General features: G+C 66.1%; 47 protein-coding genes and 1 pseudogene (1 of these 48 running past the window's edge). 30 read left to right on the forward strand and 18 right to left on the reverse strand.

All coding sequences use genetic code 11. From position 1 onward, the window contains the following. The 11 genes and pseudogenes from HMPREF2581_RS00490 to HMPREF2581_RS00540 all read left to right on the forward strand — a co-directional run. Positions 1 to 535: pseudogene (locus tag HMPREF2581_RS00490) on the forward strand (type VI secretion system tip protein VgrG); the annotation flags it as partial. A 3-nt stretch (positions 536 to 538) separates the two neighbouring features. Next, a complete protein-coding gene (pldA, locus tag HMPREF2581_RS00495; RefSeq protein WP_003138138.1) occupies positions 539 to 3,850 on the forward strand; it encodes a phospholipase D in 3,312 nt (1,103 codons plus the stop codon). A 428-nt stretch (positions 3,851 to 4,278) separates the two neighbouring features. Beyond that, on the forward strand, positions 4,279 to 4,977 hold the full coding sequence (locus tag HMPREF2581_RS00500) for a T6SS immunity protein Tli4 family protein (protein WP_003109999.1): 699 nt from the start codon (positions 4,279 to 4,281) through the stop codon (positions 4,975 to 4,977). 177 nt (positions 4,978 to 5,154) lie between these two features. Continuing rightward, on the forward strand, positions 5,155 to 5,739 hold the full coding sequence (gene rsxA / locus HMPREF2581_RS00505) for an electron transport complex subunit RsxA (RefSeq protein ID WP_003092041.1): 585 nt from the start codon (positions 5,155 to 5,157) through the stop codon (positions 5,737 to 5,739). Next, positions 5,736 to 6,302, forward strand: coding sequence for an electron transport complex subunit RsxB (gene rsxB / locus HMPREF2581_RS00510; RefSeq protein WP_003092043.1), 567 nt, complete (start codon positions 5,736 to 5,738; stop codon positions 6,300 to 6,302). The genes rsxA and rsxB overlap by 4 nt, the downstream gene beginning before the upstream one ends. Then, a complete protein-coding gene (rsxC, locus tag HMPREF2581_RS00515) occupies positions 6,299 to 8,623 on the forward strand; it encodes an electron transport complex subunit RsxC (RefSeq protein WP_003138135.1) in 2,325 nt (774 codons plus the stop codon). The genes rsxB and rsxC overlap by 4 nt, the downstream gene beginning before the upstream one ends. A gap of 2 nt (positions 8,624 to 8,625) precedes the next feature. Further along, positions 8,626 to 9,660: an RnfABCDGE type electron transport complex subunit D gene (locus HMPREF2581_RS00520; RefSeq protein ID WP_003092045.1), complete on the forward strand. Its 1,035-nt coding sequence runs from the start codon at positions 8,626 to 8,628 to the stop codon at positions 9,658 to 9,660. Next, positions 9,660 to 10,304, forward strand: a complete 645-nt coding sequence (rsxG, locus tag HMPREF2581_RS00525) for an electron transport complex subunit RsxG (protein WP_003092047.1) — start codon at positions 9,660 to 9,662, stop codon at positions 10,302 to 10,304. Before HMPREF2581_RS00520 ends, rsxG begins: the two co-directional genes overlap by 1 nt. Continuing rightward, positions 10,297 to 11,013, forward strand: a complete 717-nt coding sequence (locus tag HMPREF2581_RS00530) for an electron transport complex subunit E (protein ID WP_003092049.1) — start codon at positions 10,297 to 10,299, stop codon at positions 11,011 to 11,013. The genes rsxG and HMPREF2581_RS00530 overlap by 8 nt, the downstream gene beginning before the upstream one ends. Next, the gene (gene nth / locus HMPREF2581_RS00535) at positions 11,010 to 11,648 is read left to right on the forward strand and encodes an endonuclease III (protein ID WP_003092050.1); all 639 of its coding nucleotides are present in this window, start codon (positions 11,010 to 11,012) and stop codon (positions 11,646 to 11,648) included. The genes HMPREF2581_RS00530 and nth overlap by 4 nt, the downstream gene beginning before the upstream one ends. A gap of 108 nt (positions 11,649 to 11,756) precedes the next feature. Then, positions 11,757 to 11,936, forward strand: coding sequence for a PA3496 family putative envelope integrity protein (locus tag HMPREF2581_RS00540; protein WP_003092052.1), 180 nt, complete (start codon positions 11,757 to 11,759; stop codon positions 11,934 to 11,936). Positions 11,937 to 12,135: 199 nt separating this feature from the next. Here the strand turns inward: HMPREF2581_RS00540 and HMPREF2581_RS00545 are convergent, their stop codons facing one another. The 11 genes from HMPREF2581_RS00545 to mexP form a co-directional block, all read right to left on the reverse strand. Then, positions 12,136 to 13,209 carry a class I SAM-dependent methyltransferase gene (locus HMPREF2581_RS00545; protein WP_003092054.1) on the reverse strand — a complete coding sequence of 358 codons (1,074 nt, stop codon included), beginning with the start codon at positions 13,207 to 13,209 and terminating at the stop codon, positions 12,136 to 12,138. 49 nt (positions 13,210 to 13,258) lie between these two features. Continuing rightward, positions 13,259 to 14,710, reverse strand: coding sequence for a class-II fumarase/aspartase family protein (locus tag HMPREF2581_RS00550; RefSeq protein WP_003138131.1), 1,452 nt, complete (start codon positions 14,708 to 14,710; stop codon positions 13,259 to 13,261). Further along, positions 14,710 to 16,143: an adenylosuccinate lyase gene (gene purB, locus HMPREF2581_RS00555; protein ID WP_003138129.1), complete on the reverse strand. Its 1,434-nt coding sequence runs from the start codon at positions 16,141 to 16,143 to the stop codon at positions 14,710 to 14,712. Before purB ends, HMPREF2581_RS00550 begins: the two co-directional genes overlap by 1 nt. A gap of 30 nt (positions 16,144 to 16,173) precedes the next feature. Then, positions 16,174 to 17,160 (reverse strand): HOASN domain-containing protein, encoded by a 987-nt coding sequence (locus tag HMPREF2581_RS00560; protein ID WP_003138127.1) that lies wholly within the window; start codon positions 17,158 to 17,160, stop codon positions 16,174 to 16,176. Positions 17,161 to 17,192: 32 nt separating this feature from the next. Then, positions 17,193 to 18,230, reverse strand: a complete 1,038-nt coding sequence (locus HMPREF2581_RS00565) for an HOASN domain-containing protein (RefSeq protein WP_003138125.1) — start codon at positions 18,228 to 18,230, stop codon at positions 17,193 to 17,195. Beyond that, positions 18,121 to 18,402, reverse strand: coding sequence for a hypothetical protein (locus HMPREF2581_RS33115; protein ID WP_162138033.1), 282 nt, complete (start codon positions 18,400 to 18,402; stop codon positions 18,121 to 18,123). Before HMPREF2581_RS33115 ends, HMPREF2581_RS00565 begins: the two co-directional genes overlap by 110 nt. A 228-nt stretch (positions 18,403 to 18,630) precedes the next feature. After that, the gene (locus HMPREF2581_RS00570) at positions 18,631 to 18,825 is read right to left on the reverse strand and encodes a heavy-metal-associated domain-containing protein (protein WP_003092060.1); all 195 of its coding nucleotides are present in this window, start codon (positions 18,823 to 18,825) and stop codon (positions 18,631 to 18,633) included. Positions 18,826 to 18,944: 119 nt separating this feature from the next. Beyond that, positions 18,945 to 19,211 (reverse strand): hypothetical protein, encoded by a 267-nt coding sequence (locus tag HMPREF2581_RS32800; RefSeq protein ID WP_123794454.1) that lies wholly within the window; start codon positions 19,209 to 19,211, stop codon positions 18,945 to 18,947. A gap of 184 nt (positions 19,212 to 19,395) precedes the next feature. Next, positions 19,396 to 20,871: a multidrug efflux transporter outer membrane subunit OpmE gene (gene opmE, locus HMPREF2581_RS00575; protein ID WP_003138123.1), complete on the reverse strand. Its 1,476-nt coding sequence runs from the start codon at positions 20,869 to 20,871 to the stop codon at positions 19,396 to 19,398. Then, complete coding sequence (gene mexQ / locus HMPREF2581_RS00580) at positions 20,868 to 24,029, reverse strand: multidrug efflux RND transporter permease subunit MexQ (protein ID WP_003138121.1); 3,162 nt, start codon at positions 24,027 to 24,029, stop codon at positions 20,868 to 20,870. Before mexQ ends, opmE begins: the two co-directional genes overlap by 4 nt. Next, entirely contained in the window at positions 24,026 to 25,183 is a 1,158-nt protein-coding gene (mexP, locus tag HMPREF2581_RS00585; protein ID WP_003138118.1) for a multidrug efflux RND transporter periplasmic adaptor subunit MexP, read from the reverse strand. Before mexP ends, mexQ begins: the two co-directional genes overlap by 4 nt. Positions 25,184 to 25,559: 376 nt before the next feature. On the opposite strand from mexP, the gene gloA reads away from it, so the two are divergent. After that, on the forward strand, positions 25,560 to 25,946 hold the full coding sequence (gene gloA, locus HMPREF2581_RS00590; RefSeq protein WP_003110007.1) for a lactoylglutathione lyase: 387 nt from the start codon (positions 25,560 to 25,562) through the stop codon (positions 25,944 to 25,946). 91 nt (positions 25,947 to 26,037) lie between these two features. Here the strand turns inward: gloA and HMPREF2581_RS00595 are convergent, their stop codons facing one another. Next, the gene (locus HMPREF2581_RS00595; RefSeq protein WP_003092065.1) at positions 26,038 to 27,255 is read right to left on the reverse strand and encodes an argininosuccinate synthase; all 1,218 of its coding nucleotides are present in this window, start codon (positions 27,253 to 27,255) and stop codon (positions 26,038 to 26,040) included. Positions 27,256 to 27,372: 117 nt separating this feature from the next. Continuing rightward, positions 27,373 to 28,338 carry a flagellar protein MotY gene (gene motY / locus HMPREF2581_RS00600; RefSeq protein WP_003138116.1) on the reverse strand — a complete coding sequence of 322 codons (966 nt, stop codon included), beginning with the start codon at positions 28,336 to 28,338 and terminating at the stop codon, positions 27,373 to 27,375. Positions 28,339 to 28,470: 132 nt separating this feature from the next. On the opposite strand from motY, the gene pyrC reads away from it, so the two are divergent. Both pyrC and rnt read left to right on the forward strand, forming a co-directional pair. Continuing rightward, positions 28,471 to 29,517, forward strand: a complete 1,047-nt coding sequence (gene pyrC / locus HMPREF2581_RS00605) for a dihydroorotase (protein ID WP_003138114.1) — start codon at positions 28,471 to 28,473, stop codon at positions 29,515 to 29,517. Further along, complete coding sequence (gene rnt / locus HMPREF2581_RS00610) at positions 29,514 to 30,188, forward strand: ribonuclease T (RefSeq protein ID WP_003092070.1); 675 nt, start codon at positions 29,514 to 29,516, stop codon at positions 30,186 to 30,188. The genes pyrC and rnt overlap by 4 nt, the downstream gene beginning before the upstream one ends. A 178-nt stretch (positions 30,189 to 30,366) precedes the next feature. On the opposite strand, the gene HMPREF2581_RS00615 is transcribed toward rnt, so the two are convergent. Then, entirely contained in the window at positions 30,367 to 30,969 is a 603-nt protein-coding gene (locus HMPREF2581_RS00615) for a peroxiredoxin (protein ID WP_003092073.1), read from the reverse strand. 259 nt (positions 30,970 to 31,228) lie between these two features. Between HMPREF2581_RS00615 and HMPREF2581_RS00620 the strand changes: the two genes are divergently transcribed. Both HMPREF2581_RS00620 and bfrB read left to right on the forward strand, forming a co-directional pair. Continuing rightward, on the forward strand, positions 31,229 to 31,450 hold the full coding sequence (locus HMPREF2581_RS00620; RefSeq protein WP_003092075.1) for a bacterioferritin-associated ferredoxin: 222 nt from the start codon (positions 31,229 to 31,231) through the stop codon (positions 31,448 to 31,450). Positions 31,451 to 31,659: 209 nt separating this feature from the next. Further along, a complete protein-coding gene (gene bfrB, locus HMPREF2581_RS00625; RefSeq protein WP_003092078.1) occupies positions 31,660 to 32,136 on the forward strand; it encodes a bacterioferritin BfrB in 477 nt (158 codons plus the stop codon). 67 nt (positions 32,137 to 32,203) lie between these two features. On the opposite strand, the gene HMPREF2581_RS00630 is transcribed toward bfrB, so the two are convergent. From HMPREF2581_RS00630 to HMPREF2581_RS00640, 3 genes are all read right to left on the reverse strand, one after another. Beyond that, positions 32,204 to 33,355, reverse strand: coding sequence for an MFS transporter (locus HMPREF2581_RS00630; RefSeq protein WP_003104266.1), 1,152 nt, complete (start codon positions 33,353 to 33,355; stop codon positions 32,204 to 32,206). Positions 33,356 to 33,437: 82 nt separating this feature from the next. Next, a complete protein-coding gene (gene grxD / locus HMPREF2581_RS00635) occupies positions 33,438 to 33,764 on the reverse strand; it encodes a Grx4 family monothiol glutaredoxin (RefSeq protein WP_003092082.1) in 327 nt (108 codons plus the stop codon). 112 nt (positions 33,765 to 33,876) lie between these two features. Further along, a complete protein-coding gene (locus HMPREF2581_RS00640) occupies positions 33,877 to 35,985 on the reverse strand; it encodes a molybdopterin oxidoreductase family protein (protein ID WP_003138110.1) in 2,109 nt (702 codons plus the stop codon). Positions 35,986 to 36,283: 298 nt separating this feature from the next. Here HMPREF2581_RS00640 and HMPREF2581_RS00645 point away from each other — a divergent pair, with 298 nt between their 5' ends. Continuing rightward, positions 36,284 to 39,271, forward strand: a complete 2,988-nt coding sequence (locus HMPREF2581_RS00645) for an autotransporter serine peptidase EprS (RefSeq protein ID WP_003138109.1) — start codon at positions 36,284 to 36,286, stop codon at positions 39,269 to 39,271. A gap of 393 nt (positions 39,272 to 39,664) precedes the next feature. Here the strand turns inward: HMPREF2581_RS00645 and HMPREF2581_RS00650 are convergent, their stop codons facing one another. Beyond that, on the reverse strand, positions 39,665 to 40,096 hold the full coding sequence (locus HMPREF2581_RS00650) for a hypothetical protein (RefSeq protein WP_016254274.1): 432 nt from the start codon (positions 40,094 to 40,096) through the stop codon (positions 39,665 to 39,667). Between the two features lie 314 nt (positions 40,097 to 40,410). Between HMPREF2581_RS00650 and argF the strand changes: the two genes are divergently transcribed. From argF to algJ, 13 genes are all read left to right on the forward strand, one after another. Beyond that, positions 40,411 to 41,328, forward strand: a complete 918-nt coding sequence (argF, locus tag HMPREF2581_RS00655; protein WP_003092090.1) for an ornithine carbamoyltransferase — start codon at positions 40,411 to 40,413, stop codon at positions 41,326 to 41,328. 4 nt (positions 41,329 to 41,332) lie between these two features. Then, the gene (locus HMPREF2581_RS00660) at positions 41,333 to 42,415 is read left to right on the forward strand and encodes an ABC transporter ATP-binding protein (protein ID WP_003092092.1); all 1,083 of its coding nucleotides are present in this window, start codon (positions 41,333 to 41,335) and stop codon (positions 42,413 to 42,415) included. Positions 42,416 to 42,521: 106 nt separating this feature from the next. Continuing rightward, positions 42,522 to 43,301 (forward strand): peroxide stress protein YaaA, encoded by a 780-nt coding sequence (yaaA, locus tag HMPREF2581_RS00665; protein ID WP_003138105.1) that lies wholly within the window; start codon positions 42,522 to 42,524, stop codon positions 43,299 to 43,301. A 902-nt stretch (positions 43,302 to 44,203) separates the two neighbouring features. Then, on the forward strand, positions 44,204 to 45,514 hold the full coding sequence (algD, locus tag HMPREF2581_RS00670; protein WP_003110461.1) for a GDP-mannose 6-dehydrogenase: 1,311 nt from the start codon (positions 44,204 to 44,206) through the stop codon (positions 45,512 to 45,514). A 139-nt stretch (positions 45,515 to 45,653) separates the two neighbouring features. Further along, positions 45,654 to 47,138: a mannuronan synthase gene (gene alg8, locus HMPREF2581_RS00675; protein WP_003138103.1), complete on the forward strand. Its 1,485-nt coding sequence runs from the start codon at positions 45,654 to 45,656 to the stop codon at positions 47,136 to 47,138. Positions 47,139 to 47,220: 82 nt separating this feature from the next. Beyond that, positions 47,221 to 48,390: an alginate biosynthesis protein Alg44 gene (gene alg44 / locus HMPREF2581_RS00680; protein WP_003092101.1), complete on the forward strand. Its 1,170-nt coding sequence runs from the start codon at positions 47,221 to 47,223 to the stop codon at positions 48,388 to 48,390. Positions 48,391 to 48,403: 13 nt separating this feature from the next. Then, the gene (gene algK / locus HMPREF2581_RS00685) at positions 48,404 to 49,831 is read left to right on the forward strand and encodes an alginate biosynthesis TPR repeat lipoprotein AlgK (RefSeq protein WP_003110463.1); all 1,428 of its coding nucleotides are present in this window, start codon (positions 48,404 to 48,406) and stop codon (positions 49,829 to 49,831) included. Further along, on the forward strand, positions 49,828 to 51,300 hold the full coding sequence (gene algE / locus HMPREF2581_RS00690; RefSeq protein WP_003138101.1) for an outer membrane porin AlgE: 1,473 nt from the start codon (positions 49,828 to 49,830) through the stop codon (positions 51,298 to 51,300). Before algK ends, algE begins: the two co-directional genes overlap by 4 nt. A gap of 20 nt (positions 51,301 to 51,320) precedes the next feature. Continuing rightward, positions 51,321 to 52,952, forward strand: coding sequence for a mannuronan 5-epimerase AlgG (gene algG / locus HMPREF2581_RS00695; protein WP_003138099.1), 1,632 nt, complete (start codon positions 51,321 to 51,323; stop codon positions 52,950 to 52,952). A 12-nt stretch (positions 52,953 to 52,964) separates the two neighbouring features. Further along, positions 52,965 to 54,389 (forward strand): alginate biosynthesis protein AlgX, encoded by a 1,425-nt coding sequence (gene algX, locus HMPREF2581_RS00700; RefSeq protein WP_003092107.1) that lies wholly within the window; start codon positions 52,965 to 52,967, stop codon positions 54,387 to 54,389. 3 nt (positions 54,390 to 54,392) lie between these two features. Continuing rightward, a complete protein-coding gene (gene algL, locus HMPREF2581_RS00705) occupies positions 54,393 to 55,496 on the forward strand; it encodes an alginate biosynthesis protein AlgL (RefSeq protein WP_003092108.1) in 1,104 nt (367 codons plus the stop codon). Positions 55,497 to 55,737: 241 nt separating this feature from the next. Then, complete coding sequence (locus tag HMPREF2581_RS00710) at positions 55,738 to 57,300, forward strand: MBOAT family O-acyltransferase (protein ID WP_003138085.1); 1,563 nt, start codon at positions 55,738 to 55,740, stop codon at positions 57,298 to 57,300. Between the two features lie 14 nt (positions 57,301 to 57,314). Beyond that, positions 57,315 to 57,671, forward strand: the start of a protein-coding gene (algJ, locus tag HMPREF2581_RS00715) for an alginate O-acetyltransferase (protein ID WP_003092111.1). The gene runs 819 nt beyond the window's last position; 357 of the gene's 1,176 nt are visible here — the first part of the coding sequence; its start codon is at positions 57,315 to 57,317; its stop codon lies off the right edge, out of view.

Below are 57,671 nucleotides of genomic sequence, written 5' to 3' on the forward strand. Positions count from 1 at the left end.
GGGAAGCGGCTCGGGGATCGCGATCAAGATGCCGTTGACGCCGGGGGCGGCGGACGCCGATGTCGCAGGACGCCCGCTACAACCCGCCAACGCCGGTCTCCACGCCAGCGATCCGAAGCAGAACGGCGAATACCGCTTCGATATCCGTTTGCAGGATATTCCCGGAGACGAAGGATTCCCCTTGATTCATACGCCCTGGCGCATCGTCCAGGGTAAGGAGCACAACCTGGTATTGGAAGGCGAGAGCGACGAGAAGGGACGGTTGGTGCTGGACGACACTCAACAGCGTCAGCTATCGAACGCCTGCGAGCGTGCGCCTGGCGATGTCTGGCTGGTGTATCCGGGGCAACGAATAGGCATCCGTCCGCATCGGGAGCGTGAGGGTTGGGACGCCACGCGCCACGCGCTGGGCGCGCTGGACTTCCATGACACCCTGGGCGGCCAGCGCGCGCCCACCCCGCTCGAACACCAGCGCGGCAAGCTCGACAGTTGCTGCGAAGGCGACCTTTATTCCCACCTACTGGCCAAGGACTGATCCATGTTGCAGAAGAAGCCCTACAACGGCCTCCACGAAAAGGAACTCAACCAGATCAACCAGCAGGATGGCAGCCCCTGCGTAGCCATTTCCGCACCGGGCTGTTTCATCAAGGGGTCCAACCTCTTTTCCGAAAAGCGGGCCGGTAACCGGGTCCGCTTCTTCACCACCGGCCGGGACTACTTCAGCGACCTGGCCAGCGCCCTCGACAGCGCCCTCGACAGCGCCAGTTCGAGCATCTTCATCACCGGCTGGCAGGTCAACTACGACGTCCTCCTCGACGGCCGCCGCAGCCTCTGGCAGTGCCTGCGCCAGGCGCTGGAGCGCTCGCCCGCGCTGAAGGTCTACGTGATGCCCTGGCTCAGCCCTTCCGGCAGCCTCGGCACCTATGACTTCGAAACCATGCTCGCGGTGTTCCAGCTCAACGCCGGACTCGAGGGCGGCGCGCGCGCCTTCTGTACGCCGGCGATCCAGCAGAGCGACATGCAGGGACTGGGCGTCGCCTTCTCCCACCACCAGAAATCCGTGGTGATCGACAACCGCATCGGCTATGTCGGCGGGATCGACCTTGCCTATGGCCGTCGCGACGACAACGATTTCAGCCTCGACGCCTCCGGGCGCCGGGGCAACGACGCCTATAATCCCGGCCTACCGCATCTTGGCTGGATGGCGGAGGACGAACACGTCAGCTCCATGGGCCTGATGATGGCCACCCTGTTCGACCTTTCCAGGCCGCTCGCCAGCCTGACGCTGCATGCGCCCACCCTTCGCCTGTCGCCCTTCCCGCACATCGCCGCCAGCGACGAACCGCTGCTGAGCATTCCCCTCGCACCCAGCCGCGCCCGCGCCCTCAACGGCGCCGCCTACCTTTCCGACCTGTTCCGCAGCCCGATGCTGCCCTCCCTGCAATGGCTCGGCCGCGCCTACAACAGCTCGAAAGAAGGCCTGGACGAAGGCTTCGAACGGCTCGATGCGCTCAGGCGGCAGATGGTCGCCAGCAGCATCCGCGCCATTGCCAACCTGATCGCCGACAACCTCGACGCCCTGCCCATCGAGCCTGAACTCGAACGCCGCCTGCGCGCCTGGCTGGAGGAACTGCGCACGGCCGCGCTCAACCTGCCGGAAGCCCTGCGGATCAAGAGCCTGCTCCTGATCAACCAGTGGATGAGCGAAACCGAACTGGGCCAGGTCCTGACCCTGATCAGCGGCAAGGGCTTCGAAGATATCCCGCAGAACCTGAGCGGCAAGGCCGGCGAGTTGGCCGGCTCGCTGTTCTGGACACTCCACAGGCTGTTGCAGGCCCGCGCCGGAGGCCACCAGCAACCCTATCGCTACCTGGACGAAGCGCCTCAGCCATTGGCCTCGCCGGACAACGCCCGGCTGGCCGCCGACCAGCCGCGCATGCCCTGGCAGGATGTGCATTGCCGCATCGAAGGGCCGTCGGTGTACGACCTGGCGCGCAACTTCATCGACCGCTGGAACGGCCAGCAGGCCTACCTGGCCAAGACGCCGGCGCTACAGGATACGGCGCTGGTACGCAGCGCCCTGGAAGCCGTGATGAAGTGGCTGAACAGCCTGGCCGCCGCCGCGGGATTGGAGAACTACCTGGACGAGAAGCGCAACCTCCGGCTCGAACTGGACCCACCCACGCCCTGCTGGATCAACGCGCCGGAACAGTTGCCGCAAGAGCCGGAGGTGCGCCGCGGCGGCATGACCGTACAGGTACTGCGCAGCGCCGCGGCGCGCATGCTCGAACAGGAGCAGGCCGGCCGCCTCGGCGCGGGAGTGAACCTGCCCTTGCAGGTCGGCGTCTCCACCGAAGGAGTCCAGAGCAACTGCAAGGACGCCATGCTCCTGGCGATTTCCGGGGCGCAGCAGTTCATCTATATCGAGAACCAGTTCTTCCAGAGCGAGTTCGGCAAGGAAGGCGAAGTTTTCAAGGATCTGCCCCTTTCAGGCCCCATGGCCAGTCTGCGCGACGTTGGCAGCCTGCGACGCGACTTCGTCGTCCGGATACGCTTGGAGGAAGCCCTGGAGCAGCGCGACCTCTGGCTGCTGGACTGGGCCGAAGTGGAGAAGATCGCCCAGGAGCCTGGCACCGAGGCCCGCCAGTTCCTCAAGTCGATGCTCGCCATGTGGGGCGTGAACGCCCAGGGCTGGCTCACCCACAAGCTCGGCGAGGCCCAGCACGGCCTGCTCAACGAGATCGGCGAAGCCCTGGCGCGGCGCATCGAACGGGCCATCCAGCGCGAGCACCCGTTCCACGTCTACCTGGTCCTGCCGGTGCACCCGGAGGGCGCGCTGAACGTGCCGAACATCATGCACCAGGTGCACCTGACCCAGCAGAGCCTGGTGTTCGGCGAACAGAGCCTGGTCAAGCGCATTCAGCGGCAGATGGCGCTCAAGGCCCTGGAAGGCAAGTCCGACCCGGCCCAGGCCCGGGAAATCATCGAGCGCAAGGACGCTCGCGGTCGCCCGGTCTACGAACAGCAGGACTGGAGCCGCTACCTGACCCTGCTCAACCTGCGCACCTGGGCGGTGCTCGGCGGGCGGGTGGTCACCGAACAGATCTACGTGCACAGCAAGCTGCTGATCGCCGACGACCGGGTGGCCATCCTCGGCAGCGCCAATATCAACGACCGCAGCCTGCAAGGCGAGCGCGACTCCGAGCTGGCGGTGATGGTGCGCGACAGCGAGCCGCTGACGGTCAGGCTGGACGGCAAGAACGACGCCATCGTCGGCAAGGCCATCCACCAGTTGCGGGTGAATTTGTGGAAGAAGCATTTTGGCTTGAGCCAGGGGCCAGGCGGTTTCGTCAAGCCGGCCAGCGAGTTGAGTGCTTATCTGTCCATCCCGGCGGCTCAAGAGGCCTGGGAAGCTATACAAACATTAGCCAAGGAGAATACTCGTGCCTATGAACGGACTTTCAATTTTATTCCCCAAAATATCAGCCAGACTCAACTGCAACTGACTCCAGAGCCGCCTAAAGGATTTGAGGACGGATTTCCCGCCTCCATATGGCCAACCTGGGCATACAGAAAACCTGGCGAGTTAAGGGCGGGCGGACAACTGATGGAGCCGATGCCATATCAGGAAATCTTCTGGCGCTCATCTAATCTCACTTCGGTGAAAACCTTCCCACCACCCAACGGGGTTTCCGGTTTCATCACGGCTCTACCAACCAGTTGGACCCGTGGTGAGCGCAATGATTCTGGCTTGAATCTAAGCATCCTGGCACATCAGGACAGCAGATCGCTTCCCACCCAGGTCGCCATGAATGGAGATAGCTCGGCACAAGGAAAGCATCGCACATGAAAAGGGTTTTGATGGGTCTTATCCTATTGAGCAGCTCGAATATAACTTGGGCAGAAGCCCCCTCAAGTAAATACCAGGAGTGTCTGGGTCGAATGACCTTCGAGATACCGGAGGAGATGGAGTGGGCAACTTATGATGCCTCACGAGTCTGGCAGATATCCAAAGGGGGGGGGCATAACTTTACCGCCGAGGTGACCGCCGTAGGTGACAACGGCAGCTATGACTACGACAGTATGATTTTTTACGTTTCCGAAAAGGTTGATAAAAATGAATTCCATAACGCCTCAAACTACATAAAAGGAACAGCAGAAATATACCAAGACCATCTTAGAGAAAACATAAAACTAGATAAGAAAGCAATAAGTACGCTCCAAAAAAACAAGAGCGAAGAGAAAAGTATTGAACGGATAAAAAAAGGAATCGCAGAAATGGAGGCCAAGATTCCTCTCGCCAAGATCTACGAACACGATCTCGGCATCCCCGACTCCCATATCCTTGGCAGCAAGAATATCCCCTTCCATGTCCTGCTCTGGCGCAACCAGCGGGTCTATTACTTCACCTTCTCCAAGCCGACCGAGAACTCCGCCCAGCGCATCAAGGACCTAATCGCCCGTTTCCGCACCCGCGAGCTTTACGAAGTGCCGAACGAACCGGGCATCTGCTTCCCCTACGGCTTTATCGCCGACGACGGCAAGACCGCCTACGAACTGAAGAACAGCCTGCGTTTCACCCGCACGCCCAACGTGATCTTCAGCCTGCTCACCGCCTCGGCCAACGATCCCTGGCAGACCCGTCCCACCAGCGGCCTCTACGACAGCGACTTCCGTCCCGGCTACGACCGGCAGAAATGGAAAAAAAGCGCGCTGCTCGACAGCCTCCACATCGGCAAGCGCCTGGCCGCCTTCGAAGGCTGGCGCCTCGACCCGCGCCCCGACTCCGGCGAACGGGAACGCGCCTGGTTCGGCCTGGCCCATACAGGCGGCACCCTCGATCCGCTGGTAGCGATCCAGGTGCAGACCTTCCAGAAAGGCACCGACGACCTCACCGACTACACCCCGCCCCCCGAAGAAGTACTGCCCCGCCTGAAGGCCCTGAGCCAAAGCATCGAGCAGCGGCTGGCGCGCTGAAACCCACATCGCGGGCACTTGCACGAGCCTCCGCCATGGACCATGGGTCCTGGCGGCGCCTGCGACTGACTGGGTTGCCATGCCAAACTGCGAAGGTACGCTAGCCTTGCAGGGCAATCCCACCCGATAATAGGGGATTTCCCCGACGGCCCCGGCCCTGCAACGAATGCTTCGCGTATGACTGAACTCGCCCTGATCCTGGTCAGTGCCATCCTGGTCAACAACTTTGTCCTGGTGCAGTTCCTCGGCCTGTGCCCGTTCATGGGCGTGTCGCGGAAGATCGAGACGGCCATCGGCCTGTCCCTCGCCACCACCTTCGTCCTGACCCTGGCGGCGATGTGCAGCCATATCCTGCAACGCTACGTGCTGCGCCCGCTGGACCTGGAGTACCTGCGCACCATCGGCTTCATCCTGGTGATCGCGGTGGTGGTGCAGTTCACCGAGATGCTGGTGAAGAAGACCAGCCCGCTGCTGTACCGGGTGCTCGGCATCTTCCTGCCGCTGATCACCACCAATTGCATCGTCCTCGGCGTCGCCCTGCTCAACGCCAACAAGGCTGAATACGGCTTCCTCCAGGCCACTACCCAGGGCTTCGGCGCCGGGCTGGGCTTTTCCCTGGTGCTGGTGCTGTTCGCCGCCCTGCGCGAGCGCATCGCCATCGCCGACGTGCCGGCGCCGTTCCGCGGCGCGGCCATCGGCATGATCACCGCCGGCCTGATGTCGCTGGCGTTCATGGGCTTCAGCGGGTTGGTCCGGCCATGAACGGCGTGTTCCTGGCGATCGGCGCGCTGCTGCCGATCTGCCTGGCCGGCGGTGCGCTGCTCGGCTATGCGGCGGTGCGCTTCCGCGTCCAGGGCGACCCGGTCGCCGAGCAGGTCAACGCCCTGTTGCCGCAGACCCAGTGCGGCCAGTGTGGCTACCCCGGCTGCAAGCCCTACGCCGAGGCGATCGCCGCCGGCGACAAGATCAACAAGTGCCCGCCGGGCGGCGAAGCGACCATCCGCGCCCTCGCCGACCTGCTCGACCTGGAGCCCGAGCCGCTCGACGCCGCCGAGGAAACCCCGCCGCGGGTAGCCTACATCCGCGAGGCCGAATGCATCGGCTGCACCAAGTGCATCCAGGCCTGCCCGGTGGACGCCATCGTCGGCGCCGCACGGCTGATGCACACGGTGATCGCCGACGAATGCACCGGTTGCGACCTGTGCCTGGAGCCCTGTCCGGTGGACTGCATCGAGATGCGCGAAACCCCAGACGACGTGCGCCACTGGAAATGGCCGCAGCCGTCGCCGCGACTGATCGCCAGCGACCGGGAGCGAGCGGCATGAGCGCCCTGCACGCCTTCCCCGGTGGCCTCTGCCTGCCGGCCAACAAGGAGCGCTCCACCGCCCTGCCGATCCAGCAGGCGCCGCTGGCGCAGCGCTACATCGTGCCGCTCGGCCAGCACATGGGCGCGCCGGCGCGGCCTTGCGTGGAAGTCGGCCAGGCCGTGCTCAAAGGCCAGACCATCGCCCTCCCGGACGGCACCGTCAGCGCCGCGCTGCATGCCCCGACCTCGGGGACCGTGGTGGCGATCGGCGCACACCCCTATCCGCATGCCTCCGGTCTTCCCGCGCCGGCCATCGTCATCGCCAGCGACGGCCTGGAGCGCTGGACCGAGCTGCATCCCTGCCCGGACTTCCGCGCCGAAAGCCCGCTGGCGCTGCTCGAACGTATCCGCGCGGCCGGCATCGGCGGTCTCGGCGGCGCCGGCTTCCCCACCGCCGCCAAGCTCGCCGCGCGCCCGGCGGACAAGATCCATACGCTGGTGGTGAACGGCGCCGAATGCGAGCCCTACATCAGCGCCGACGACCTGCTCATGCGCGAGCGCGCCACGCAGGTGCTGAGCGGCATCGATATCCTGGTGCAGATCCTGCGCCCCGAAGAGGTGCTGGTCGGCATCGAGGACGACAAGCCGGAAGCCATCGCCGCCCTCGGCGCCGCCCTCGGTGAACGGCCCTATCGCATCGTCGCCCTGCCGACCCGCTATCCCTCGGGCGGCGAGCGCCAGCTGATCCAGTTGCTCACCGGCAGGGAAGTCCCCGCGGACGGCCTGCCGGCGGACATCGGCATCCTGTGCCAGAACGTCGGCACCCTGGCCGCCGTGCACGATGCCGTCGTCCTCGGTCGGCCGCTGATCTCGCGGATCACCACCCTCGCCGGCGGCGCCCTGGAGCGGCCGATGAACGTCGAGGCGCTGATCGGCACGCCGGTGCACGAGCTGCTGGCGTTCGCCGGCCTCGCCGAGGGACGCCTGGAACGCGTGCTGATGGGCGGGCCGATGATGGGCTTCGCCCTGCCCGATCTCTCGGTGCCGCTGATCAAGACCTGCAACTGCCTGCTCGCCGGCGATGCCACGGAGCTGCCGGAACCAGTGCCGGCCATGCCCTGTATCCGCTGCGGCGACTGCGCCCGGGTCTGCCCCGTCAGCCTGCTGCCACAACAACTGCATTTCTTCGCCCTGGGCGACGAGCACGAGCAATTGCTCGCCCACAACCTGTTCGATTGCATCGAATGCGGCGCCTGCGCCTACGTCTGCCCGTCGAGCATTCCCTTGGTGCAGTACTACCGCGCGTCCAAGGCGGAAATCCGCGAGCAGCGGCAGAAGCTGCTGAAGGCCGAACAGTCCCGCGAGCGTTTCGAGCAACGCCAGGCTCGCCTGCGCCGCGACGAGGAACGCCGGGCCGCAGAACGCGCCCAACGCGCCGAGAAGGCCGCGCGGGCGCGCGCCGCCCAGACCGAGCGCGAGGAAGCCGCCCCCGCCACGGCGGTCGACCCGGTGCAGGCGGCGATCGAGCGGGCCAGGGCGCGCAAGCAGGCCGGTAGCGGCAGCGAACGGCTGAAACGGCTGAAGATCGAAGCGAGCATGGCGCGGGTGGCGCTGAAGAAGGCCGAGAAACAGTTGCTCAGCCACGACACCCCGGAACAGCATGGCCTGGTCGCGGAACTGCGCGCCGCCGCCGAGGCCGCCGACAAGGCCCTGGCCGATGCCGAAGCCAGCCTGCCGCGCGACCTACCCAGCGCACCGCCTGCCGCGCTCGACGACGAAGCCGAACTGAAGAAGGCCAAGGCCCAGGCCGCCATGGCCCGCGCCCAGCTCAAGCGCTCGGAAAAGGCCTTCGGCGAAGCGCCCGGCGCCGAACAGCGGGCGACCCTCGACGAACTGCGCGCCGAGGTCGAGCGTTGCGAAGCCACCCTGGCCCGCCTCGAGCGTCACGCGCCGAAGCCCGCGGCGCCCGGCGACGACGGCCAGGCGGCGCTGAAGCGGGCGAAGATCGCCCTGGTCGGCAAGCGCGCGGCCTTGAAGAAGGCCGAGCAGGCCGGGGTGATGGACAGCGAGCTGGAACGCCTGCGCGGCGAGCTGCAAGCCGCCGAGCGCGACCTGCATGCCGCCGAGGACGCCTGCGGCAAGCCGGCGCCGGAGCTGGTGCGGATCGACAAGCGCCCGGTCGACCCGCGCACCCGCGAGCTGAAGACCGAGCTGGCCTACGCCCGCGCCGCCCTGAAGAAGCTCGAACGCCTGGCGAACGCCGACCCCGCCGCACTCGCCGCCGCCCGCGCGCGCCTGAGCGCCGCCGAGCGCGCCCTGACCGAACACGGTACGGAGTGACCATGGCCCTGCCCCGCCCCACCTCGCCCCACGCCCGCGGCTCCAACCGTACCCCGGCGATCATGCGCCTGGTGCTCGGCGCCTGCGTCCCCGGCCTGCTGACGCTGACCTGGCTGTACGGCCCGGGCACCCTGCTCAACCTGGCCTGGGCCAGCCTCGTCGCGCTGGCCTGCGAGGCCGCCATGCTGGCCCTGCGCAAACGTCCGCCGGGGGTGTTCCTCAAGGACGGCAGCGCGCTGGTCACCGCCCTGTTGCTGGCCGTCGCCCTGCCGCCCTACGCCCCCTGGTGGCTGACCCTGGTGGCGACCTTCTTCGCCCTGGTGTTCGGCAAGCACCTGTACGGCGGCCTCGGACAGAACCCGTTCAACCCGGCGATGCTCGGCTACGTCGTGGCGCTGGTCTCGTTTCCCCTGGAAATGACCCGCTGGCCCTCGCCGGACAGCGCCCTCGGCCTGCCCGACAGCCTCCGCGAATTCCTCGGCCTCGCTACCCGACCGGACGCCTGGGCCCACGCCACCGCCCTCGACGTGCTGAAGACCGACCGCAGCCTGACCGTCGACGAGCTGTTCGCCGGCAACCCGGCCTTCGGCCACCTCGGTAGCGCCGGCAGCGAGTGGGTCAACCTGGCGTTCCTCCTCGGCGGCCTGTTCCTGCTCTGGCGCCGGCTGTTCACCTGGCACGCGCCGCTGGGCATGCTCGCCGGCCTGTTCGCCATGAGCCTGCTGTTCTGGAATGGTTCCGGCTCCGATTCCCATGGCTCGCCACTGTTCCATCTGTTCAGCGGGGCGACCATGCTCGGCGCCTTCTTCATCGTCACCGACCCGGTGTCCGGCGCCACCAGCAATCGCGGGCGGCTGGTCTTCGGCCTCGGCGTCGGCGTCCTCACCTACGTCATCCGCGCCTGGGGCGGCTATCCCGATGGCGTGGCGTTCGCCGTGCTGCTGATGAACCTGGCGGCGCCGACCATCGACTACTACACCCGGCCGCGCACCTACGGCCATCGCAAGGCCGAGCGCGGCTTCAAGGCAGGCGACTGATGGACGCCGCGACTCGCCGTTCGATGCTGCGCAATGCCCTCCTGCTCGGGCTCTTCGCCCTGGTCGGAGTGGGCCTGGTAGCACTGGTGCAGCAATTCACCGAAGCGCGCATCGCCGAAGCCCAGCGCGAGGCGCGCGGCCGCGCCCTGCTGGAACTGCTGCCGCCGGGCAGCTACGACAACCATCCGCTGGACAGCCAGGTGCCAACCTTCGCGCCGAAGCTGCTCGGCCTGGATGCGCCGCGTCCGGCCTATGTCGCCCGCCTGCACGGCCAGGCCAGCGCAGTGATCCTCCAGGCCAGCGCGCCGGATGGCTACAGCGGCGCCATCCAGCTACTGGTCGGGGTCACCGCCCAGGGCCGGCTGCTCGGCGTACGGGTCGTCGCGCACAAGGAAACCCCCGGCCTCGGCGACCGCATCGAACTGGCCAAGAGTCCCTGGGTGCACGGTTTCGACGGCAAGAGCCTGGGCGATCCGGCGGACGCCGGCTGGGCGGTGAAGAAGGACGGCGGTACGTTCGACCAGTTCGCCGGCGCCACCGTCACCCCGCGCGCCGTGGTCCGCGCCGTGCACAAGGCGCTGCGCTACTTCGACGCCAACCGCGAACGCCTGCTCGCCCCCGAAGAGGCTGCCGGACATGAGTGAACAAGATTTCCGCGAGATCGCCCGCAACGGCCTGTGGCGCAACAACCCGGGTCTGGTCCAGTTGCTCGGCCTGTGCCCGCTGCTGGGCACCAGCAACTCGACGGTCAACGCCCTCGGCCTGGGCCTGGCCACCATGCTCGTGCTGGCCTGCTCCAATGCCGCGGTATCGTTGGTGCGCGGCGCGGTGAGCGAGGCGATCCGGCTGCCGGCGTTCGTCATGATCATCGCCGCGCTGACCACCTGCATCGAACTGCTGATGCAGGCCTGGACCTACGAGCTGTACCAGGTCCTCGGCATCTTCATCCCGCTGATCACCACCAACTGCGTGATCCTCGGCCGCGCCGAGGCCTTCGCGGCGAAGAACGGCGTGCTGCGCGCCAGCTTCGACGGACTGCTGATGGGCCTCGGCTTCGCCCTGGTCCTGCTGGTCCTCGGCGGCCTGCGCGAGCTGCTCGGCCAGGGTACCCTGCTGGCCGACATGCACTTGCTGTTCGGCCCGGCGGCGGCGGACTGGAAGATCCAGCCGTTCCCGCAGTACCAGGGCTTCCTGCTGGCGATCCTGCCGCCGGGCGCGTTCATCATGCTCGGCCTGCTGATCGCCCTGAAGAACCGTATCGATGAAAGCCTGGCGGAACGCGCCAAGGTGCAGGCGGGCGACGTACCCGCCACCCAGCGCCAGCGCGTCCGCGTCACTGGAGTGATTGAATGAATGCCGCCAAGCGCGCGGAGATCTTCCGCCGACTGCACGAAGACAACCCCGAGCCAAGGACCGAACTGGCCTACACCACCCCCTTCGAACTGCTCATCGCGGTGATCCTCTCCGCCCAGGCCACCGACGTCGGGGTGAACAAGGCCACCGCCCGCCTCTATCCGGTGGCCAACACCCCCGAGGCGATCCACGCCCTCGGCGTCGAGGGGCTGTCGGAGTACATCAAGACCATCGGCCTCTACAACAGCAAGGCGAAGAACGTCATCGAAACCTGCCGCATCCTCATCGAAAAGCACGGCGGCCAGGTCCCCGACAACCGCGAGGACCTCGAAGCCCTCCCCGGGGTTGGCCGCAAGACCGCCAACGTGGTGCTCAATACCGCCTTCCGGCAACTGGCCATGGCGGTGGACACGCATATCTTCCGCGTCGCCAACCGCACCGGCATAGCACCGGGAAAGAACGTTCTGGAAGTGGAGAAGAAACTGCTGAAGTTCGTGCCGCGCGAGTACCTGCTCGATGCCCACCACTGGCTGATCCTGCATGGCCGCTACGTCTGCAAGGCGCGCAAGCCGCAATGCGGAAGCTGTCGGATCGAGGACCTGTGCGAATACAAGCACAAGACTTCAGACGATTGATCAACTATTCGAAATCCTATCTTTACGATTGAAAAAATCTTTTTTACCAGCCACGGCTTTGTCGCTATAAGGTGCGCCATTACCACCCCATAAGTTGGAGTGAATGTCATGGCAAAAGCCAAAGAAGAACTCGAGATCGACGACGAAGCCGGCGTTGAAGAGGATGACGGCGAGGAAACCAGCGTCGAGGTGGCCAAGACCAACCTGACCAAGCGTCGCATCATCGACAACCTGCTGGAAGAACGCCGCCTGCAGCGCCAGTTGTCGGACTACGACTTCGACCTGTGAGCAGCGCCGTCCACACCGCAAGCAAGCCCCGCAATTGGCGGGGCTTCGTTTTTCCGGCGGCCATGAAAAGCCCGCCGAAGCGGGCCTGAACACCAGTGCGATCGAGCCGAGACCGCCATGCCCAGCCGGCACGCGCCGGGCGGCGGCCACGGCAACCGCTATCCGACGGTTGCCGTCCCGGCCGTCCCGGATAACGCCCTCAGGGTCGCAGTTCGAACAGCGCCGGCAGCGGCGGCCACTCCGAAGGCACCTTGCGGAAGCGACTGAAGCCGGCGGCCTCGGCCATCTGCCGCGCGCGGTCCTCGCCCATGAAGGCGCCGAGGCCCTCGCCGCCGTGGGACAGCGAACAGGTCATGCAATACAGCGTGCTCTGCGGGTACATCACGCGACCGAACAGGTTCATGTTCTCGTGCAGTTCCTGCGACAGGTTGAGTTCCACCATCAGGTAGGTCCCATCGTCGGCGGTCGACTCGCGCAGGTCCTTCATCATCTGCTGCGGGTCGGTCGCGTCGTGGATGACCACGAAGGTCGTGACGAAGTCGAACTTCTTGCCCGCCAGCGCATCGGAATCGCTGACCTCGAAGCGCACCCGGTCGCCGACCCCCGCAGCCTCGGCGTTCGCCCGCGCGCGTTCGATGGACGGCGCGTGGAAGTCACAGCCATAGACCTGGGCTTCGGGGAACGCCTTGGCCATCATGATCGCGGCCAGCCCGCTGCCGCAGCCGAAATCGAGCACGCTGCCACCCGCCTGGAGCTTTTCCTTGACGCCATCCAGCGAAGGAATCCAGTGCTGCACGAGGAAGTGCTTGTACCAGGGCATGGTCATGCGCTCCATGCCTTCCCAGGTTTCCAGCGGGAAGGATTCCTCGGGGCAACCGCCGCCGCAGCGGAAGGCCTCGATGATCTTCGGCGCCATGCTCACGAAGGGCACGCTCAACTGGATGATCCCGCCGGCGAAATAAGGCGAGTCCTCGTCGGCGAGCACCGGGACGAACTCGGCCGGCAACCGATAGCTCCTGCTCTGCGGATCGTAGGCCAGGTAGTTGCCGGTGACCATGCTGCCCAGCCATTCGCGCAGGTAGCGGGTGGTGTAGCCGGTCTGCTGCGCCAGCTCTTCCAGGGTCACCCATTGGCCATGGGCGAGCGCCTTGAACAGCCCCAGGCGGTCGCCGATGTAGAGCATCGCGCCGCGCAGGGTATTGCCGTAGTCCTCCATGATCCGCGCTGAAAACTGCTTGACCTTCGCGGTTTCGATCTCGTTAGCCTTTGTCATTCTTGTTCTCCGTTGATGTGCAGTACCGCCGCCTCTGGCGGCGGGTGATTCAGTGGTGGCTGGCGACCTTGTCCAGCACCTTGTCGACGATGGTCCCGGCCATGCCGAGATGGGTCCGCGGCTCGAACAGCCTGGCCAGGGTTTCCTTCGGCATGACGGCGCCCACCCGCGGATCCGACTCGAGCGCCTGGCGCATCGGAATCCGCTTGCGCTGGCAGGCCTGGGTGATCTCGAAGATGATTTCGTAAGCGCTGCTCTTGCCCAGTTGCTTGGCCATCTCGAAGACGAACGCCTCGGTACAGATCGCATCGCTGTATGCATTCGCCGTCCGCGCCATGGTCTCGTCGTGGACCGTGAGCCCGTCGATGGTGTCGGTCAGCAGCGACAGCGCCATCAGCGCATAGTGGGAAACGTCCGCCACCGCACACCACTCCAGGCGCGTGCCGCGGTAGTCCCGCTCGTGCTCGAGGATCATGGCGTCCAGCGCGAGCAGGACCTGGGCCTTGGCCAGCCGGGCCAGCACCACGACCTGCTCGCAGCCTTCCGGATTGCGCTTGTGGGGCATGGTGCTGCTACCGATCTGCTGCTGCGTCCAGCCCACCTCCAGCTCGCCGATCTCCCAGCGGTTCAGGGTGCGGATCTCGTCGGCGATCCGCGCCAGGGACGCGGTGACCATGGCCAGGGTGCTGACGAACTCGGTAACCCGGTCGCGGGACACGTGCCAACCCGCCAGCGGCACGTCCAGCGACAGCCGCCGCGCGAAGCTTTCGAGCAGGAGAATGGCCTCGTCGCCGAAGGCGGCCATCGTGCCCACGCCGCCGAACAGTTGCACCACCAGGATCCGCTTGCGCGCCTCGCCCAGGCGTTCGCGGTGACGCAGCAACTCGTCGATCCAGCCGGCCACCTTCAGCCCGAAGGTGGTCGGCAACGCCGGGATCGAGTGGGTCCTGGCGACCATCAGCGCATTGCGGGTCCCGCTCGCCAGCACCGAGAGCCGGTCCAGGAGGATGTCCAGCGCCCGCTCCGTTTCATCCAGCACATCGCGCATTTCCAGGGACTGCGCGGTGTCCTGGATATCCTGCGTGGTCGCGCCGAAATGCACGTACTCGCGCGCGCTGGGGCTGCAGTTCCTTTGCAGCGCGCCCAGCAGGGGCATCAGCGAGTGCCCGGTGCTGGCCACGCCGTCGGCGATCTGCTGCAGGTCGACGGCCGAAAGCCTGGCGGCCTTCGCGATCTCCAGCGCGGCCTCGGGCGGAATGACGCCGACATCGGCCTGCGCCAGCGCCAGCGCCGCCTCCACGTCGAGCCAGCGTTGCAGGCGGCAGTGGCTACAGAAGATCCGTCGGCTCACCGGACCGGCGTAGCCTCCGCCATGGGTTTTAGAGTCAACGATGTGACTGTGTTCGTGCTTGCAGGACGACTCGGCCGGTGCGCCGCCGAAGCTCTGCGGATGCGCGGTGCACGAGGAACGGGCAAGCATTTCCAGCGATTCAGCATCCATCACCTATCCTCCATCACGTACTGGGACTGACCGGGATTTCCTTGGGAAGAGGCGGCGCCTTCGGGCCTGTCGCCCGACGCGCCGGTTCGTGGTTTGTCGGCGACCAGGTCGACCATCTCCGCGGCGAGGCCGACGTAGCCGACGGGGTCGAGCAGTTCTTCGAGCGCCTCGGCGCTGAAACAGCCGCGCAACCTTGGCTGCCCGAGCAGCGCCTCGCGGAACGGAACGCCCTGCCGCTGGGAGGCCTGGGTTATCTCATGGAGCAGTTCGTGGGCGGTCTGCTTGCCGAACTGCCCCGCCAGCGCGAGCATCACCCGCTCCGACAGGATCAGCCCACCCAGGAGGTCGAGGTTGGTGCGCATGCGTTCCTCGCGCACCTCGAGCCCCTCGGCCAGCACCGCCTCCATGCGGGTCAGCAAGGCGCCGGCGTAGACGAACAGCTCCGGCAACGCCGCCCACTCGATGCGCCAGGCGGTGCCGTCGCGCTCGTGCAACTGGAACGCGGCATCGGTGAGCGCCACCATCTGCGCCCGCACCAGCCGCGACAGCGCGCTGACCAGGTCGACCGACGACGGGTTCCGCTTGTGCGGCATGGTGCTGCTGCCCACCTGTCCCGGCCGGCTGCCCTCGCGTACCTCGTCGATTTCGCTGCGCTGCAGGTGGTAGATCTCGTTCGCCACCCGGCCCAGCGTCACCGACACCTGGACCAGCAACCCGGCAACCTCCAGCACCCGGTCCCGGGCGCTGTGCCAACTGGTCGACGGCGCGCCGAGGCCAAGCCTGGCCAGGGTTCGCCGCTGTAGCTCGAAGCCCTGGGCGCCGAACGACGCCAGGGTTCCCACGGCACCGGTCAGGTTGCCGACCAGGACGCGTTCGCGCGCTTCGTCGAAGCGCGCCAGGTGACGGTCGATTTCATCCACCCAGACGGCGACCTTGTAGCCGAAGGTCGTGGGCAGCGCCTGCTGCCCGTGGGTGCGTGCAACCATCGGCGTGTGCTGGTGGCGCAGGGCAAGCGCCAGCAGATGGCCACGGATCGAGTGCAGGAGCCCGAGCGCATGGCCCCAGGCTTCCTTGACCTGCAGCATCAGCCCGGTGTCGAGGATGTCCTGGGTGGTCACGCCATAGTGCACGTACTCCCCCCAGCTACCCTCGCACGACCTCGCCAGGGCGCGGATGGTAGGCACCAGCAGGTGCCCTGTCTCCAGGCTTTCGCGGCCCAGTTGGGTGAGGTCGAAGCGCTCCACCTGGGCGGCGCGGTCGATCTCCCGCGCCGCCTCGTGGGGGATGATGCCCATCTCGGCCTGGGTCGCCGCCAAGGCTCGCTCGACATCCAGCCACCTCCGCACCTGGTTGGTATCGGAAAAGATCGCGGCGAATGCCGGGGACGAGTAGGCGCCCCCGTGTATACGGGATTCCGTAATGTGACTTGGCATTTTCGAGTGCTCGCTTTGTCCCGGTGGAAGTCACTTGACGCTCTGCATCTCTTCCCAGATCGCGTCGTAATAGGCCCTTTCCACACGGAAGTGCTGCGATAGCGAGGTCAGGAACGCATTCTGGAACTGCACGTCCGGAATCCGCCGCGCGATGAGTTGCCATTCGCGCTTGGCCCGCGGCGGTACGAGGCTGATGTGGACCTTGTAGTACTCCGCCTGGTCCTCGCTCAGGCCGGCCTGGAGCAGGGCCCGATAGAGCTTTTCGTGGTTCCCCGGCACGACCAGTTCGGTGATGTAGAACACCGCCAGCCCCCAACCGACCTCGGCATGCCGGAAGGCACGGGCGCGATTGTTCAGGTAGGCGATTTCCTCGGGCATCGTCGAGACGGCCTGGAAGTCCGCCTCCAGGCCGATGGCTTCGAGCAGCTTGGCCAGCAGGCGCGGATGCGAACCCTTTTCGTCTTCCTCGCCCAACTCGCCATAGAGGTAGCGCGCGAGCGCCGCGGCCTCGTCCACATCGGTCAGGTTGACCAACAGATCGGCCGCATCGCGGTACAGGCGGAAGGTGCGGAACCACTGGTGACGGAGGAACACCTGGAGCTGCGCGCGGGAGGCCGAGCCGGAGAACACGTACTGCGACATCGGGTGCCGCTCGCGGGACTGCGCGGCGATTTCCTGTTCGAGACGCTTCTGGAAATCCTCCTCGGACAGCGCCCTGGAAAGATCGGCGGCGGGCATGAAACGCTCTTCGACGCGATAGATCGCCCGGGCCAGCCAACGCCGGGTCTGGGCGGTCGCCACGTCGTCGCTCAACGAAAGGACGTAGAGCAACTGCTGGTACGCGGTATAGGCCTGGCGGTCGCCCTTGAGCCCTGCCTCGGCCAGCGCGGCCAGCTTGCTCGCGGCGCTATCGATCTGGCGGGAAGTAGCGTGGACGGCCAGCGCATCGGCAACGATGCGTGCTTCATCGATGGGCAGGTTCTGCAACTGCGGCAGGGAAAAATTGCGGGTATTCATCCTGTACTCCTTGTTCTTGTTCTGGATAGGCATCAGGCCATGGCCAGGGAATTCGCCTGCATCTGCTCCCAGAGCAGGTCGAAGTAGGCCCGGTTGATTTCGAAGTGGCGCGCCAGCGACTGCATGAACTTGCGCTGGAAGTCTTCGCTCGGCGCGAACTTGGCGATCAGCGCCCACATCTCCTCGGTATCGATCTCGTCCTGGGTGCCGTGCAGGCGATGGAACTCGCTGGGTTGCTCGGGCACGCCCAGGCGCTGCAGGAGTTCGTAGATGCGCCGGTGGTTGACGCAGCTCACCGACTCGACCGCGTACAGGAGCGCAAGGCCCCAGGCGACATCGGTGTGCCGCACGCAACGGATACGGTTGTTGAGGTAAGCCTTCTCCAGCGGATGCAGCGCCGGGAAATCGATGCGCAGCGGAATGTCGAAGTAGGTCATCAGGTGGGACAGCAACGCGGGGTGCGAGCGCTCCGGCGTCTCCGCCCCGGCCTCGCCGTAGAGGTTGCGGTAGAACACCGAGGCGTCCTCGATGTTTTCGAAGCGGAAGGCCAGCTCCGCCAGGAGGCTGTAGAAGTTGTAGGAACGGACCCAATGGTGTTCCAGGAAGAAGCGCACGTCCTCGACCGGCGGCGTGCCCTGGAACAGGTGGACCGACATGGGATGGCGCACCCGGCTGCGCGCCTCGATCTCGGCGTCGACCTTCTTGCGGAACTCCTCCACCGGGACGGCGCTGAAACCGGCCGGCTCGGGAGCGAAACGATCCTCGACCAGGTAGACCTGGCTCGCCATCCAGCGGCGGGTCGGCTCCGTATGCGGATCGCTGCCTACGTGCAGTTCCAGGAGCAACGCCTGGTACTGCGCGTAAGCCGAAGCATCACCGCCCAGGCCTTTGGCCGTGACCGCGAGAATCGCCTCGAGCGCGAGCGTGATCTGGTCCAGGGAGGCACCCGGTTTCAAGGCTTCAGCCAGGAGAACCGATGCATTTCGGGCAGGTTCCGACATTGTCCGCTGGGGGCGGATATTCATATCGGAGGAAGAATTGCAGCATTGCTGTAACGGATTTGAAGTCATTTGGATCACCCTTGTTTTTGTTGTTGTGCGGGGCGACCGTAAAGCTTGCCACGGTGGCAAGGTCAAGCAATGCAGCGGCCTTGTCGGCGGACAACGGAGTTCGCCGAAAGGTGCTCTTCGATAACACTGGATGCGCTGCGAAAAACCCCGAGCTAAAGGCCTGCAAATCCATCGGAGAATAACTTTTAGGGTTTCCTGTCAGCGCCTCTTGCCGTTCACATAACTGTCACCTCGCGGCCGACTGAAATATTGATTTACAAATTCCAAAGCGTTCTTTCCACAATAGCCAAGCGCCATTGATGGCATATGGAACGCGGACTTCAATGAAAATCATTTTCCTATTGCCGGCACTGGGCGAAACGCTACTGTCCGACCCTACGCCTGCGTCATGCCCGTGCACTCAACGGCCCTCCGGATAACCGGCCTCGCTCAACGCCTCGAGGAATGCGTGCTTGTCCAGAGTGCTCTCGACCCTGGCCTCGCGCCGAGGGGGATCGGTCTCTACGCGCGCCTGGGGATCGACGCCGTGCAGGATACGGGTGACAGTCTTGGCACAACCGCCGCAGGTCATGTTCGGAATATGGAAAGAAAACATCGCAACCTCCTGGTTTGTTGACTCCTGCGAACCATGAGTCCTGCCATCGTGACAAGGTCAACTCATAAATCTCTCAGGTAAACCAAACTTTCAAAAATTCATATGAATAGTTCCAGAGGTTATTCCGCAAAATTAAAACAACGAGCAAAGCCAAGTTCGAACATATAGAACAACTCCGCCAGACAACCGAGATACCGCGTCAGCCAGCTCCACTCACCATTGAAGAACCTCTCGACGATATTCTCCGTGCGGCGCGAACGCAGAGGCACAGGAGTGACTTCATTCAATAAGAAACGGCGGGCAGCCGGAACGTACCTGAAGAACAGTGAGAAAGTAATACTTCCCCACTCTTCTGAACATTGAAGTCCCGAGCAGATACTTTCCATCTGCCCTCTTCACTCATCCATCTGAATGAACTACCGAAAAAGAGTTCGGAACCGACTTATCGATAAAGCGGACAGGGACGAGTGATCCGCGCCAGGCAATCCGTACTCCCGGGGTTCGCCAAATAACCGGAGGACGCGCCGCACGGCCCTCGACCCAGGCAGTCGAGCGAAGGCCGGCGGCTGATCAGGAGCGACTGTCGCGCTGCCGTGCCACGCCTGGAGAGGTATCGTCGGTAGCCACGCCACAGCGCCGCGCCCCCGCGCAGGCCTCCCAGCCACCCCCCAGCGCCTTGTAGATACCCACGACGGCAAGGCGCTGCTCGGTGCGCGCGATGCTCAATGCGCGCCGGCTGAGGTAGTCCGAGCGTTCCGCCTCGAGCACGTCCAGGTACTCGCCGTCCCCCTGGACGAAGCGTTCCCGGGCCAGGCGCGCCGCCTCGCGATTGGCCGTCGCCTCGAGCAGGCGCAGGCGGAGCCTGTCAGCGGCAGCGCCATAGCCGTTGAAGGCATCATCGGTCTCCTGCAGGGCGCGCAGTACCGTCCGGTCGTAGAGGATCAATGCCTCCTGCGCACGGGCTTCGCTGGCGGCGATCCGCGCCCGCACGCGACCGCGGTCGAGTAACGCCCAGCGAATCACCGGGTTCAGGACGTTGAAGGACGTACCACTCTCGTCCAAAGCATCGAGATTGCCGGCGACCAGGCCGATCGAGCCGCGTACCTCGACCTGCGGATACAGCCCCGCGGTCTCGACGCCGATACGTGCGGTCGCGGCCGCCAGGTTGCGTTCGGCCGCGGCGATGTCGGCGCGACGCGCCAGCAGTCCCGCCGGGTCGCCGACCCCGAGGGTGCGGAGCGTCAGCCTTTCCCCGGAGGCGCGGGCGACCGGCGGGCTGAAGGCCTGCGGGGCTTCCGCGAGGAGAACGGCCAGCGCATTGCGGGTGGCGGCGCGGCGCCGTTCGAGGTCGGGCACGGCCGCCTCGACGTTGTGCAATAACGCTTCGGCGCGCAACCGGTCGAACTCGTGGGCGGAGCCGGCGCTGACCAGGCGCTCGACCATCTCCAGGCTGTCGCGCTGGTTGCCGGCGATGTCATGGACCACCGCAAGTTCGGCCTCGATGCCCAGTAGCTGGAACCAGGTCATGGCAACCGTAGCCGCGACGCTCGCCTGCACGTTGCGCAGCAGGGCCTCGCGCGAACCCGCCTGCGCCTCGGCGGCCTCCACCGAGCGCCGCACCCGGCCGAACAGGTCGATTTCCCAGGAAGCATCCAGCGCGCCGCGATAGGTCTCGATGTCGCGCTGCTGGCCGGCCGGTGTTTCCACCTCGCCGCGCCGCCGGGCCTGGTAATCGAACGCCGGCCCGCCGCGCGGCAGGAACTCCTCGCGGTTCTCGCGCAGCAGCGCCTTCGCTTCGTCCAGGCGCGCGCCGGCAAGGGCGATGTCGAGGTTCGCCGCGAGCGCCCGCTGGATCAGAGACTCCAGGGCTGGCTCGTCGAACCCGCGCCACCACTCGATCTCCACGCCACTGCCATCGATACCCGCCGGCATCGCGCCGAAGCTGGCCGGTGCGGACGCGCTCGGCGGCGCATAGTCGGGCCCCACCGCGGCACAGCCGCCCAGCAGGATCAGCGCGCTCAACGAAGACCGCAGGTATGGCTTCATGGACGGCCTCCCTCCAGATGCGCCAGGCTGCCGCCGGCGCGTCGCTCCAGGCGCGCCGCCAGTGCCCGTACCAGTACGTAGAACACTGGCGTGAGGAACAGGCCGAACAGCGTCACCCCGAGCATCCCGGCGAATACCGCGACGCCCATGGCCTGGCGCATTTCCGCTCCGGCGCCGCTGGCCATGACCAACGGCACCACGCCGGCGATGAACGCCAGCGAGGTCATCAGGATCGGCCGCAGGCGCAGGCGGCAAGCCTCGACCACCGCCTCCAGCGCACGGGCGCCCTCGGCCTCCAGCGTGCGGGCGAACTCGACGATCAGGATCGCGTTCTTCGCCGCCAGGCCGACCAGCACCACCAGCCCGATCTGGACGAACACGTTGTTGTCGCCGCCCACCAGCCACACCCCGGCGATCGCGCTGAGCAGGCACATCGGCACGATCAGCAGGACCGCCAGCGGCAACAGCCAGCTGTTGTACTGCGCGGCGAGGATCAGGTAGGCCAGCAGCACGCACAGCGGGAAGATGAACAGCGCGCTGTTACCGGCCAGCTTCTGCTGGTAGGTCAGGTCGGTCCATTCGAAGGTCATGCCCTCGGGCAGCACTTCGCCGGCCAGGCGCTCCATCAACGCCACCGCCTGTCCCGAACTGACGCCGGGAAGCGCGCCGCCGCTGATATCGGCCGACGGATAGCCGTTGTAGTGGATCACCCGGTCGGGACCGGAGCTGGGCGTCACGGTGACGAACGAGGACAGCGGCAACATCGCCCCGGCGGCATTGCGTACCTGCAGGCGCCCGATGGCTTCGGCCTGCATGCGGTGCGGCGCATCGGCCTGGGCAGTGACCTTGTAGGTGCGCCCGAAGCGGTTGAAGTCGTTGATGTACAGCGAGCCGAGGTAGACCTGCAATGCCTCGAACACATCGGCCAGGCGAACGCCCTGGCTCTTCACCTTGGTGCGGTCGACCACCACCTCGAGCTGCGGGGCATTGATATCGAAGCTGGTCATCAAGCCCCCGAGCTGGCCGGACTCAGTGGCCTTCATCATCAGCACCTGGGTCTGCCTGGCCAGGGCTTCCAGCCCGGCGCCGCCGCGATCCTCGACCTGCATCTTGAAGCCGCCGATGGTTCCCAGCCCCGGTACCGGCGGCGGCGGGAAGACCCCGAGGAAGCCGTCGGGAATGCTGGCGAACCTGGCTTGCAGGCGCCCGGCGATGGCCAGCGCGCCGAGATCGGCGGAGGTGCGCGATTCGAACGGGTCGAGCATGAAGAACATGACCGCGGCGTTCGGCACGTTGACGAAGCCGTTCACCGACAGGCCCGGGAAGGCCACGACGCTCTCCACCCCCGGCTCGTCGAGGCCGATCCGGGACATCTGCCTGACCACCGCTTCGGTACGCTCCAGCGACGCTCCGTTCGGCAACTGGGCGATGCCGACCAGATAGTACTTGTCCTGCATCGGCACGAAGCCCGGCGGCACCGCCTGGAAACCGACCCAGGTCAGGCCAAGCAGGCCCCCATACACCACCAGGGCCAGGCCGCTCACCCGCACCACCTTGCGCACCGCGTTGCCGTAGGCCTCGGGGGCATTTCGCAACGGTCGGCCGAGGACCTGGAGCAGTCGCTGGAAGCGCCCCGCCACCGCATCTCCGGCCGGCCGCGGACGCAACAGCAGGCCCGCCAGGGCCGGGCTGAGGGTCAGCGAGTTGAGCGCCGACAGGATGGTGGAGATGGCGATGGTCAGGGCGAACTGACGATAGAACTCGCCCTGCAGACCACTGAGAAAGGCCGTGGGGATGAACACTGCCGCCAGCACCGAGGTAATCGCCATGATCGGTCCGGTGACCTCGTCCATCGCACGCCGCGCGGCCTGGAGCGGCGGCTCGCCGTTCTCGATGTGGCGCTCGACGTTTTCCACCACCACGATGGCGTCATCGACGACGATGCCGATCGACAGCACCAGGCCGAACAGCGACAGGGTATTCAGCGAGAAACCCATCAGATGCATGATGGCGAAGGTGCCGACCAGCGAGACCGGCACGGCCATCAGCGGAATCAGCGAAGCACGCCAGCTACGCAGGAACAGCACCACCACCACCACGACCAGCAGGATCGCCTCCAGCAGGGTGGTGGCCACGGTCTGCAACGAAGCGCGGACGAACACCGTCGGGTCGTAGGCGATGCGCGCGCTCAGGCCGGCCGGGAAGTTGCCTTCGAGCCTCGCCACGGTGGCACGCACCGCCTCGGCGGTATCCAGCGCGTTGGCTCCGGGGCTCTGGACGATCTGCAAGGCCACCGCCGGCTCGCCGTCCAGCAGGCTGCGCAGCGCATAGGCATCGCCGCCCATCTCGATCCGCGCGACGTCGCGCAGGCGCGTCACCTGGCCGTCGGCGCCGGTGCGGACGATGATGTCGCCGAACTGCTCTTCGTCGCTCAGGCGCCCGAGGGTATTCACCGTGACCTGGAAGGCCGCGGTGGAGTCCGGCGCCTGGCCGACGGCGCCGGCCGCCACCTGGACGTTCTGCTCGCGAACCGCGGCGATCACCTCGCCCGCCGTCAGCCCGCGCGCGGCGATCAGGTCGGGGTCGAGCCACAGGCGCATGCTGTATTCGCCGGCGCCCCACACCACCACATCGCTGATCCCCGGCAGGCGCAGCAGTTCGTCGCGTACCTGGAGGTAGGCGTAGTTCGAGATGTACAGCGGGTCGTAGCGTTGTTCCGGCGACAGCAGGTGCACCACCATGAGGATGTCCGGCGAGGTCTTCTGGGTGACCACGCCCTGCCGCTGCACCTCGTCGGGCAGGCGCGAGAGCACCCGCGAGACCCGGTTCTGCACCTGGATCTGGGCCATGTCGGGATCGATGTGCTGGTCGAAGGTGATGGTCAGGATCATTCGCCCGTCGGTGGCCGACTGCGAGGACATGTACAGCATCCCCTCGACCCCGGTGATCGCCTGCTCCAGCGGCGTCGCCACCGTCTGCGCGATCACGTCGGGGTTGGCGCCGGGATAGGCGGTGGTCACCTGCACGGTCGGCGGCGTCACCGCCGGGTATTCGCTCAGCGGCAACTGGAAGAACGAAACGATGCCTCCGATCATCATCAGCACCGAAAGAACGATGGCGAAGATCGGCCTATCGATGAAGAAGCGTGGGAATGTCATTGTGCGGCCCCCACGGTCTTCGACAGGTCGACGGGCGTGCCATCGATTTCCGCAAGGAGCGGCGTGATCTGCATGTCCGGCCGCACCAGGCCCTTGACGACGATGCGCTCGCCCGGCTGCAGGCCCTGGCGGACGACCCGCAGGCCGTCGACCATCGGGCCGAGTTCCACCGGCCGGTACTGGGTCTTGTTGCCTTCGTCGACGACCAGCACATAGCGCCGGCCCTGGTCGGTGCCGATGGAATGGTCGGCGACCAGCACCTGCTCGTGAGGCTTGCCGGTCTCCAGCCTGACCTTGGCGAACAGCCCCGGCGTCAGTTGCCCGTCCGGGTTGTCGACCACCGCCCGAACCCGGACCGTGCCGGTCCCGCGGTCGGCGGCATTGGCGAGGAAATCGAGGCGACTGCTTCGTCCATAGGACTCGTCGGTGAGCAGCGCCACCTTGACCCTGGGGGCCTGCTCGCCTTCCCTGCCGCGGGTCGGCGCCAGGGCCTGCAGGTAGGTGCGCTCGTCGACATCGAAGTACACGTACAGCGGATCGACCGAAACGATGCTGGTCAGCGCGGTGACGCCATTGGTGACGTAGTTGCCCTCGGTGACCTGGATATGCCCGACACGCCCGCCGATCGGTGCCGTCACCCGCGTGAAGCCGAGATCCAGTTGCGCCGCGTCGAGGGCGGCCCTGGCCGCATCGACCTGGGCCTTGCTGGCATTGCGCGAGGCGATGGCGCTGTCGAGCCGCTCCCGGGCGACGACCTTCCGCGCATACAGCAGCTCGGCTCGCTCGTGTTCGGTGCGCGCCAGCAACGCCGCGGCCTCGGCCTCGCGCAGGCGCGCCCTGGCGGCATCCTGCGCCGCCTTGAACACGCGCGGGTCGATGAGGAACAGTTGCTGGCCCTTCTCTACCAGGCGGCCTTCCGGCACCGTAACGTCCTGGATGTAGCCGGCGACGCGCGGCCGTAGTTCTACCTGCTCGACAGCGGTCAGCGAGCCGGTGAACTCGGCGTAGGGTGTCACCGGGCGAACCACCACCTCGGCGACGGGAACGCTTGGCGGGGCGCTCGCCGCCCCGGGCGGCGCCGATTCCCCGCAGCCAGCGATAAGGGCCGCGACACCTAGCGTCGCGGTGATGCGGATGAAGTGTCTGAGATTCATTGTTATGCCTTCCTGGTCTGAGCCTGCGTGGCCTGGCTGGACGAAACCGCTTCCGTGGCCGGTTATCGACCTTGACACCTTGGCAAGGTCAACCCCCCTTTTTTCCGACCTCATGGCGAAGGCGCAGCGAGCTTTCGGCCGGTCACCGGGGGCGGGACGCCTGGCACGCTCGGAGACGCAGCGGGCAGCTCGGGAAGGTGGCGGAGGCAGGCCGACCGGCTATCGACGGCCGGCCCAGGGAAGAGGCGAAACGCCCCGTAGGAAGGGAAGTCCGGCAAAGGGCCGGTCGCCGGGACGGGGACAATCCCGATCTCGCAGCCGGTTGCCGGCCACATGGTAAAATCCGCCTTTGACCGTGAAGCTCGAGGCAATGAAAATGCGCATTCTCCATACCATGATCCGGGTCGGAAACATCGATCGCTCGATCGATTTCTATACCCGGGTGCTAGGCATGACCCTGCTCAGGAAGAACGACTATCCCGACGGCCAGTTCACCCTGGCCTTCGTCGGCTATGGCAACGAGGCGGATTCCGCCGTGATCGAGCTTACCCACAACTGGGGCGTGGATGCCTACGAGATCGGCACCGGCTACGGCCATATCGCCATCGAGGTCGACGACGCCTACCAGGCCTGCGACGACATCCGCAACAACGGCGGCCAGGTCACCCGCGAAGCCGGGCCGATGAAGCACGGTACCACCGTGATCGCCTTCGTGACCGACCCGGACGGCTACAAGATCGAACTGATCCAGAAGTCTTCCTGAACGGCCCCGGCTATCGCTTTCAGCAATCAGGAACGAAGAACCCCGGCTCATGGCCGGGGTTCTTCGTTCCATCTCAGGCGGCGCACGTCGGTCAGGACAGCGTGCGGCCCTTGTTCGCGGCGATGCGCATGCGCAGCGCGTTGAGCTTGATGAAGCCCGCGGCATCGGCCTGGTTGTAGGCGCCGCCGTCTTCCTCGAAGGTCGCGATGTTGGCGTCGAACAGCGAGTCGTCGGACTTGCGGCCCACCACCACGACGTTGCCCTTGTACAGCTTCAGGCGCACTACGCCGTTCACGTTGACCTGCGAGGCGTCGATCATCTGCTGCAGCATCAGGCGCTCCGGGCTCCACCAGTAGCCGGTGTAGATCAGGCTGGCGTACTTGGGCATCAGCTCGTCTTTCAGGTGGGCCACTTCGCGGTCCAGGGTGATCGACTCGATGGCGCGGTGGGCCTTGAGCATGATGGTGCCGCCGGGGGTCTCGTAGCAGCCACGGGACTTCATGCCGACATAGCGGTTCTCGACGATGTCGAGGCGGCCGATGCCGTTGATCCCGCCGACGCGGTTCAGCTCGGTGAGCACCTCGGCCGGGGTCATGTCCTTGCCGTCGATGGCGACGATGTCGCCCTTGCGGTAGGTCAGCTCGATGTAGGTCGGGGTGTCCGGCGCGTTTTCCGGGGAAGCGGTCCACTTCCACATGTCTTCTTCGTGCTCGGTCCAGGTATCTTCCAGCACGCCGCCTTCGTAGGAGATATGCAGGAGGTTGGCGTCCATCGAGTACGGCGACTTCTTCTTGCCGTGGCGCTCGATCGGGATGCCGTGCTTCTCGGCATAGTCCATCAGCTTCTCGCGGGACAGCAGGTCCCACTCGCGCCAGGGCGCGATCACCTTGACGCCGGGCTTCAGCGCGTAGGCGCCCAGCTCGAAGCGGACCTGGTCGTTGCCCTTGCCGGTGGCGCCGTGGGAGATGGCGTCGGCGCCGGTCTCGTTGGCGATCTCGATCAGGCGCTTGGCGATCAGCGGACGAGCGATGGAGGTGCCCAGCAGGTACTCGCCTTCGTAGACGGTGTTGGCGCGGAACATCGGGTAGACGAAGTCGCGGACGAATTCTTCGCGCAGGTCGTCGATGTAGATTTCCTTGACGCCCATCGCGCGGGCCTTGGCGCGAGCCGGTTCGACTTCCTCGCCCTGGCCGAGGTCGGCGGTGAAGGTCACCACTTCGCAGTTATAGGTATCTTGCAACCACTTCAGAATTACCGAGGTATCCAGGCCGCCGGAATACGCCAGGACTACCTTCTTCACATCCGCCATGCCATCACTCCACGGGGGTCGTCACGAAAAGCGACAATTCTACGCAGGGCATTCGGGAAATTACAGAGGGGCGACAGCTTTAGACGCAAAAGCGACAGATTCTATCGTTTGCGCGACTCAAACCGTGGGTTTTCCCTGAAGCGAGGCGGCCGGAGGCTTCGGTGCGGCAGGTTCTGCCGCGGGCGGCGCCGGCTTGTCCTCGGCCTTCGGCGCTTCCGTCGCCGGCTCGACCACCGCCTCGCGCGACAGGTGCACGGTGACCCGGCGGTTGCGCGCACGGTTGGCGGCGCTGTTGTTGGCCACCAGCGGGTAGCGCTCGCCGTAGAAGCGCACGTTGATCTGGCTTTCCGGCACCCCGTTGCTCTTCAGGTACTCCTGCACCGCCAGCGCGCGGCGGCGCGACAGGTCGCGGTTGGTCAGGCGGTTGCCGCTGTTGTCGGAGTGCCCGTCGAGTTCGATCCGGTTGATGCTCGGATCGGCCTTGAGCAGTTGCAGGATGATGTCCAGCTTGGCTCGCGCCACGTCGTTCAGCGCCGTGCCGCCGTCGGGGAAGCCGACCTGGGCCAGCTTGACCTGCTCGAAGTTCACCGGCAGCAGCTTGGCGATGCAGGCCTGGTACTGGCTGTAGACGCTGGCGAAGCGCGCCGGCAGCAGGCGCACCTCCAGGCGATCGCCCTGCCAGGTGCGATGGCGGACCAGCGGGCTGCGCCCCTCGAGCAGGCCGGTGAGCAACCGACCGGCCTGTTGCTGGCTGCTGTTGAACGGCACCTCGCCGCTGCCGATGCTGACCTGGCCAAGGTTGATGTCGCCCTGTCCCGGTCGCCAGGGCGGCGCGGCAGCCAGCAGGGTCGCCGACCCGCGCCCCAGCCACTGGGCCTCGGGCTTCAGGCGGAAGGTCGCCTGCTCGCCGGCACGCCGGACGAACTCGCCGACCCCGAAATTCGCCACCGGCTGCGACAGGCGGCATTCGAACTGGTCGCCTTCGACCTTCCACTCGACGCTCTCCAGCCGCGTCTGGAAGGTCACCGCCAGTGCCGGCAGGCTGCTGAGCAGGAAAGGCAATAGAAGAAGGCGCGGCTGCACGACGGCGGGCTCCGGGAAAGCGTCCAAATACGAAGGATGTATCGGACGGCCCGGACAAAACTTGATAGCGAGTGCCCCGCCCCCCCTTTTCCGGTAGCATTTCCCCCCACGAAATCCCGTCCTGGAAGCCCCATGTCCGACCGTCTCACCCTCCTGCGCCCCGACGACTGGCACATTCACCTGCGTGACGGTGCCGCGCTGGCCAATACCGTCGGCGACGCCGCCCGCACCTTCGGCCGCGCCATCGTCATGCCGAACCTGGTGCCGCCGGTGCGCAACGCCGCCGAAGCCGACGCCTACCGGCAGCGCATCCTCGCCGCCCGTCCCGCCGCCAGCCGCTTCGAGCCGCTGATGGTGCTGTACCTCACCGACCGCACCAGCGCCGAGGAAATCCGTACCGCCAAGGCCAGCGGCTTCGTGCATGCCGCCAAGCTCTATCCGGCAGGCGCCACCACCAACTCGGACTCTGGCGTGACCCGCATCGACAATATCTTCGAAGCGCTCGAGGCGATGGCCGAGGTCGGCATGCCACTGCTGGTGCATGGCGAGGTGACCCGCGCCGAGGTCGACGTATTCGATCGCGAGAAGCAGTTCATCGACGAGCACCTGCGCCGGGTGGTCGAGCGCTTCCCGACCCTGAAAGTGGTCTTCGAGCACATCACCACCGGCGACGCCGCCCAGTTCGTCCGGGAAGCCCCGGCCAACGTCGGCGCGACCATTACCGCCCATCACCTGCTGTACAACCGCAACCACATGCTGGTCGGCGGTATCCGCCCGCATTTCTATTGCCTGCCGATCCTCAAGCGCAACACCCACCAGGAAGCCCTGCTGGACGCCGCGGTGAGCGGCAACCCGAAATTCTTCCTCGGCACCGACTCGGCGCCGCACGCCCGCCACGCCAAGGAAACCGCCTGCGGTTGCGCCGGCTGCTACAGCGCCTACGCCGCCATCGAGCTGTATGCCGAGGCCTTCGAACAGCGCAATGCGCTGGACAAGCTGGAAGGCTTCGCCAGCCTGCATGGCCCGGATTTCTATGGCCTGCCGCGCAACACCGACCGGATCACCCTGGTCCGCGAGGAGTGGCAGGCGCCCGCCAGCCTCCCCTTCGGCGACTTCGACGTGGTACCGCTGCGCGCCGGCGAGACACTCCGCTGGAAACTGCTGGAGGCCGGGGCATGAGCGAAGACAACTTCGACGACGAATTCGACGGCAGCCTCCCCAGCGGCCCGCGCCATCCGATGGCGCGCCGCTTCCGCGGCTACCTGCCGGTAGTGGTGGACGTCGAGACCGGCGGCTTCAACTCGGCCACCGACGCGCTGCTGGAAATCGCCGCGACCACTGTCGGCATGGACGAGAAAGGCTTCCTGTTCCCGGAACACACCTACTTCTTCCGCATCGAGCCCTTCGAAGGCGCCAACATCGAGCCGGCCGCGCTGGAATTCACCGGCATCAAGCTTGACCACCCGCTGCGCATGGCGGTGCAGGAGGAAGCGGCACTCACCGAGATCTTCCGCGGCATCCGCAAGGCGCTGAAGGCCAATGGCTGCAAGCGGGCGATCCTGGTCGGCCACAACAGCAGCTTCGACCTCGGTTTCCTCAATGCCGCCGTGGCGCGTACCGGGATCAAGCGCAATCCGTTCCATCCCTTCTCCAGCTTCGACACCGCCACCCTGGCTGGCCTCGCCTACGGCCAGACGGTCCTGGCCAAGGCCTGCCAGGCCGCCGGCATGGAGTTCGACAACCGCGAGGCGCACTCGGCACGCTACGACACCGAGAAGACCGCCGAGCTGTTCTGCGGCATCGTCAACCGCTGGAAGGAAATGGGCGGCTGGATGGATGACGACGACTGAGCCTCGGCCCACTTAGGCGGATAACGCCAGGACGTTATCCGTCCTACGCGACCGGTCAGGCAATCTCCCTCTCTTCGGAGCGAGGCGCGTGACCTGGGATGGGGCTGCCGGCCCTCGCGAGCCCATGAAAAAGCCCCGCCGAAGCGGGGCTTTTTCCAACGCGCGAAGCAGGCTCTTCTTACAGCTTGCTGGCGTTCTCGGCCAGGTACTTGGCCACGCCTTCGGGCGATGCGGTCATGCCCTTGTCGCCCTTCTTCCAGTTGGCCGGGCAGACTTCGCCGTGCTCCTCATGGAACTGCAGGGCATCGACCAGACGCAGCAGCTCGTCCATGTTGCGGCCCAGCGGCAGGTCGTTGACGATCTGCGAGCGCACAACGCCTTCCTTGTCGATCAGGAACGCGCCACGGAAGGCCACGCCACCGTCGGACTCGACGTCATAGGCCTTGGCGATCTCGTGCTTGGTGTCGGCCGCCAGGGTGTACTTGACGGCGCCGATGCCGCCCTTGTCCACCGGGGTGTTGCGCCAGGCGTTGTGGGTGAAGTGGGAGTCGATGGAAACGCCGATCACCTCGACGTTGCGCGCCTGGAATTCCGGGATGCGGTGGTCCAGGGCGATCAGCTCGGACGGGCAGACGAAGGTGAAGTCCAGCGGATAGAAGAACACCAGGCCGTACTTGCCCTTGATGGCCTCGGACAGGGTGAAGCTCTCGACGATCTCGCCATTGCCCAGTACCGCGGCAACGTTGAAGTCAGGCGCTTTCTTACCTACGAGTACGCTCATTCCATGTCTCCTTTAAGCGGAAGGTTGAAGGACGGCACCGCAGCCTGCCGGCTCCTCGTGAAGCCTCGATGGCAGGGGCGCCGTTCCCCGGGAAACAACCATCATACACCCCGCCCCAGCCGGCGCTAAGTCTTTGTCCGACAAAGCCATTTGTCGGGGGGCGAAAAAAACCCGACTAAAACGCTCCAGGGAACTTTGACAATCATTCTCATTATTATTAGTATCTTTTCCAACTCAACTTCCCAGTAGCCAGATCGCCATGTACGTCTGCCTCTGCCAAGGTGTTACCGACAACCAGATCCGCGATGCCATCTACGAAGGCTGCTGCAGCTATCGTGAGGTTCGCGAAGCCACCGGCGTCGGTACCCAGTGCGGCAAGTGCGCATGCCTGGCCAAGCAGGTGGTACGCGAAACCCTCAACGACCTGCAGAGTGCCCAGCCGGTACCGGCGTTCGGGACTACGGCGTTCGTCGCTGCCTGAAAAATATTTTTTATCCCTCTTTCAGAAGAACCGGGCCTGGCGCCCGGTTTTTTTATGCCTTCAATTCAATGACTTAGCGGCAGAACGCGGAAAGAAAACATTCGTATTCATATTCTTTTTCCCTTATATTTCAATAACTTAGGTTTGACACCCTGCTTCGTCGCGGCCAAACTTGGCGAATCACACCCACTACGACGGCAGGATTCGGCATGAAAGGCGACAAGAAAGTCATCCAGCACCTCAACAAGATCCTCGGCAACGAGCTGATCGCGATCAACCAGTACTTCCTCCACTCGCGCATGTGGAACGACTGGGGCCTGAAGCGCCTCGGCGCCCATGAGTACCACGAGTCGATCGACGAGATGAAGCATGCCGACAAGCTCATCGAGCGCATCCTGTTCCTCGAAGGCCTGCCCAACCTGCAGGACCTCGGCAAGCTGCTGATCGGCGAGAACACCCAGGAAATGCTGCAGTGCGACCTGAACCTGGAGCTGAAGGCGACCAAGGACCTGCGCGAAGCCATCGTGCATTGCGAGCAGGTGCACGACTACGTCAGCCGCGACCTGCTGAAGGACATCCTGGAGTCGGAAGAAGAGCACATCGACTACCTGGAGACCCAGCTGGGCCTGATCCAGAAAGTCGGCCTGGAGAATTACCTGCAGTCGCACATGCACGAAGACGACTGATCGGGAACCACGACGAAGCGCCGGCGGCCTGCCCCGTCGGCGCTTTTTTCTTGCCCGCCAGAAAGCCTCAGGCGCTGCGCGGCCTGCGCCGGACCAGATCGGCGCGCAGGGCCAGCAACAGGCAAAGACCGACCAGCACCAGCAATGCCCAGCGCAGGCCGATCTCGTGGGCCAGCAGGCCGATCAGCGGCGGCCCCATCAGCAGTCCGCCATACCCCACGGTAGAGACGGCGGCGACCCCGATCACCGGATCGATGCCCGGCTGGTTGCCGGCGGCGCTGATCACGATCGGCACCATCACCGACAGCCCCAGGCCAACCACCCCGAAACCGGCGATGCTCAGCGCCGGCCAGGGGCTGAACAGCGCTACCAGCATGCCCAGCGTGGCCAGCGAACCCAGGCCGCGCAGCAATGGCGCATCGTCGATGCGTCCGCGCAGGCGGTCGCCGAACAGGCGCCCCACCACCATCGCCGCGGAAAACGCCGCGAAGCCCAGCGCCGCCACCCGCTCGGAAGCATCCAGAACGCTGTGCAGGAACAGCGCGCTCCAGTCAGCCACGCCGCCCTCGGAAACGAACGCGCAGAGAATCAGCAGGCCCAGGCCGAGCAAGGCCCGCGGCGGCAAGGTGAAGCCGCCGCCCTTGCGCGCGCCCGCCTTGCTCGGGTCCGGCGGAAGCAACGCGCGTACGAAGAATGGCAGGCTCAGCAGGCCGAGTGCGGTGAGAATGAGGAAATGCCAGAACGGCGTCAGTCCGGCCAGGGCCGCGGCGCTCAACGCACCGACCAAGCAGCCGAGGCTGTACATGCCATGCAGCATGGACATGCAGGGCTTGCCGAGCAGGCGCTCGACATCCACCGCCTGGATGTTCATCGCCACGTCCATCCCGGCGAAGCTCACGCCCAGCACGTAGAAGGCCAGGGCCAGTTGCCACCAGCCCTGGCTCAGGCCGAGCAGCGGAAACACCAGCAGCATGATCAGGCAACCGCCGATCACTACGCTGCGACTGCCGATGCGCTGGACCAGAAAACCGCTCAACGGGAACGCCGTGAGCGCGCCGACCCCGACGCCGAGCAGGGCCTGGCCGAGCGCGCGCTCGTCCAGCTGGGTCTGCTCCTTGAGCGCCGGGATGCGTCCCATCAGGTTGCCGATGACCAGCCCGGCCATGGCGAAGAAATAGATGCAAGCCAGGCGACCCTGGCGAGGATTGACTTCCGACATGGAGGCTCCCGGTTTCCTTGCTGGTTTCTCCGGACAAAAAAGAAACCCCGCACAAGGCGGGGCTCTTCGTCGGATGCGCGGATCAGGCGTTGGCTTTGGCCGCCGCGTCCTTGACCAGGGTCTGCAGTTCGCCCTTCTCGAACATCTCGGCGAGGATGTCGCTGCCGCCGACCAGTTCGCCATTGACCCACAGCTGCGGGAAGGTCGGCCAGTTCGCGTACTTCGGCAGGTTGGCGCGGATTTCCGGGTTCTGCAGGATGTCGACGTAGGCGAACTTCTCGCCACAGGCCATCAGCACCTGGGCCGCGCGCGAGGAGAAACCGCACTGCGGGGCGTTCGGCGAACCCTTCATGTACAGCAGGATGGGGTTGTTGGCGATCTGCTCTTTAATGGTTTCGATGATGTCCATGGCTTACCTCAACAGGAACGTTTCGACACGGTAACTCGGCAAATAATGACCGGTATTGTATCGGAAAGCCTAGCGCGACGCTCGGCTTTACTCTCGCGTTCCGTCGACCCGCTCAGGCCGCTTCCACCTCCACCGGCAGGCCGTTGAGCGCGGCGTTGCCCGACAGCAGGTCGAGATGACGCTCGTCGGTCAGGTCGTTGGCGCTGGCGCCGGCCTGGGCGCGGGCGATCGCCAGTTGCACGCCGGGCCGCGCGTGGCCCCAGCCGTGCGGCAGGCTGACCACCCCGGGCATCATCTCGCTGCTCGCCGCCACCTCCACCTCGACGCTGCCGACCCGCGAGCGCACCCGCACCCGCTGCCCGTCGACCAGGCCGCGACCCTCCAGGTCGCGCGGGTGCATCAGCAACTGGTGACGCGGCTTGCCCTTCACCAGGCGATGGTAGTTGTGCATCCAGGAATTGTTGCTGCGCACGTGGCGTCGTCCGATCAGCAGCAACTGGTCGGACGCAGGCAGTGGCTGTGCGGCGAAGCGTTGCAGGTCGTCGACGAACAGCGGCGGCGCGGCCTGGATGCGCTGGCCGACGGTCTTCAGGCGCGGCGCCAGGTTCGGCCGCAGCGGCCCGAGGTCGATGCCGTGGGGATGTTCGCGCAGAGTGGCCAGGCTCAGCCTGTGCTCGGAACGGTCGCCGTAGGCGCCAGCGCGCAGGCCGAGGTCGATCATCTGCTGCGGCTCCAGGGTCGGTTTCAGCTCCAGGCCGTTGCGCGCGGCGAAGGCCCGCGCCAGGCCGACGAAGATCTCCCAGTCGTGCAGCGCACCCTCGGGACGCGGCAGCACGGCCTCGTTGAAACGGGTCACGTTACGCACGGCGAAGACGTTGAAGGTGGTGTCGTAGTGATCGTGCTCCAGCGGCGCGGTGGGCGGCAGGATGAGATCGGCGTAGCGGGTCGTCTCGTTGATGTAGAGGTCGATGCTGAGCATGAACTCCAGGCCGTCCAGGGCCTGTTCGAGCCGCCTTCCGTTGGGCGTGGACAGCACCGGGTTACCGGCTACCGTGACCAGCGCGCGCACCTGCCCCTCGCCTTCGCCGAGGATTTCTTCCGCCAATGCCGCCACCGGCAGTTCGCCGCCATATTCCGGCAGCCCCGAGACGCGGCTGCGCCAACGGCCGAAGTGGCCACCCGAGGTACTCGCCACCAGGTCCAGGGCCGGCGAGGTGCACAGCGCGCCACCGACCCGGTCGAGGTTGCCGGTGACCAGGTTGATCAGTTGCACCAGCCACTGGCAGAGCGTGCCGAAAGCCTGGGTGGAAACGCCCATCCGGCCATAGCAGACCGCCCGTTCGGCGGCGGCGAAATCCCGCGCCAGTTGGCGAATGCTTTCGGCCGGCACGCCACAGCGCACGCTCATGGACTCGGCGTCGAAGACCGCGACCGCCTCGCGCACCCGCTCCAGCCCGTCGACCGGCAGCGGCGTGGGGCGACCGAGGTTCTCCTCGAACAGGGTGTTGAGTATCCCGAGCAACAGCGCCGCATCCTGGCCGGGACGAATGAACAGGTGCCGGTCGGCGATAGCCGCGGTCTCGCTGCGCCGGGGATCGACCACCACCAGCCGGCCGCCGCGGGCCTTCAGCGCCTTCAGGCGCTTCTCCACGTCCGGCACGGTCATGATGCTGCCGTTGGACGCCAGCGGGTTGCCGCCGAGCACCAGCATGAAGTCGGTGTGGTCGATGTCGGGGATCGGGATCAACAAACCATGGCCGTACATCTGCTGGCTGACCAGGTGATGCGGCAACTGGTCGACGGAAGTCGCGGAGAAGCGGTTGCGCGTTTTCAGCAGGCCGAGGAAGTAGTTGCTATGGGTCATCAGGCCGTAGTTGTGCACGCTCGGATTGCCCTGGTAGACCGCCACCGCATCGTTGCCATGGCGCTCGCGGATCTCGCCGAGGCGGCTGGCCACCAGCGCGAAGGCCTCGTCCCAGCCGATCGGCTGCCACTCGCTGCCGACCCGGCGCAACGGCTGGCGCAGGCGGTCGGGGTCGTCCTGGATGTCCTGCAGGGCCACCGCCTTGGGACAGACATGGCCGCGGCTGAAGCTGTCCTGCGGGTCGCCCTTGATCGAGCGGATCCGCGGCACGCCGCCCTCGTCGCTCTCGGTCTCGATGGCGAGCCCGCAGATGGCCTCGCAGAGATGGCACGCACGGTAGTGGAGGGTCTTGCTCATGGCTCGCCTCTTCATTGTCGTCGCCGGCCGCCGCGGCCCGGCGCGTACGCGAGGACCAGACGACCGGTCTAGTCGTCGAATCGGCACTATGCGGCGCCTTCCGCCGCCGCGCCAGCAGCGTCAGTCGGCTGAATCGCCAGGCATCAGGCTGGCCGATGGGCGCGGTAGAGGGGAAGCGTGCCGTTTGTCCGGCTGTCAACTATCCACCTGGGAATTCCGGCGCGGCGAAAGCCGGTGCTAAACCTTGTCTCTTCGAGTCCGCCCCTGTCCGACAAGACCAATAAAGCGTGGAGACCGCATGACCGACGACCACTCCTTCCGCCCTCGCCCCACCTCGTTGTCAGCCGCCCTGCTGCTGGGCGCCTGGATCGCCCAGCCGGCCACGGCCGCCTATGTCGAAGCCGGTCGGCCCGGCGATCCGGCCAGTTGGCGCTCCGCCGAATACCAGCAGGACTGGGGCCTGGAACGGATGCGGGCCGACCAGGCCTATGCCGCCGGCATCGACGGCCAGGGCGTGAAGATCGGCGAGATGGACTCCGGTTTCGACCCGAGCCATCCGGATACCCCCGCCTCGCGCTACCAGCCGGTGACGGCCAGCGGCACCTATGTCGACGGCACGCCGTTCAGCGTCAGCGGCGCGATGAACGGCAACAACGACTCCCACGGCACCCACGTCGGCGGCACCCTCGGTGCCTCGCGCGACGGCGTCGGCATGCACGGGGTGGCCTACGCGGCACAGGTGTACGTCGCCAACACCAACCAGAACGACAGCTTCCTGTTCGGCCCGACGCCCGACCCGAACTATTTCAAGGCCGCCTACCAGGCGCTGGCCGACGCCGGGGTGCGGGCGATCAACAACAGTTGGGGCAGCCAGCCCAAGGACGTCAGCTACGAGACCCTCGACGGCCTGCACGCCGCCTATGCCCAGCACTACGGGCGCTCCACCTGGCTGGACGCCGCCGCCGGCGTCTCCCGCCAGGGCGTGATCAACGTCTTCAGCGCCGGCAACAGCGGCTACGCCAACGCCAGCGTGCGCTCCGCCCTGCCCTACTTCCAGCCGGACCTGGAAGGCCACTGGCTGGCCGTGTCCGGCCTCGACCAGCAGAACGGCCAGCGCTACAACCGCTGCGGCATCGCCAAGTACTGGTGCATCACCACGCCCGGCCGCCTGATCAACAGCACCATGCCCGGCGGCGGCTACGCCAACAAGTCCGGTACCTCGATGGCCGCGCCCCACGCCACCGGCGCGCTGGCCCTGGTCATGCAGCGCTATCCGTACCTGAACAACGAGCAGGCGCTGCAGGTTCTGCTGACCACCGCCACCCAGCTCGACGGCACGCCGACCGGCGCCCCCACCGACACCGTCGGCTGGGGCGTGCCGGATCTCGGTCGGGCGATGCATGGGCCTGGACAATTGCTCGGCCGCTTCGAGGCCAACCTCCCGGCCGGCCTGCGCGACGAATGGAGCAACCCGATTTCCGATAGCGCCCTGCTCCAGCGCCAGGCCGAGGACGCCGCCGAGCACGCGGCCTGGCAGCGGACGCTGAAGGACAAGGGCTGGGAAAACGGCTTGCCAGCCGGCGCCAGCCAGCAGGAACGCACCGACTATGCCATCGGCATGGCCCGCGACCAGGCCGCCGCCCAGCGCCAGTACCAGGGCAGCCTGGTCAAGGCCGGTGCCGGCAGCCTGGTCCTGAGCGGCGACAGCACCTATCGCGGGCCGACCCTGGTCGATGGCGGGCTGCTCAGCGTCGACGGTTCGCTGCTGTCCGCCGTCGAAGTCAATGCCGGCGGCACCCTCGGCGGCAGCGGCAGGATCGGCGGCCTGCTGGCGCGCTCCGGCGGCACGGTGGCCGCGGGCAACTCCATCGGCACCCTGGAGGTCGCCGGGGACCTGCGCTTCGAATCCGGCTCGACCTACGCGGTGGAGCTTTCGGAAAGCGCCAGCGACCGGATCGTCGCCAGCGGCAAGGCGAGCATCGCGGGCGGCAATGTCACCCTGGCCATGGAAAACAGCCCCGACCTGCTCAGCCAGTCCCAGGTCGAGAGCCTGGTCGGCCGCCGCTACGACATCCTCGACGCCGCCGGCGGCATCGACGGGCGCTTCGACGCGGTATTGCCGAACTACCTGTTCCTCGGCGGCACCCTGGACTACGCGGCCAACGCCATCCGCCTGGATATCGGACGCAACGGCACGGCCCTCGCCAGCGTCGCGCAGACGCCCAACCAGGCGGCGGTCGCTGGTGCCGTGGAAGCGCTCGGCGCCGGCAACCCGGTCTACGAAAGCCTGCTCCTGTCGGAAAACGCCGCAACCGCCCAACGGGCCTTCCAACAATTGTCCGGGGAAATCTACCCGGCGCTCGCCGGCCTGTTGCTCAACGACAGCCGCTATCTGCGTGACAGCGTCGGCGAACGCCTGCGCCAGGCCAGCGACGGCGAGGCCGGCAGGGAGGCTCCCGAAGGCTGGTTCAAGGCGCTCGGTTCCTGGGGCAAGAGCGCCGATGGCAGCCACGGCAGCGAAGGCTACCGGCATTCGGTCGGCGGCTTCCTGCTCGGCGTCGACAGCCAGGTCGCCAGCGACACGCGCCTCGGCCTGGTGGCCGGCTACAGCAACAGCTCGCTGAACATGGACAGCAGCCTGCAATCCTCCGCCAGCATCGACAGCTACCACCTCGGCGCCTACCTCGGCCGGCAATTGCAGCAATGGCGCCTGAGCCTCGGCGCGGCGCACGCCTGGCACCGCGCCGAGGTCAAGCGCGACCTGCAATACGGCGCCGTGGCCGGCAAGCAGAAGGCCAAGCTCGACGCACAGAGCAGCCAGTTGTTCGCCGAGGCCGCCTACGCGCTGGGCTGGCGCAGCCTGGAGCTGGAACCCTTCGCCGGGCTGGCCTACGTGCACGTCGCCAGCGATGACTTCCGCGAACGCGGTAGTGCCGCGGCCCTGGAGGGTGGCGACGACAACCTGGACGCCGCCTTCACCACCCTGGGCCTGCGCGCGAAACGGCATTTCGAGCTGGATGCCGAACGCCGCCTGGCGCTCTCCGGCACCCTCGGCTGGCGCCACAACCTGAGCGACACCACCCCGCAACGCCACCTGGCGTTCGCCAGCGGCAGCCAGCCATTCAACGTGGAAAGCGTGGCCCTGTCCCGCGACGCCGCGCTGCTCGGCGTCGACGCCAGCCTCGCGGTGAATCGCGAAGTGAGCGTGCGGCTGGGCTACAACGGCCTGCTGGGCAGCCGCGAGAAGGACCATGGCGTCGGACTGGCCGTCGACTGGCGTTTCTGACTTCGGTTACGAGGGCATGCCAGCCGTTGGATGGGTTCCGGCGGGCGGCAAGGGGAAAAAGCCACTTCATTGCCCTCGGTCACGAAACCGCTGCAAATATGAGAAAAAGACCTAACTAAAGGATTCATGCGAAATGCATAGCGCTATACTGTCCATCCAGCGCTGTACTATCCCTTCCAGCGCTGATCGCGACCCGGTGCCCGCACCACCGTGCCGCACGAGCCCCGGAGATCCGCACCTCCGGGGCTCACCTTTTGCTCCTCTCGCGCCCTCCTTCCCCGGCTGAGCCCCTCCCCCTGCAAATCCGCGACGAATGGCCGCAATCCGGCAATCCGATGAACGAGCGGCCGAACGGCGGGCGCCCAGGCTGCCTGCGCATAGTCGCGGAACGGGTCAGGCCTGGCGGAAGATGATCATGCCGAACAGCACCGCCAGGGCGCTGAGGAACGACAACCCGGTTTGCCCCAGGACCATCAGGATCGCGGCCGCCGCCGTGCTCAGCGCATGCCAGCCCCAGAGCAGGCACGACAGGTTGAGGACGATGCCGGCCAGGGCCAGGTGACGCTTGCGGCTGCGCCTGAGCAGGCCGGCCAGGCCCAGCACCAGGCCGCAGGTCGATACCGCGAAGACCGCCAGCAAGGCGGCGAACAGGCCGAGCAGATGGTTCTCGTCGCTGAGGTCGATCCGCTCGCCGAGCGCCAGCGCCATCACCACCAGCGCGATGGCGACCCCGGCCAGGGCGAGGAACAGCGACAGGCCGCCCAGCCGCGATTGGCGCAATGGCCGTGCCGGCGGCGCGGCGGCGAGTGTTTCTCCCGTGTGCATGCTCGACCTCCCTGGTCCGAAACCCGCCTCCTCCATGAAGGCATTCGGGCGCGCACAGCATAAAGCGTCGCCCCGCCCAACCGATAGATCGACGAGGCGGGACTTTGGCGGCGGGACAACCGCGAAGACCGGGGAAAAACCCCGTAACCCGCGCCTTCCAAGCCCCTCCTTGTGTTTCCGCGACATTTCCTTATAAGATCGCGCCTTCCCCTATTTTCCCGCACGTTGCGGTCCCGCCGCAGGTCCAGTCCCGTTTTCTCTCGCGAAAGCCGGCCAGTGCCTCGGCCAGCAGTAAAAATAAAAGGTAGTCAGCGATGAGCGTACGGCACTTTCTCTCGTTTATGGATTACAGCCCCGAAGAGCTGATCGGTCTGATCCGCCGCGGCAGCGAGCTGAAGGACCTGCGCAACCGAGGCGTGCTCTACGAGCCTCTGAAGAGCCGGGTCCTGGGCATGGTCTTCGAGAAGGCTTCGACCCGTACCCGCCTGTCCTTCGAAGCCGGGATGATCCAGCTCGGCGGCCAGGCGATCTTCCTCTCCCCGCGCGACACCCAGCTCGGCCGCGGCGAGCCGATCGGCGACAGCGCCCGGGTCATGTCGCGGATGCTCGACGGCGTGATGATCCGCACCTTCGCCCACGCCACCCTGACGGAATTCGCCGCGCACTCGAAGGTGCCGGTGATCAACGGCCTGTCCGACGACCTGCACCCCTGCCAGTTGCTCGCCGACATGCAGACCTTCCACGAGCACCGCGGCAGCATCCAGGGCAAGACCGTGGCCTGGATCGGCGACGGCAACAACATGTGCAACAGCTATATAGAAGCGGCGCTGAAGTTCGACTTCCAGCTGCGCGTGGCCTGCCCCGAGGGCTACGAGCCGAAGGCCGAGTTCGTCGCCCTTGCCGGCGACCGCCTGCGCGTCGTCCGCGACCCGCGCGAGGCGGTGGCCGGCGCGCACCTGGTGAGCACCGACGTGTGGGCCTCGATGGGCCAGGAAGACGAAGCCGCCGCGCGCATCGCCCTGTTCCGTCCCTACCAGGTGAACGCCGCGTTGCTCGATGGGGCCGCCGACGATGTACTATTCATGCACTGCCTGCCGGCCCACCGCGGCGAGGAAATCAGCGAAGAGTTGCTGGACGACCCGCGCTCGGTAGCCTGGGACCAGGCAGAGAACCGTCTGCACGCGCAGAAGGCCCTCCTCGAATTGCTGATCGAACACGCCCATTACGCCTGAGCCCATGAGCCACGACCTGCTGCTGAACCTGAAAGATCTCGCCTGCGGCTACGCCTCGCAGAAAGTGGTGCAGGACCTCGACCTGCACCTCAATGCCGGAGACATCGGCTGCCTGCTGGGTCCTTCGGGATGCGGCAAGACCACCACCCTGCGCGCCATCGCCGGCTTCGAGCCGGTGCTGGCCGGGCAGATCGAGCTGGGCGGCGAAGTCATCTCGCGTCCCGGCTTCACCCTGGCGCCGGAGAAACGCCGGATCGGCATGGTGTTCCAGGACTACGCGCTGTTCCCGCATCTCAGCGTGGCCGACAATGTCGGCTTCGGCATCCGCAAGCATCCACAACGCGAGCGCCTGGTGCGCGAGCTTCTGGAGCTGGTCAAGCTCGACCACCTCGCCGCGCGCCACCCCCACGAACTCTCCGGCGGCCAGCAACAACGGGTGGCCCTGGCCCGCGCGCTGGCGCCCGAACCGCTGTTGCTGCTGCTCGACGAACCCTTCTCCAACCTCGACGTGGAACTGCGCCGCAGCCTCAGCCAGGAGGTTCGCGAGATCCTCAAGGCACGCGGCACCAGCGCGATCCTGGTGACCCACGACCAGGAAGAAGCCTTCGCCGTCTGCGACCACATCGGCGTGTTCAAGGAAGGTCACCTGGAACAGTGGGACACCCCCTACAACCTCTACCACGAGCCGCTGACGCCCTTCGTCGCCAGCTTCGTCGGCCAGGGCTACTTCATTCGCGGCCAGTTGCTCAGCCCCGATACGGTGCAGACCGAACTCGGCGTGATCCGCGGCAATCGCGCCTACAGCCTGCCTTCCGGCAGCGCGGTAGACGTCCTGCTGCGCCCGGACGACCTGGTGCACGCGCCGCAGGGCGAGCTGAAGGCGCGGATCGTCGGCAAGACCTTCCTCGGCGCCGCCACCCTGTACCGCCTGCAATTACCCACCGGTACCCAGCTGGAATCGATCTTCCCCAGCCATGCCGACCACCAGCCGGGCGATGACGTCGGTATCCGCGTCGCCGCCGACCACCTGGTGGTGTTCGCCGCCCGGGGCAGCGTCGCCGCGCACCTCGCTCCCGTCCAGGCCTGATACCTCGGCGCCGTTCGGTCGGCGGCGCCTTTCCCTATCGACCGCATAGGTGGAGCCGGACGTCTCCAGCCCCTACAATCGCCCGACGATTCGAGGAGCCTGAACGATGCTGATGGTGATTTCCCCCGCCAAGACCCTGGACTACGAGACCCCGCCGGTCACCCACCGCTTCACCCAGCCGCAATACCTGGACCACGCCCAGGAACTGATCCAGCAACTGCGCCAGCTCACCCCGCTGCAGATCAGCGAACTGATGAAGCTTTCCGACAAGCTCGCCGGCCTGAATGCCGCTCGCTACGCCAGCTGGCATCCGGAGTTCACCCCGGAGAACGCCAAGCAGGCGTTGCTCGCCTTCAAGGGCGATGTCTACACCGGCCTCAACGCGGAAGACTTCGGCGAGGACGATTTCGCCTTCGCCCAGGATCACCTGTGCATGCTCTCCGGTCTCTACGGCGTGCTGCGCCCGCTCGACCTCATGCAGCCCTATCGACTGGAAATGGGCACCCGCCTGGCCAACGCCCGTGGCAAGGATCTCTACGCCTTCTGGGGCGAGCGTATCAGCCAGTGGCTGAACGAAGCGCTGGCCGCCCAGGGCGACGACGTGCTGCTCAACCTGGCTTCCAACGAGTACTTCGGCGCGGTGAAGCGCAAGGCGCTGCAAGCGCGGGTCATCGACACCGAGTTCAAGGACCTGAAGAACGGCCAGTACAAGATCATCAGCTTCTACGCCAAGAAGGCTCGCGGCATGATGGCTCGCTACGTGATCCGCGAGCGCCTGCGCGACCCGGCCGGGCTGAAGGACTTCAACGCCCACGGCTATTACTTCAGCGCCGAGCAGTCCGGCCCGGATCAGCTGGTATTCCTCAGGGACGCCCCGCAAGACTGACCTCCCCCGGCCCGCCGCCCTGGCGGGCCGCTCCTCTTTCGGCACGCCGACGCCTCCTGGCGCTACCGTTCGTCCCTCCGACACCCCTGCTGCGTCGCCTTTCTCCCCGGAAAAGCCCTTGTGGCGAATAGGCCTACTCAACCGTTCGTCTGCAAGTCATGCGGAACTGCATCACATTTTTTCACGCCCAGCCCACAGACTTTTCCCCAATTCAAGGCGGAAATGCCATCTCCGGCGTAATCCATTGGCCATTACCAGCCTCCCGCCATTACATGCAAATTACGATTGCAAAGTGCATGGATCGAAGATTAAGGAATCCTTAAGGTTTGCTTAAGTCGGTAAAAGCGGCTTCTGTTTCATTCCGGTGACTCGGAACTTTCAGCCGCCATGCATTCTGCAACTAGTGGCCATTGGCAGGCATTTAACGGAAAGGCCATCAAGTTGGTATCAAGTGATATCAAACGGATATTTCCAAATATTTCGCGAGCGGGACAAACGGCCGGAACTTCCCTCGCAGAGAAAACATCCTATCACCGCGATGCCTATCGATAGTTATGGGCAGAGCAACTTGAAACCGTCTCGAATAATCGGACTCCGCTCCGAGGGACAAACTCAACCTGTTGAAATTAAAGGCCTTTAGAAACTTGAATTCTATGGACCGAACTAAAACGAAGCATCCAAGGTCGGGTTATGCACCGTTATTGAAACCCACCTGAAACATTAAAGGGCATGAACTTATAACTTGCCCTATTAGAGTGCCGAACAACTAAGCACTCTATTCGAAACTGCCTGAAGGCGGATCAAGGGCTCTGGATCGGGGCTCGTAGTAACGGCTCGCCAGATAGGGAAGTGGCCATACGGCCACCTCATTAACGGCGCGACAAACAATCGAGGTGAATGCGATGCGAATCAGCATCTTTGGTTTGGGCTATGTCGGTGCAGTATGTGCTGGCTGCCTGTCGGCACGCGGTCATGAAGTCATTGGTGTGGATGTCTCCAGCACCAAGATCGACCTGATCAACCAGGGCAAGTCGCCCATCGTCGAACCGGGCCTGGAAGCGTTGTTGCAGCAAGGCCGGCAGACCGGACGGCTGTCGGGCACCACCGATTTCAAGAAGGCCGTGCTGGACTCCGACGTATCGTTCATCTGCGTCGGCACGCCGAGCAAGAAGAACGGCGACCTGGACCTGGGCTACATCGAGACCGTCTGCCGCGAGATCGGCTTCGCCATCCGCGAGAAGTCCGAACGCCACACCGTGGTGGTGCGCAGCACCGTACTGCCGGGCACCGTCAACAACGTGGTGATCCCGCTGATCGAGGACTGCTCGGGCAAGAAGGCCGGGGTCGACTTCGGCGTCGGCACCAACCCCGAATTCCTCCGCGAGAGCACCGCGATCAAGGACTACGACTTCCCGCCGATGACCGTGATCGGCGAACTGGACAAGCAGACCGGCGACCTTCTCGAGGAAATCTACCGCGAGCTGGACGCGCCGATCATCCGCAAGACCGTCGAGGTCGCCGAGATGATCAAGTACACCTGCAACGTCTGGCACGCCGCCAAGGTCACCTTCGCCAACGAGATCGGCAACATCGCCAAGGCGGTCGGCGTCGACGGCCGCGAGGTGATGGACGTGATCTGCCAGGACCACAAGCTCAACCTGTCGCGCTACTACATGCGTCCCGGCTTCGCCTTCGGCGGCTCCTGCCTGCCCAAGGATGTACGCGCCCTCACCTATCGCGCCAGCCAGCTGGACGTCGAGCACCCGATGCTCGGTTCGTTGATGCGCAGCAACTCCAACCAGGTGCAGAAGGCCTTCGATCTCATCACCAGCCACGACACCCGCAAGGTCGGCCTGCTCGGCCTGTCGTTCAAGGCCGGCACCGACGATTTGCGCGAAAGCCCGCTGGTGGAGCTGGCCGAGATGCTCATCGGCAAGGGCTACGAGTTGCGCATCTTCGACCGCAACGTCGAATACGCGCGTGTCCACGGGGCCAACAAGGAATACATCGAGTCGAAGATCCCGCACGTCTCCTCACTGCTGGTCTCCGACCTCGACGAAGTGGTGGCGAGTTCCGATGTGCTGGTGCTGGGCAATGGCGACGAGCTGTTCGTCGACCTGGTGAACAAGACCCCGAGCGGCAAGAAGCTGGTCGACCTGGTGGGCTTCATGCCGCACACCACCACTGCCCAGGCCGAGGGCATCTGCTGGTAGCGGGCCGCCCCCTGGCCCCGTGAGCCGGTAAAGAACCTCTTTATCGCCCTCGGACCGAAGGCCGTCTCCGCGGCGTGCGCCATAACAACAACAAGCGCACGCCGGCGTCGAGGCCAAGGTCCCCAGCCCGATGGAACTGATGATGGAAACTTACAAACGTGGCCTCGCCGAAGCCACCGGCTGGCTGGTGTTCCTCAGCCTGCTGATGGTGCTCGCGCTGGCAGTGCCGAAGACCGTGTTCGACGCCGACTCCAAGGATTTCATCCTGCTTATCGGCGCCGTCGGCATCTGGCGCTACTCCATGGGCGGCGTGCACTTCCTGCGCGGCATGCTGTTCCTCCACGTGGTCTACCCGTACTACCGCCGGCACGTGCGCCAGTTGGGCAGCGCGGCCGACCCGTCGCACGTGTTCCTGATGGTCACCAGTTTCCGCATCGACGCCCTGACCACTGCCATGGTCTATCGCTCGGTGATCCGCGAAGCCATCGACAGCGGCTACCCGACCACCGTGGTCTGCTCCATCGTCGAGATGTCCGACGAGGTCCTGGTCCGTTCTCTGTGGGAGAAGATGAACCCGCCGGACCGGGTCAGCCTCGACTTCGTGCGGATTCCCGGCACCGGCAAGCGCGACGGCCTGGCCTATGGCTTCCGCGCGATTTCCCGGCACCTGCCGGACGACGACGCGGTGGTCGCGGTGATCGACGGCGACACCGTGCTCGACCACGGCGTGGTGAAGAAGACCGTGCCCTGGTTCAAGCTCTTCCCCAACGTCGGCGGCCTCACCACCAATGAATTCTGCGAAGTGCAGGGCGGCTACGTGATGAGCGAGTGGCACAAGCTGCGCTTCGCCCAGCGCCACATCAACATGTGCTCGATGGCCCTGTCCAAGCGCGTGCTGACCATGACCGGACGGATGTCGGTGTTCCGCGCCCGGGTGGTGACCAACCCCGAGTTCATCACCGACGTCGAGAACGACCACCTGGAGCACTGGCGCCTGGGTCGCTTCAAGTTCCTCACCGGTGACGACAAGTCCAGCTGGTTCAGCCTGATGCGCCTGGGCTACGACACCTTCTACGTGCCCGACGCGGCGATCAACACGGTCGAGCACCCGCCGGAGAAGAGCTTCATCAAGGCCAGCCGCAAGCTGATGTACCGCTGGTACGGCAACAACCTGCGGCAGAACTCGCGCGCGCTCAAGCTCGGCGCGCGGCGCCTGGGCTGGTTCACCATGCTGGTGCTGTTCGACCAGCGCGTCTCGATGTGGACCAGCCTGCTCGGCCTGGTGGTGGCGATCCTCGCCAGCCTCAAGTACAGCATCGCCTTCCTGCTGGTGTACCTGCTCTGGATCGGCCTCACCCGCCTGGTGCTGACCCTGCTCCTCTCGCTGTCCGGGCACCGCATCGGCCCGGCCTATCCGCTGATCCTCTATTACAACCAGATCGTCGGCGCGCTGGTGAAGATCTACGTGTTCTTCCGCCTCGACCGGCAGTCCTGGACCCGCCAGCCGACCAAGCTGGAGCGCGGCCTGGCCAGCTTCCAGCGCTGGTTCAACGCCTGGTCGTCGCGGGCCATGACCTTCTCTGCCGCCAGCATCTTCGTCGCCGTGCTGCTGACCATCGTATGACCACCGAATCGACTACGGACAACGCCAGGGCCGCGGCCCGCGCGCAAATCGACCCAGATTGGACCGAACAGGACCCGACACCATGAATACAGCCGTCAACGTCAACGTCGTGCACGAATCCGAAGCCCAGCGCCAGTTCGCCCGGGTCAAGCTGCCGGCGCGCATCCGCTACATCGGCGCCAACCGCGAAGGCGTCGACGCACGCCTGCTGGATCTCTCCGCCGGCGGCTTCGCCTTCACCGCGAGCGGCGCGCCGATCCAGCCAGGCGACCTGTACAAGGGCAAGCTGCTGTTCCAGGTCGACAGCATCAGCTTTTCCCTCGAAGTGGAGTTCCAGGTGCGCTCGGTGGACCCCGCCAGCCGCCGCGTCGGCTGCGAGTTCCAGAACCTCAAGCCGCGCGAGGTGGCGGCCCTGCGCTACCTGATCACCTCCTACCTGGCCGGCGAGGTGATCGGCGTCGGCGACATGCTCAATACCCTCCAGCGCGAGAACTTCACCAAGGCCCGCAAGCAGGGCGGCGGCAACGGCGGGATGGGCTTCTTCGGCCGGGTCCGGGCGGTGACCCTGAGCACCGCGATCTTCGTCGTCGGGGTCGGCGCCTTCGCCTTCATCCTCAACCAGATGTACAACCTGTACTTCGTCACCCATGCCGATTCCGGCGTGGTCAGCGTCCCCAACCAGCAGATCACCATGCCCCGCGAGGGCACCGTGCAGAGCCTTCTCGGGCCCAACGCGGAAGTCGCCAAAGGCGCGCCGATCGCTACCTTCTCGGCCAACCTGCTGGACATGCTCAAGGGCAACCTGACCGAGGAGCAGCTCAACCCGGGCAACATCGAGAAGCTCTTCGGCCACCAGATGAAAGGGACCCTGACCAGCCCCTGCGACTGCCGCGTAGTCCAGCAACTGGTAGCCGACGGGCAATACGCCAACAAGGGCCAGGTGATCTTCACCCTCGCCCCGCGCGACAGCGTGGCCAGCATCGAGGCGCGCTTCCCCTACCGCAACGCCGCCGAGCTGGCGCCGGGCACCCGGGTGAACTTCCAGGTCGCCGGCGACGGCGTCAACCGCAGCGGCCGCATCGTCAACACCGCGCCGGTGGACGGCGACCTGTCCTCGGAAATCCGCGTGCAGATCCAGCCCGACCAGCCGCTCGACGCCCAGTACGCCGGCCGCCCGGCCGAGGTCAGCATCGGCGGCCTGCCCGGCCGCACCCTGCTGAACAAGGCCGTGACCCTGGCCACCGCTCGCTGACCGGTACCCGACCATGAAGATGCCCATCCTCCCTCCCCTGCCCCTGGCGTCCCGGCACCTGCTGCTGGCCTCGGCCATCGCCCTGGCCGCCGGCTGCGCCGGGCTGCCCGACCAGCGCCTGGCCCAGGAGGCCCTGGAGCGCGGCGACCTCGCCACCGCCCAGAGCAACTACCAGGCCCTGGCCGCAATGGGTTACGCCGACGCCCAGGTCGGCCTCGCCGACATGCAGGTCGCCAGCGGCGACAGCGCCCAGCAGGCCAAGGCCGAAAAGCTCTACCGCGAGGCCGCGCAGACCTCGCCGCGGGCCCGCGCGCGCCTTGGCAAGTGGCTGGCTGCCAAGCCCGGCGCCAGCGACGCCGAGCACCGCGAGGCCGAGCGCCTGCTCAGCCAGGCCTTCGAACAGGGCGAGGACAGTGCCCTGGTGCCGCTCATCGTGCTCTACCTGCAATACCCGCAGTCCTGGCCGGAAATCGACCCGCAGCAGCGCATCGACCAGTGGCGCGCGCGCGGACTGCCGCAGGCCGACCTGGCGCAGATCATCCTCTACCGCACCCAGGGCACCTACGCCCAGCACCTGGGCGAGATCGAGCAGGTCTGCCAGCGCTGGCTGCGGCGCATGGACGTGTGCTGGTACGAACTGGCCACGGTCTACCAGATGCAGGGCAACGCGGAAAAGCAGAAGGCCCTGCTCGAACAGCTGCGCGCCGCCTACAAGGCCGGCCGGGTGCCCGGCGAGCGGGTCGACTCGGTGGCCGGGGTGCTCGCCGACGGCGAACTCGGCCAGCCCGACCCGCAGACCGCCCAGGCGCTGCTGGAAGAGATCGCGCCGAGCTACCCCGCGGCCTGGGTCAGCCTGGCCAAGCTGCTCTACGACTATCCCGACCAGGGCGACCTGGAAAAGATGCTCGGCTACCTGAAGAACGCCCAGGACGCCGCCCAGCCACGCGCCGAACTGCTCCTCGGGCGCCTCTACTACGACGGCAAGTGGGCGCCGCAGGACCCGCGCAAGGCCGAGCGGCACCTGCTCAAGGCCGCCGCCAGCGAACCCCAGGCCAACTACTACCTGGGGCAGATCTACCGCCGCGGCTTCCTCGGCAAGGTCTATCCGCAGAAGGCCGTCGACCACCTGATCCTCGCCGCCCGCGCCGGCCAGGCCAGCGCCGACATGGCCCTGGCCCAGCTCTGGTCGCAGGGCCGCGGCATCCAGCCGAACCGGGTCAACGCCTACGTCTTCGGCCAGCTCGCCGTGCAGCAGCAGGTACCGCAGGCCAGCGACCTGCTCGGGCAGATCGAAGCGCAACTGCCGCCGGCCGAACGCAGCCAGGCGCAGCAATTGCTCAAGCGCGAACAACAGAGCCGCGGCAACAACTGGCAGGCCACCGTCAGCCTGCTGCAGAGCCAGGACTCGCCGATCAACGAAGAAGAGCCAGAAAGCCTATGAACAGCTCCCGTTCCGTCAACCCGCGGCCGTCCTTCGCGCCGCGCGCCCTGTCCCTGGCCATCGCCCTGCTGCTCGGCGCGCCGGCGTTCGCCGCCAACAGCGGCGAGGCGCCGAAGAACTTCGGCCTGGACGTGAAGATCACCGGCGAATCGGAAAACGATCGCGACCTCGGCACCGCTCCCGGCGGCACCCTCAACGACATCGGTATCGACCTGCGGCCCTGGGCCTTCGGCCAGTGGGGCGACTGGAGCGCCTACTTCATGGGCCAGGCGGTGGCCGCCACCGACACCATCGAGACCGACACCCTGCAATCGGACACCGACGACGGCAACAACAGCCGCAACGACGGTCGCGAGCCGGACAAGAGCTACCTCGCCGCACGCGAATTCTGGGTCGACTACGCCGGCCTCACCGCCTACCCCGGCGAGCACCTGCGCTTCGGCCGCCAGCGCCTGCGGGAAGACAGCGGCCAGTGGCAGGACACCAACATCGAGGCGCTGAACTGGAGCTTCGAGACCACCCTGCTCAACGCCCATGCCGGGGTCGCCCAGCGTTTCAACGAATACCGCACCGACCTCGACGAACTGGCTCCGGAGGACAAGGACCGCACCCATGTGTTCGGCGACATCTCCACCCAGTGGGCGCCGCACCACCGCATCGGCGTGCGCATCCACCACGCCGACGACAGCGGCCACCTGCGCCGCCCCGGCGAGGAAGTCGACAACCTCGACAAGACCTATACCGGCCAGCTCACCTGGCTCGGCATCGAGGCTACCGGCGATGCCTACAACTATCGTTCGAGCATGCCGCTGAACTACTGGGCCAGCGCCACCTGGCTGACCGGCGACCGCGACAACCTGACCACCACCACGGTCGACGACCGGCGCATCGCCACCGGCAAGCAGAGCGGCGACGTCAATGCCTTCGGCGTCGACCTCGGCCTGCGCTGGAACATCGACGAGCAATGGAAGGCCGGCGTCGGCTACGCCCGCGGCAGCGGCGGTGGCAAGGACGGCGAGGAGCAGTTCCAGCAGACCGGGCTGGAGAGCAATCGCTCCAACTTCACCGGCACCCGCTCGCGCGTGCACCGCTTCGGCGAAGCCTTCCGCGGCGAACTGAGCAACCTCCAGGCAGCCACCCTGTTCGGCTCCTGGCAACTGCGCGAGGACTACGACGCGAGCCTGGTCTACCACAAGTTCTGGCGCGTCGACGACGACTCCGACATCGGCACCAGCGGCATCAACGCCGCCCTGCAACCGGGCGAGAAGGACATCGGCCAGGAACTCGACCTGGTGGTGACCAAGTACTTCAAGCAAGGCCTGCTGCCGGCCTCGATGAGCCAGTACGTCGACGAGCCCTCGGCGCTGATCCGCTTCCGCGGCGGCCTGTTCAAGCCGGGCGACGCCTACGGGCCGGGCACCGACTCGACCATGCACCGCGCCTTCGTCGACTTCATCTGGCGCTTCTGAGCCCCGCGAGGAAACCGGACATGCCCGACATTTCCCTTTCGATCCCCCGCCGCCGGCTCCCGCGCCTGCGCCCGCTGGCCGCGGCAGTGCTCGGCGCGGTGCTGCTGCACGGCCAGGCGTGGGCGGCGCAGCCGGTGGAGAAACCGCAGCCGGTCCCGGCGCAGGCCGGCAACGAGCCGGGCCTGACCCAGGGCCTGAAGGAAACCGGCAACTACACGGTGACCACCGCGCCGGCCGAACCGTTGCACCTGGACCCGCCGAAACTGCCCGACCTCTCCGGCTACACCGCCGCCGCGGTGGAAGCCAAGATCGTGCGCAAGCCGGGTGGCCGCGCCAGCGTGCAGCGGATGGTCCAGCAGCAGCCGCTGAAGGAGTTCACCGGTGGCAGCAACCGCCTCTCCGAATGGGTCAAGCGCCAGCGCCAGATGCCCCAGGCGATCTTCATCGAAGGCGGCTACGTGAACCTCGCCCAGCTCGCCGGCAAGCTTCCCGCCAGCGCGCTGGAACAGGTCGAGCCGGGGGTGTTCGTCGCCCGCCTGCCGATCGTGGTCAGCCAGGGCGCGACCCTCGACATCGACAAGCAGGTCAAGGAACTGCGCCTGTCCCAGGAGCGCGGCGCGTTCCTGGTCAACGACGGCATGCTGTTCGTCCGCGACAGCAAGGTCACCGGCTGGAGCGAATCGAAGAAGGAGCCGGCCTGGTTCAAGACGCCCAACGAGTTCCGTCCGTTCCTGATCTCCTGGGGCGGCGCCGAGGTGTACCTGAGCAACAGCACCTTCACCAGCTTCGGCTACAACGCCTCCAAGGCCTACGGCATCTCCATCTCGCAGTACAGCCCGGGCATGGACAAGCAGATGAAGCGCCCGCGCCCCAAGGGCTGGGTGATCGACTCGACCATCGTCGACAGCTGGTACGGCTTCTATTGCTACGAGGCCGACGACCTGGTGGTGAAGGGCAACACCTACCGCGACAACATCGTCTACGGCATCGACCCGCACGACCGTTCGCACCGCCTGATCATCGCCGACAACACCGTCCACGGGACCAGGAAGAAGCACGGCATCATCGTCTCGCGGGAAGTCAACGACAGCTTCATCTTCAACAACCGCAGCTACGAGAACAAGCTTTCCGGGATCGTCCTCGACCGTAACAGCGAGGGCAACCTGGTGGCCTACAACGAGGTCTACCGCAACCATTCCGACGGCATCACCCTCTACGAGAGCGGCGACAACCTGCTCTGGGGCAACCAGGTCCTGGCCAACCGCCGCCACGGCATCCGCGTGCGCAACAGCGTGAACATCCGCCTCTACGAAAACCTCGCGGCGGGCAACCAGCTGATCGGCGTGTACGGCCACATCAAGGACCTCACCAACACCGACCGCAACATCGCCCTCGACCCGTTCGACACCAAGGTCTCGCTGATCGTGGTCGGCGGCAAGCTCGCCGGCAACGGCTCCGGCCCGCTCTCGGTGGATTCGCCGCTGAGCCTCGAACTGTACCGGGTGGCGATGCTCGCCCCGACCAAATCCTCCGGCATCAGCCTGCCCGGCGTTCTCGGCGAGAAGCAGGACCAGATCCTCGACCTGCTGGTGCGCCAGGACAAGGCGGTGCTGATCGATCCCGTGGAAAGCCAGGCCGAACTCCAGGACTGAGGACCCAGACGCATGAAAACCCGCACTTCCCGACTGTTCCGCCTGAGCGCCCTGGCCGCCGGCCTCTGCCTGGCCCAGGCAGCCCTCGCCGCCGACCCCGGCGCGGCGCCGAGCTACCAGGCGCTGCCGGCCGGCAACCTGTGCCCGGCCGCCGCCGACGACTCGCGCTACAACACCAAGTACCTGGGCTTCTTCACCCACCTGGTGCAGGCCCAGGATGACTGGCTGTTCCGCACCACCTACGACCTGCGTACCGACTTCGGCACCAGCGCCGAAGGCTGGCGCGAACTCCGCGCACTGCGCGACGAACTCAAGCGCAAGGGCATCGAGCTGGTGGTGGTCTACCAGCCAACCCGCGGCCTGGTGAACCGCGAGAAGCTCAGCCCGGCGGAAAAGGCCGGCTTCGACTACGAGCTGGCGAAGAAGAACTACCTGGCGACCATCGCCCGCTTCCGCCAGGCCGGCATCTGGACCCCGGACTTCTCGCCGCTGTTCGACGAGAAGGAGGAGCACGCCTACTACTTCAAGGGCGACCACCACTGGACTCCCCATGGCGCCCGGCGCAGCGCGAAGATCGTGGCCGAGACGCTGAAGCAGGTGCCCGGCTTCGAGGAGATCCCCAAGAAGCAGTTCGAAAGCAAGCGCGTCGGCCTGCTGTCCAAGCTCGGCACCTTCCACAAGGCCGCCGCGCAACTCTGCGGCAACAGCTACGCCACCCAGTACGTCGACCGCTTCGAGACCGAGCCGGTGGGCGCCAGCGACAGCGGCGACCTGTTCGGCGACGGCGGCAACCCGCAGATTGCCCTGGTCGGCACCTCCAACAGCGGCCCGGCCTACAACTTCGCCGGCTTCCTGGAGGAGTTCAGCGGCGCCGACATCCTCAACAACGCGGTGTCCGGCGGCGGCTTCGACAGTTCGCTGCTGGCGTACATGACCAGCGAGGAATTCCACAAGAACCCGCCGAAGATCCTCATCTGGGAATTCGCCACCCACTACGACATGGCGCAGAAGAGCTTCTACCGCCAGGCCATGCCGCTGGTGGACAACGGCTGCTCCGGCCGGAAGACCGTGCTCAGCCGCAAGGTCAAGCTGCGCCAGGGCCGCAACGAGGTGCTGCTGAACAGCGCCGCGCTACCGATCCGCAGCGGCAGCTACGTCGCCGACGTGACCTACAGCGACCCTTCGGTACACGAGTTGAAGAACACCATCTGGTACATGAACGGCCGCCGCGAGCAGTTGAAGATCGAGCAGTCGAAAGCCGTCGATACCGGCGGCCGCTACGTCTTCCAGCTACGCAACGACAGCGACTGGGCCGACCAGCAGTTCCTTTCCCTGGAAATCGAAGCGCCGGAGGACATGCCCCAGGGCCTGGAGGTCCAGGCCAGCATCTGCCAGGCGGCGCCCGCCAAGGCCAGCCAGTCGGTGGCCGGGAGGTAAACGATGAAAACGTCCCACCTGATCCGTATCGCCCTGCCCGGCGCCCTCGCCGCGGCATTGCTCGCCAGCCAGGTCAGCCAGGCCGCCGACCTGGTACCCCCGCCCGGCTACTACGCGGCGGTCGGCGAGCGCAAGGGCAGCGCCGGCAGTTGCCCCGCGGTGCCGCCGCCGTATACCGGCAGCCTGGTCTTCACCAGCAAGTACGAAGGCTCCGATTCGGCGCGGGCGACCCTCAACGTCAAGGCGGAGAAGACCTTCCGCTCGCAGATCAAGGACATCACCGACATGGAGCGCGGCGCCACCAAGCTGGTCACCCAGTACATGCGCAGCGGCCGCGACGGCGACCTGGCCTGCGCACTGAACTGGATGAGCGCCTGGGCCCGCGCCGGCGCCCTGCAGAGCGACGACTTCAACCACACCGGCAAGTCCATGCGCAAATGGGCGCTGGGCAGCCTCTCCGGCGCCTACATGCGCCTGAAGTTCTCCAGCTCGCGGCCGCTCGCGGCCCACGCCGAGCAGAGCCGGGAAATCGAGGACTGGTTCGCCCGGCTCGGCACCCAGGTAGTCCGCGACTGGAGCGGCCTGCCGCTGAAGAAGATCAACAACCATTCCTACTGGGCGGCCTGGTCGGTGATGTCCACCGCGGTGGTGACCAACCGCCGCGACCTCTTCGACTGGGCGGTGAGCGAGTTCAAGGTCGCCGCCAACCAGGTCGACGAGCAGGGCTTCCTGCCCAACGAACTCAAGCGCCGCCAGCGCGCCCTCGCCTACCACAACTATGCGCTGCCGCCGCTGGCGATGATCGCCGCGTTCGCCCAGGTCAACGGCGTCGACCTGCGCCAGGAGAACCACGGCGCCCTGCAGCGCCTGGCCGAGCGGGTGATGAAGGGAGTCGACGACGAGGAAACCTTCGAGGAGAAGACCGGCGAGGACCAGGACATGACCGACCTCAAGGTCGACAACAAGTACGCCTGGCTGGAGCCCTACTGCGCCCTCTACCGCTGCGAGCCGAAGATGCTCGAGGCGAAGAAGGACCGCGAGCCGTTCAACAGTTTCCGCCTCGGCGGCGAAGTGACGCGGGTGTTCAGCCGCGAAGGGGGAAGTTGAGGGCGTGGCGGGAAGCGGGCGCACAGGCCGGGGGCCACGCGCCCCTCTACCCCGCTCGCCGACCAGGCGTCCCACCAGGCGCCACACCCCGACCCATGCGCGACAGACGCGGGCGGGCGCAACACCTTAGGCAACACCACGGGGAGGAAAACGGCGGGTCGTCCCGCCTTTCCTCGAGCGCTCCAGGGCGCGGAAAGGCAGGGCCGACCTGAATGGTTGACGCTCTAGAGAGAGAGACGGCATGGTCTTTTCTTCAAACGTGTTCCTGTTCCTGTTCCTGCCGGTCTTTCTCGGCCTGTACTACCTGAGCGGCGAACGTTACCGGAACCTGCTGCTGCTGATCGCCAGCTACGTGTTCTACGCCTGGTGGCGGGTGGACTTCCTCCTGCTGTTCGCCGGGGTCACCGTCTTCAACTACTGGATCGGCCTGCGCATCGGCGCCGCCGGCGTACGCACCAGGGCCGCGCAACGCTGGCTGATCCTCGGCGTGGTGGTCGACCTCTGCGTGCTCGGCTACTTCAAGTACGCCAACTTCGGCGTCGACAGCCTCAACGAGATCATCACCTCGTTCGGCATGCAGCCGTTCGTGCTGACCCACATCCTGCTGCCGATCGGCATCTCCTTCTACACCTTCGAGTCGATCAGCTACATCATCGACGTCTACCGCGGCGATACCCCGGCGACCCACAACCTGATCGACTTCGCCGCCTTCGTCGCGATCTTCCCGCACCTGATCGCCGGCCCGGTGCTGCGCTTCAAGGACCTGGTCGACCAGTTCAACCACCGCACCCACACCGTCGACAAGTTCGCCGAAGGCTGTACCCGCTTCATGCAGGGCTTCGTCAAGAAGGTGTTCATCGCCGACACCCTGGCCGCCCTCGCCGACCACTGCTTCGCCCTGCAGAACCCGACCACCGGCGACGCCTGGCTCGGCGCCCTGGCCTACACCGCGCAGCTCTACTTCGACTTCTCCGGCTACAGCGACATGGCCATCGGCCTCGGCCTGATGATGGGCTTCCGCTTCATGGAGAACTTCAACCAGCCCTACATCAGCCAGTCGATCACCGAGTTCTGGCGGCGCTGGCACATCAGCCTGTCGACCTGGCTGCGCGACTACCTCTACATCAGCCTGGGCGGCAACCGCGGCAGCACCTTCCAGACCTACCGCAACCTGTTCCTGACCATGCTCCTCGGCGGCCTGTGGCACGGCGCCAACTTCACCTACATCATCTGGGGCGCCTGGCACGGCATGTGGCTGGCGATCGAGCGGGCCCTCGGAGTGAACGCCGCGCCGCGCGTGCTCAACCCGTTGAAGTGGGCGTTCACCTTCCTCCTGGTGGTGATCGGCTGGGTGATCTTCCGCGCCGAGAACCTGCAGGTCGCCTGGCGCATGTACGAAGCCATGTTCAGCTTCGGCACCTGGCAGCTCTCCGAACTGAACCGCGCCAGCCTCACCGGCCTGCAGGTCGGCACCCTGGTCCTGGCCTACCTGGTGCTGACGTTCTTCGGCCTGCGCCAGTTCTACAACCAGCCATTGCAGACCAAGGCGCCCAAAGCCGCGGCGAACAGCGACGAAGTGGCCGCCGACGGCCCGGCCAGTGCCCAGCCGCGCGCCCCGCGCGAGGCCGCCGGCGACCCGGCGGCGATCGCCTACTCGCCGAGCGGCGCGCTGGTCTACCAGCCGAGCTGGCTCAGCCAGTTGCCCGTCCTGGCCACCCGCCTGGCGCTGCTCCTGCTGTTCGCCGCCTCGGTGCTGAAGCTCTCCGCGCAGAGCTACTCGCCATTCCTCTACTTCCAGTTCTGAGCGAGGCCCACGCCATGACACAGAGCATTTCCCGCCCCCTGCAATACGCCTATATCGCCGCCTTCGGCGGGCTGCTGCTGGGGCTCGCCGGATGGTCGCTGAAGAGCGTGCCGGGCTTCTCTGCCGCGGCCGATACGCCACTGCTCAACGGCAAGCTGGCGCACGCCTTCGAAGCCCACTACGACAAGGAATTCCCGATCAAGCGCCTGGGCACCAACCTCTGGGCCGCACTCGACTACACGCTGTTCCACGAAGGCCGCCCCGGCGTGGTGATCGGCAAGGACGGCTGGCTGTTCACCGACGAAGAGTTCAAGCCGGCACCGAGCGGCCAGCAACTGGAAGACAACTGGGCACTGGTGCGCGGCGTGCAG

The sequence above is a fragment of the Pseudomonas sp. HMSC057H01 genome, assembly GCF_001836405.1.
Classification (GTDB): Bacteria; Pseudomonadota; Gammaproteobacteria; order Pseudomonadales; family Pseudomonadaceae; genus Pseudomonas; species Pseudomonas aeruginosa.

Bases quoted from the DNA above. Each gene is read 5' to 3' on its own strand.
- pldA (WP_003138138.1), top strand. From the start codon at position 539: ATGTTGCAGAAGAAGCCCTACAACGGCCTCCACGAAAAGGAACTCAAC.
- HMPREF2581_RS00500 (WP_003109999.1), top strand. From the start codon at position 4,279: ATGGAGGCCAAGATTCCTCTCGCCAAGATCTACGAACACGATCTCGGC.
- rsxA (WP_003092041.1), top strand. From the start codon at position 5,155: ATGACTGAACTCGCCCTGATCCTGGTCAGTGCCATCCTGGTCAACAAC.
- rsxB (WP_003092043.1), top strand. From the start codon at position 5,736: ATGAACGGCGTGTTCCTGGCGATCGGCGCGCTGCTGCCGATCTGCCTG.
- rsxC (WP_003138135.1), top strand. From the start codon at position 6,299: ATGAGCGCCCTGCACGCCTTCCCCGGTGGCCTCTGCCTGCCGGCCAAC.
- HMPREF2581_RS00520 (WP_003092045.1), top strand. From the start codon at position 8,626: ATGGCCCTGCCCCGCCCCACCTCGCCCCACGCCCGCGGCTCCAACCGT.
- rsxG (WP_003092047.1), top strand. From the start codon at position 9,660: ATGGACGCCGCGACTCGCCGTTCGATGCTGCGCAATGCCCTCCTGCTC.
- HMPREF2581_RS00530 (WP_003092049.1), top strand. From the start codon at position 10,297: ATGAGTGAACAAGATTTCCGCGAGATCGCCCGCAACGGCCTGTGGCGC.
- nth (WP_003092050.1), top strand. From the start codon at position 11,010: ATGAATGCCGCCAAGCGCGCGGAGATCTTCCGCCGACTGCACGAAGAC.
- HMPREF2581_RS00540 (WP_003092052.1), top strand. From the start codon at position 11,757: ATGGCAAAAGCCAAAGAAGAACTCGAGATCGACGACGAAGCCGGCGTT.
- HMPREF2581_RS00545 (WP_003092054.1), bottom strand. From the start codon at position 13,209: ATGACAAAGGCTAACGAGATCGAAACCGCGAAGGTCAAGCAGTTTTCA.
- HMPREF2581_RS00550 (WP_003138131.1), bottom strand. From the start codon at position 14,710: ATGGATGCTGAATCGCTGGAAATGCTTGCCCGTTCCTCGTGCACCGCG.
- purB (WP_003138129.1), bottom strand. From the start codon at position 16,143: ATGCCAAGTCACATTACGGAATCCCGTATACACGGGGGCGCCTACTCG.
- HMPREF2581_RS00560 (WP_003138127.1), bottom strand. From the start codon at position 17,160: ATGAATACCCGCAATTTTTCCCTGCCGCAGTTGCAGAACCTGCCCATC.
- HMPREF2581_RS00565 (WP_003138125.1), bottom strand. From the start codon at position 18,230: ATGACTTCAAATCCGTTACAGCAATGCTGCAATTCTTCCTCCGATATG.
- HMPREF2581_RS33115 (WP_162138033.1), bottom strand. From the start codon at position 18,402: ATGGATTTGCAGGCCTTTAGCTCGGGGTTTTTCGCAGCGCATCCAGTG.
- HMPREF2581_RS00570 (WP_003092060.1), bottom strand. From the start codon at position 18,825: ATGTTTTCTTTCCATATTCCGAACATGACCTGCGGCGGTTGTGCCAAG.
- HMPREF2581_RS32800 (WP_123794454.1), bottom strand. From the start codon at position 19,211: ATGGAAAGTATCTGCTCGGGACTTCAATGTTCAGAAGAGTGGGGAAGT.
- opmE (WP_003138123.1), bottom strand. From the start codon at position 20,871: ATGAAGCCATACCTGCGGTCTTCGTTGAGCGCGCTGATCCTGCTGGGC.
- mexQ (WP_003138121.1), bottom strand. From the start codon at position 24,029: ATGACATTCCCACGCTTCTTCATCGATAGGCCGATCTTCGCCATCGTT.
- mexP (WP_003138118.1), bottom strand. From the start codon at position 25,183: ATGAATCTCAGACACTTCATCCGCATCACCGCGACGCTAGGTGTCGCG.
- gloA (WP_003110007.1), top strand. From the start codon at position 25,560: ATGCGCATTCTCCATACCATGATCCGGGTCGGAAACATCGATCGCTCG.
- HMPREF2581_RS00595 (WP_003092065.1), bottom strand. From the start codon at position 27,255: ATGGCGGATGTGAAGAAGGTAGTCCTGGCGTATTCCGGCGGCCTGGAT.
- pyrC (WP_003138114.1), top strand. From the start codon at position 28,471: ATGTCCGACCGTCTCACCCTCCTGCGCCCCGACGACTGGCACATTCAC.
- rnt (WP_003092070.1), top strand. From the start codon at position 29,514: ATGAGCGAAGACAACTTCGACGACGAATTCGACGGCAGCCTCCCCAGC.
- HMPREF2581_RS00615 (WP_003092073.1), bottom strand. From the start codon at position 30,969: ATGAGCGTACTCGTAGGTAAGAAAGCGCCTGACTTCAACGTTGCCGCG.
- HMPREF2581_RS00620 (WP_003092075.1), top strand. From the start codon at position 31,229: ATGTACGTCTGCCTCTGCCAAGGTGTTACCGACAACCAGATCCGCGAT.
- bfrB (WP_003092078.1), top strand. From the start codon at position 31,660: ATGAAAGGCGACAAGAAAGTCATCCAGCACCTCAACAAGATCCTCGGC.
- HMPREF2581_RS00630 (WP_003104266.1), bottom strand. From the start codon at position 33,355: ATGTCGGAAGTCAATCCTCGCCAGGGTCGCCTGGCTTGCATCTATTTC.
- grxD (WP_003092082.1), bottom strand. From the start codon at position 33,764: ATGGACATCATCGAAACCATTAAAGAGCAGATCGCCAACAACCCCATC.
- HMPREF2581_RS00640 (WP_003138110.1), bottom strand. From the start codon at position 35,985: ATGAGCAAGACCCTCCACTACCGTGCGTGCCATCTCTGCGAGGCCATC.
- HMPREF2581_RS00645 (WP_003138109.1), top strand. From the start codon at position 36,284: ATGACCGACGACCACTCCTTCCGCCCTCGCCCCACCTCGTTGTCAGCC.
- HMPREF2581_RS00650 (WP_016254274.1), bottom strand. From the start codon at position 40,096: ATGCACACGGGAGAAACACTCGCCGCCGCGCCGCCGGCACGGCCATTG.
- argF (WP_003092090.1), top strand. From the start codon at position 40,411: ATGAGCGTACGGCACTTTCTCTCGTTTATGGATTACAGCCCCGAAGAG.
- HMPREF2581_RS00660 (WP_003092092.1), top strand. From the start codon at position 41,333: ATGAGCCACGACCTGCTGCTGAACCTGAAAGATCTCGCCTGCGGCTAC.
- yaaA (WP_003138105.1), top strand. From the start codon at position 42,522: ATGCTGATGGTGATTTCCCCCGCCAAGACCCTGGACTACGAGACCCCG.
- algD (WP_003110461.1), top strand. From the start codon at position 44,204: ATGCGAATCAGCATCTTTGGTTTGGGCTATGTCGGTGCAGTATGTGCT.
- alg8 (WP_003138103.1), top strand. From the start codon at position 45,654: ATGATGGAAACTTACAAACGTGGCCTCGCCGAAGCCACCGGCTGGCTG.
- alg44 (WP_003092101.1), top strand. From the start codon at position 47,221: ATGAATACAGCCGTCAACGTCAACGTCGTGCACGAATCCGAAGCCCAG.
- algK (WP_003110463.1), top strand. From the start codon at position 48,404: ATGAAGATGCCCATCCTCCCTCCCCTGCCCCTGGCGTCCCGGCACCTG.
- algE (WP_003138101.1), top strand. From the start codon at position 49,828: ATGAACAGCTCCCGTTCCGTCAACCCGCGGCCGTCCTTCGCGCCGCGC.
- algG (WP_003138099.1), top strand. From the start codon at position 51,321: ATGCCCGACATTTCCCTTTCGATCCCCCGCCGCCGGCTCCCGCGCCTG.
- algX (WP_003092107.1), top strand. From the start codon at position 52,965: ATGAAAACCCGCACTTCCCGACTGTTCCGCCTGAGCGCCCTGGCCGCC.
- algL (WP_003092108.1), top strand. From the start codon at position 54,393: ATGAAAACGTCCCACCTGATCCGTATCGCCCTGCCCGGCGCCCTCGCC.
- HMPREF2581_RS00710 (WP_003138085.1), top strand. From the start codon at position 55,738: ATGGTCTTTTCTTCAAACGTGTTCCTGTTCCTGTTCCTGCCGGTCTTT.